Origin of the sequence: Flavobacterium mesophilum (assembly GCF_039581405.1) — a bacterium.
Classification (GTDB): Bacteria; Bacteroidota; Bacteroidia; order Flavobacteriales; family Flavobacteriaceae; genus Flavobacterium.
Genome location: NZ_JBCPXZ010000001.1, coordinates 230,687 through 288,357, shown reverse-complemented (window position 1 = coordinate 288,357; position 57,671 = coordinate 230,687). Strand labels below are relative to the sequence as shown.

General features: G+C 34.7%; 48 protein-coding genes (2 of these 48 running past the window's edge). 30 read left to right on the top strand and 18 right to left on the bottom strand.

Annotation, left to right across the window (positions count from 1 at the left end; translation table 11 throughout):
- The 6 genes from AAYQ19_RS01145 to AAYQ19_RS01120 form a co-directional block, all read left to right on the top strand.
- On the top strand, positions 1-752 hold the 3' portion of the coding sequence (locus tag AAYQ19_RS01145) for a glycoside hydrolase family 43 protein (RefSeq protein WP_343532981.1). Its footprint begins 289 nt before the window's first position; only the last 752 of its 1,041 coding nucleotides appear in the window; its start codon lies beyond the left edge, outside the window; it ends in the stop codon at positions 750-752.
- 380 nt (positions 753-1,132) lie between these two features.
- Positions 1,133-2,947: a glycoside hydrolase family 2 protein gene (locus AAYQ19_RS01140; protein WP_343532979.1), complete on the top strand. Its 1,815-nt coding sequence runs from the start codon at positions 1,133-1,135 to the stop codon at positions 2,945-2,947.
- A 105-nt stretch (positions 2,948-3,052) separates the two neighbouring features.
- Positions 3,053-4,075, top strand: coding sequence for a glycoside hydrolase family 43 protein (locus AAYQ19_RS01135; protein ID WP_343532977.1), 1,023 nt, complete (start codon positions 3,053-3,055; stop codon positions 4,073-4,075).
- 24 nt (positions 4,076-4,099) lie between these two features.
- Positions 4,100-5,278, top strand: coding sequence for an aldose epimerase family protein (locus tag AAYQ19_RS01130; RefSeq protein WP_343532975.1), 1,179 nt, complete (start codon positions 4,100-4,102; stop codon positions 5,276-5,278).
- Between the two features lie 185 nt (positions 5,279-5,463).
- Positions 5,464-6,438 (top strand): glycoside hydrolase family 43 protein, encoded by a 975-nt coding sequence (locus AAYQ19_RS01125; protein WP_343532973.1) that lies wholly within the window; start codon positions 5,464-5,466, stop codon positions 6,436-6,438.
- A 164-nt stretch (positions 6,439-6,602) separates the two neighbouring features.
- On the top strand, positions 6,603-9,056 hold the full coding sequence (locus tag AAYQ19_RS01120; RefSeq protein ID WP_343532971.1) for a TonB-dependent siderophore receptor: 2,454 nt from the start codon (positions 6,603-6,605) through the stop codon (positions 9,054-9,056).
- Between the two features lie 243 nt (positions 9,057-9,299).
- Here the strand turns inward: AAYQ19_RS01120 and AAYQ19_RS01115 are convergent, their stop codons facing one another.
- From AAYQ19_RS01115 to AAYQ19_RS01105, 3 genes are all read right to left on the bottom strand, one after another.
- Positions 9,300-10,322, bottom strand: a complete 1,023-nt coding sequence (locus AAYQ19_RS01115) for an LLM class flavin-dependent oxidoreductase (protein WP_343532969.1) — start codon at positions 10,320-10,322, stop codon at positions 9,300-9,302.
- A 90-nt stretch (positions 10,323-10,412) separates the two neighbouring features.
- Positions 10,413-10,820 (bottom strand): DUF1634 domain-containing protein, encoded by a 408-nt coding sequence (locus AAYQ19_RS01110; protein ID WP_343532967.1) that lies wholly within the window; start codon positions 10,818-10,820, stop codon positions 10,413-10,415.
- On the bottom strand, positions 10,807-11,643 hold the full coding sequence (locus AAYQ19_RS01105) for a sulfite exporter TauE/SafE family protein (protein WP_343532965.1): 837 nt from the start codon (positions 11,641-11,643) through the stop codon (positions 10,807-10,809). Before AAYQ19_RS01105 ends, AAYQ19_RS01110 begins: the two co-directional genes overlap by 14 nt.
- Positions 11,644-11,884: 241 nt before the next feature.
- On the opposite strand from AAYQ19_RS01105, the gene AAYQ19_RS01100 reads away from it, so the two are divergent.
- Entirely contained in the window at positions 11,885-12,313 is a 429-nt protein-coding gene (locus tag AAYQ19_RS01100) for an NUDIX domain-containing protein (RefSeq protein WP_343532963.1), read from the top strand.
- 5 nt (positions 12,314-12,318) lie between these two features.
- Here the strand turns inward: AAYQ19_RS01100 and AAYQ19_RS01095 are convergent, their stop codons facing one another.
- Positions 12,319-13,233: a DsbA family protein gene (locus AAYQ19_RS01095; RefSeq protein WP_343532961.1), complete on the bottom strand. Its 915-nt coding sequence runs from the start codon at positions 13,231-13,233 to the stop codon at positions 12,319-12,321.
- Between the two features lie 168 nt (positions 13,234-13,401).
- Here AAYQ19_RS01095 and AAYQ19_RS01090 point away from each other — a divergent pair, with 168 nt between their 5' ends.
- The 4 genes from AAYQ19_RS01090 to AAYQ19_RS01075 all read left to right on the top strand — a co-directional run bounded on the left by AAYQ19_RS01090 (position 13,402) and on the right by AAYQ19_RS01075 (position 15,387).
- On the top strand, positions 13,402-13,716 hold the full coding sequence (locus AAYQ19_RS01090) for a winged helix-turn-helix transcriptional regulator (protein ID WP_343532959.1): 315 nt from the start codon (positions 13,402-13,404) through the stop codon (positions 13,714-13,716).
- Between the two features lie 95 nt (positions 13,717-13,811).
- On the top strand, positions 13,812-14,192 hold the full coding sequence (locus AAYQ19_RS01085) for a hypothetical protein (RefSeq protein ID WP_343534380.1): 381 nt from the start codon (positions 13,812-13,814) through the stop codon (positions 14,190-14,192).
- A gap of 103 nt (positions 14,193-14,295) precedes the next feature.
- Positions 14,296-14,772: a TlpA family protein disulfide reductase gene (locus tag AAYQ19_RS01080; RefSeq protein ID WP_343532957.1), complete on the top strand. Its 477-nt coding sequence runs from the start codon at positions 14,296-14,298 to the stop codon at positions 14,770-14,772.
- 3 nt (positions 14,773-14,775) lie between these two features.
- Positions 14,776-15,387: a thioredoxin family protein gene (locus tag AAYQ19_RS01075; RefSeq protein WP_343532955.1), complete on the top strand. Its 612-nt coding sequence runs from the start codon at positions 14,776-14,778 to the stop codon at positions 15,385-15,387.
- A gap of 55 nt (positions 15,388-15,442) precedes the next feature.
- Here AAYQ19_RS01075 and AAYQ19_RS01070 read toward each other — a convergent pair whose 3' ends face one another.
- Genes AAYQ19_RS01070 through AAYQ19_RS01060 form a run of 3 tightly spaced genes read right to left on the bottom strand, consistent with a single transcriptional unit; the run spans position 15,443 to position 17,529 of the window.
- Entirely contained in the window at positions 15,443-15,736 is a 294-nt protein-coding gene (locus AAYQ19_RS01070) for a DUF3861 domain-containing protein (RefSeq protein ID WP_343532953.1), read from the bottom strand.
- A gap of 18 nt (positions 15,737-15,754) precedes the next feature.
- A complete protein-coding gene (locus AAYQ19_RS01065) occupies positions 15,755-16,486 on the bottom strand; it encodes a LytR/AlgR family response regulator transcription factor (RefSeq protein WP_343532951.1) in 732 nt (243 codons plus the stop codon).
- Complete coding sequence (locus tag AAYQ19_RS01060; protein ID WP_343532949.1) at positions 16,483-17,529, bottom strand: sensor histidine kinase; 1,047 nt, start codon at positions 17,527-17,529, stop codon at positions 16,483-16,485. The genes AAYQ19_RS01065 and AAYQ19_RS01060 overlap by 4 nt, the downstream gene beginning before the upstream one ends.
- 269 nt (positions 17,530-17,798) lie before the next feature.
- On the opposite strand from AAYQ19_RS01060, the gene AAYQ19_RS01055 reads away from it, so the two are divergent.
- From AAYQ19_RS01055 to AAYQ19_RS01040, 4 genes are all read left to right on the top strand, one after another.
- Positions 17,799-18,962, top strand: a complete 1,164-nt coding sequence (locus AAYQ19_RS01055) for an efflux RND transporter periplasmic adaptor subunit (protein ID WP_343532947.1) — start codon at positions 17,799-17,801, stop codon at positions 18,960-18,962.
- Positions 18,963-18,968: 6 nt separating this feature from the next.
- The gene (locus tag AAYQ19_RS01050; protein WP_343532945.1) at positions 18,969-22,139 is read left to right on the top strand and encodes an efflux RND transporter permease subunit; all 3,171 of its coding nucleotides are present in this window, start codon (positions 18,969-18,971) and stop codon (positions 22,137-22,139) included.
- Positions 22,140-22,157: 18 nt separating this feature from the next.
- Positions 22,158-23,564: an efflux transporter outer membrane subunit gene (locus tag AAYQ19_RS01045; RefSeq protein ID WP_343532943.1), complete on the top strand. Its 1,407-nt coding sequence runs from the start codon at positions 22,158-22,160 to the stop codon at positions 23,562-23,564.
- 379 nt (positions 23,565-23,943) lie between these two features.
- Positions 23,944-24,441, top strand: a complete 498-nt coding sequence (locus tag AAYQ19_RS01040) for a hypothetical protein (RefSeq protein WP_343532941.1) — start codon at positions 23,944-23,946, stop codon at positions 24,439-24,441.
- A gap of 79 nt (positions 24,442-24,520) precedes the next feature.
- On the opposite strand, the gene AAYQ19_RS01035 is transcribed toward AAYQ19_RS01040, so the two are convergent.
- The 5 genes from AAYQ19_RS01035 to AAYQ19_RS01015 all read right to left on the bottom strand — a co-directional run bounded on the left by AAYQ19_RS01035 (position 24,521) and on the right by AAYQ19_RS01015 (position 32,342).
- The gene (locus AAYQ19_RS01035) at positions 24,521-26,857 is read right to left on the bottom strand and encodes a mechanosensitive ion channel family protein (RefSeq protein ID WP_343532939.1); all 2,337 of its coding nucleotides are present in this window, start codon (positions 26,855-26,857) and stop codon (positions 24,521-24,523) included.
- A 167-nt stretch (positions 26,858-27,024) separates the two neighbouring features.
- Positions 27,025-28,038: an FAD:protein FMN transferase gene (locus AAYQ19_RS01030; RefSeq protein WP_343532937.1), complete on the bottom strand. Its 1,014-nt coding sequence runs from the start codon at positions 28,036-28,038 to the stop codon at positions 27,025-27,027.
- 19 nt (positions 28,039-28,057) lie between these two features.
- Complete coding sequence (locus AAYQ19_RS01025; RefSeq protein WP_343532935.1) at positions 28,058-30,241, bottom strand: PepSY domain-containing protein; 2,184 nt, start codon at positions 30,239-30,241, stop codon at positions 28,058-28,060.
- Between the two features lie 50 nt (positions 30,242-30,291).
- Positions 30,292-30,774 carry a DUF2271 domain-containing protein gene (locus AAYQ19_RS01020; RefSeq protein WP_343532933.1) on the bottom strand — a complete coding sequence of 161 codons (483 nt, stop codon included), beginning with the start codon at positions 30,772-30,774 and terminating at the stop codon, positions 30,292-30,294.
- A gap of 89 nt (positions 30,775-30,863) precedes the next feature.
- Complete coding sequence (locus AAYQ19_RS01015) at positions 30,864-32,342, bottom strand: ankyrin repeat domain-containing protein (protein ID WP_343532931.1); 1,479 nt, start codon at positions 32,340-32,342, stop codon at positions 30,864-30,866.
- A 331-nt stretch (positions 32,343-32,673) separates the two neighbouring features.
- On the opposite strand from AAYQ19_RS01015, the gene AAYQ19_RS01010 reads away from it, so the two are divergent.
- From AAYQ19_RS01010 to AAYQ19_RS00970, 9 genes are all read left to right on the top strand, one after another.
- Positions 32,674-34,275, top strand: coding sequence for a Na+/H+ antiporter (locus AAYQ19_RS01010; RefSeq protein WP_343532929.1), 1,602 nt, complete (start codon positions 32,674-32,676; stop codon positions 34,273-34,275).
- 101 nt (positions 34,276-34,376) lie between these two features.
- Positions 34,377-35,417: a LacI family DNA-binding transcriptional regulator gene (locus AAYQ19_RS01005; protein WP_343532927.1), complete on the top strand. Its 1,041-nt coding sequence runs from the start codon at positions 34,377-34,379 to the stop codon at positions 35,415-35,417.
- Positions 35,418-35,549: 132 nt separating this feature from the next.
- On the top strand, positions 35,550-36,818 hold the full coding sequence (locus AAYQ19_RS01000) for a DNA cytosine methyltransferase (protein WP_343532925.1): 1,269 nt from the start codon (positions 35,550-35,552) through the stop codon (positions 36,816-36,818).
- The gene (locus AAYQ19_RS00995) at positions 36,815-37,888 is read left to right on the top strand and encodes an HpaII family restriction endonuclease (protein ID WP_343532923.1); all 1,074 of its coding nucleotides are present in this window, start codon (positions 36,815-36,817) and stop codon (positions 37,886-37,888) included. The genes AAYQ19_RS01000 and AAYQ19_RS00995 overlap by 4 nt, the downstream gene beginning before the upstream one ends.
- Before the next feature lie 525 nt (positions 37,889-38,413).
- Positions 38,414-41,581 carry a SusC/RagA family TonB-linked outer membrane protein gene (locus tag AAYQ19_RS00990; RefSeq protein WP_343532921.1) on the top strand — a complete coding sequence of 1,056 codons (3,168 nt, stop codon included), beginning with the start codon at positions 38,414-38,416 and terminating at the stop codon, positions 41,579-41,581.
- Positions 41,582-41,594: 13 nt separating this feature from the next.
- Positions 41,595-43,226, top strand: coding sequence for a RagB/SusD family nutrient uptake outer membrane protein (locus tag AAYQ19_RS00985; protein ID WP_343532918.1), 1,632 nt, complete (start codon positions 41,595-41,597; stop codon positions 43,224-43,226).
- Between the two features lie 35 nt (positions 43,227-43,261).
- Positions 43,262-44,626, top strand: coding sequence for a glycan-binding surface protein (locus AAYQ19_RS00980; protein ID WP_343532916.1), 1,365 nt, complete (start codon positions 43,262-43,264; stop codon positions 44,624-44,626).
- A gap of 12 nt (positions 44,627-44,638) precedes the next feature.
- Positions 44,639-46,840 (top strand): endo-1,4-beta-xylanase, encoded by a 2,202-nt coding sequence (locus tag AAYQ19_RS00975; protein ID WP_343532914.1) that lies wholly within the window; start codon positions 44,639-44,641, stop codon positions 46,838-46,840.
- Between the two features lie 115 nt (positions 46,841-46,955).
- On the top strand, positions 46,956-48,581 hold the full coding sequence (locus AAYQ19_RS00970) for a GH35 family beta-galactosidase (protein ID WP_343532912.1): 1,626 nt from the start codon (positions 46,956-46,958) through the stop codon (positions 48,579-48,581).
- Positions 48,582-48,721: 140 nt separating this feature from the next.
- Here the strand turns inward: AAYQ19_RS00970 and AAYQ19_RS00965 are convergent, their stop codons facing one another.
- Complete coding sequence (locus AAYQ19_RS00965) at positions 48,722-49,150, bottom strand: DoxX family membrane protein (protein WP_343532910.1); 429 nt, start codon at positions 49,148-49,150, stop codon at positions 48,722-48,724.
- Between the two features lie 77 nt (positions 49,151-49,227).
- Between AAYQ19_RS00965 and pdxR the strand changes: the two genes are divergently transcribed.
- On the top strand, positions 49,228-50,700 hold the full coding sequence (gene pdxR / locus AAYQ19_RS00960) for a MocR-like pyridoxine biosynthesis transcription factor PdxR (protein WP_343532908.1): 1,473 nt from the start codon (positions 49,228-49,230) through the stop codon (positions 50,698-50,700).
- A 228-nt stretch (positions 50,701-50,928) separates the two neighbouring features.
- The gene (locus AAYQ19_RS00955) at positions 50,929-51,402 is read left to right on the top strand and encodes a GNAT family N-acetyltransferase (protein WP_343532906.1); all 474 of its coding nucleotides are present in this window, start codon (positions 50,929-50,931) and stop codon (positions 51,400-51,402) included.
- Positions 51,403-51,580: 178 nt separating this feature from the next.
- On the opposite strand, the gene AAYQ19_RS00950 is transcribed toward AAYQ19_RS00955, so the two are convergent.
- Complete coding sequence (locus AAYQ19_RS00950; RefSeq protein ID WP_343532904.1) at positions 51,581-51,943, bottom strand: winged helix-turn-helix transcriptional regulator; 363 nt, start codon at positions 51,941-51,943, stop codon at positions 51,581-51,583.
- A gap of 82 nt (positions 51,944-52,025) precedes the next feature.
- On the opposite strand from AAYQ19_RS00950, the gene AAYQ19_RS00945 reads away from it, so the two are divergent.
- On the top strand, positions 52,026-52,904 hold the full coding sequence (locus tag AAYQ19_RS00945; RefSeq protein ID WP_343532902.1) for an NAD(P)H-binding protein: 879 nt from the start codon (positions 52,026-52,028) through the stop codon (positions 52,902-52,904).
- Between the two features lie 207 nt (positions 52,905-53,111).
- Here the strand turns inward: AAYQ19_RS00945 and AAYQ19_RS00940 are convergent, their stop codons facing one another.
- The 4 genes from AAYQ19_RS00940 to AAYQ19_RS00925 all read right to left on the bottom strand — a co-directional run bounded on the left by AAYQ19_RS00940 (position 53,112) and on the right by AAYQ19_RS00925 (position 55,993).
- Positions 53,112-54,368 (bottom strand): RNA polymerase sigma factor, encoded by a 1,257-nt coding sequence (locus tag AAYQ19_RS00940; RefSeq protein WP_343532900.1) that lies wholly within the window; start codon positions 54,366-54,368, stop codon positions 53,112-53,114.
- Positions 54,369-54,454: 86 nt separating this feature from the next.
- Positions 54,455-54,793, bottom strand: coding sequence for a YciI family protein (locus tag AAYQ19_RS00935; RefSeq protein WP_026729613.1), 339 nt, complete (start codon positions 54,791-54,793; stop codon positions 54,455-54,457).
- Positions 54,794-54,885: 92 nt separating this feature from the next.
- Positions 54,886-55,338 carry a carboxymuconolactone decarboxylase family protein gene (locus tag AAYQ19_RS00930; RefSeq protein WP_343532894.1) on the bottom strand — a complete coding sequence of 151 codons (453 nt, stop codon included), beginning with the start codon at positions 55,336-55,338 and terminating at the stop codon, positions 54,886-54,888.
- Positions 55,339-55,420: 82 nt separating this feature from the next.
- Positions 55,421-55,993: a GNAT family N-acetyltransferase gene (locus AAYQ19_RS00925; RefSeq protein ID WP_343532892.1), complete on the bottom strand. Its 573-nt coding sequence runs from the start codon at positions 55,991-55,993 to the stop codon at positions 55,421-55,423.
- A gap of 300 nt (positions 55,994-56,293) precedes the next feature.
- Between AAYQ19_RS00925 and AAYQ19_RS00920 the strand changes: the two genes are divergently transcribed.
- The 3 genes from AAYQ19_RS00920 to AAYQ19_RS00910 form a co-directional block, all read left to right on the top strand.
- Entirely contained in the window at positions 56,294-56,680 is a 387-nt protein-coding gene (locus AAYQ19_RS00920; RefSeq protein WP_343532890.1) for a DoxX family protein, read from the top strand.
- 257 nt (positions 56,681-56,937) lie between these two features.
- A complete protein-coding gene (locus tag AAYQ19_RS00915; RefSeq protein ID WP_343532888.1) occupies positions 56,938-57,084 on the top strand; it encodes a hypothetical protein in 147 nt (48 codons plus the stop codon).
- Between the two features lie 7 nt (positions 57,085-57,091).
- A protein-coding gene (locus AAYQ19_RS00910; protein ID WP_343532886.1) for a GNAT family N-acetyltransferase crosses the window boundary here: on the top strand, positions 57,092-57,671 show its 5' portion. Its footprint extends 35 nt past the window's final position; the window shows 580 of its 615 coding nt (coding positions 1-580); its start codon is at positions 57,092-57,094; its stop codon lies beyond the right edge, outside the window.

The window sequence follows — 57,671 nt, the reverse complement described above, 5'->3', positions numbered from 1 at the left end:
CTGGAAATACAGGTGATGATGCAAAAAGCATTAATATTTGGGTCTCGGACGATTTGATTACTTGGAAAAAACATGCTGACTATACGCCAGATTTAAAGAGCACACCAGATTATTCAAACGCCTTGCAGCGAATTGGTGCACCAAAATTATATTACGACAAAGATTCTGAAAAGTTCATCATGACTTGGCACACGCCACATTTAGAAGGAACTAAAGAAGACGGAGAACGTTATTGGGCAAGCCAAAGAACGTTATACGTTTTGTCTAAAGATTTAAAAACTTTCGAAGGAACGCCCCAACGTTTGTTCGATTGGGATATGGGAACAATTGATGTGTTTATTCGTAAAGTCGGCGATTCCTACTACGCCGTACTTAAAGACGAAACCTATCCAACTTTGTATTGGACAACCGGAAAAACCATCCGAATTGCCAAATCAAAATCATTATTAGGACCTTATTCTTTGCCCCAGCAATCTATCAGTCCAAACTTCAGAGAAGCTCCAATGTTGATTCCTTCTCCAGATGACAAAATATGGTACATGTATTACGAACAATATCCAGGAGTTTCGTACGGATTATCAATTGCAGATAACCTAAACGGCCCTTGGTATCAAGCTTCAGGCTACACTTTTTTCTCTGATTGGGACAAATACAGTCTTCCAGAAAAAGTGCGCCACGGCTGTATGATTACAATTTCAAAAAAAGAATACGACAGTTTGGTTAAGAAATTTGGCCTCACGAAGAAATTATAAGTTATGAATTATGAATTATGAGTGTTTTACTTTGGTGATTAGCGAGTTGTTTGTTAAGAAATATAAGTTATCAATAGTCAACTTATAATTTATAAATCATAATTCATAACTAGAAAATTTGGTTAGTTAAGTTAGTTTGAGAATTACCAGGCTTAAGTGGATATAAGTCTGGTAATTCATTTTGATTAAGAAGAAACATTATAGTGTAATATTTTCACCATATAAGTCATATAAGTTAATATTAAGCCTTGCTTTATTTTTAAGCAAAAACTTATATTCTCTTGATGCTGTTTAAAAACTGTTAGTTAAACTAAAATGAACTTACATGACTTATATGGTAAAAAAAAATAATGAGTGTAAAATCTCAAAATATATAGAGCATGAAAAGAAAAAGCATCCTTTTTTTAGTCTTGTTTTCAGTGTTGGCAGTAAACGCGCAATGGAAACCGCAAGGAGACAAAATAAAAACAAAATGGGCAGAACAAGTTGACCCAAAGAAACCGTTACCTGAATATCCCCGTCCGATTATGGAGCGTGGCCAATGGAAAAACCTGAATGGATTATGGAATTATGCCATTCAAGAAGCTGGAAAAACAGCACCTTCAAAATATGACGGACAAATTCTGGTTCCGTTTGCAGCGGAGTCAAGTTTATCTGGCGTGATGAAAAATGTTGGGGCTAAAAATGAGCTTTGGTACGAAACCAATTTTTCAATCGAATCAGGCTGGAATGGCAAAAATATCTTGTTGCATTTTGGTGCAGTGGATTGGAAAACAGAAGTTTTTATTAATGATGTAAAAGTGGGTTCGCATACTGGCGGATATACGCCATTTTCATTTGATATTACACCATTTATCAAAAAAGGAAGCAATCAAAAATTGGTTGTAAAAGTTTGGGATCCTTCAAACGATGGGCCTCAGCCAAGAGGAAAACAAGTCAAAAATCCAGAAGGAATTTGGTACACTCCAGTTACAGGAATCTGGCAAACGGTTTGGATTGAACCGGTAAATGCTAAAAACATTACCGACTTAAAAACAACTCCAAATATTGATCAAAATACCATCAGTATAAAAGCAGATGTAAAAGGAGCAGAAGCTGGCGATTTAGTAGAAATTTCAGTTTTTGAAAATGGAAATGAAATTGCTAAAGAAAAAGCTGTCGTTGGAGAAACGAATGAAATTGCTTTGAATGCACCAAAATTGTGGTCACCGGAAAATCCGTTTTTATACCAAACAAAAGTTCGCCTAATCAGCAAAAATAAAGTAGTTGATGAAGTGAAAAGTTATTTCGCAATGCGAAAAATATCTTCAAAAAGAGATGAAAATGGTATTGTTAGAATGCAATTAAACAACAAAGATTACTTCCAATACGGACCTTTAGATCAAGGCTGGTGGCCAGACGGATTGTACACAGCACCAACTGACGAAGCTTTAAAATATGATATCGTTAAAACGAAAGAATTAGGTTTTAATATGATTCGTAAACACGTTAAGGTTGAACCGGAGCGTTGGTACACGTATTGTGATCAGTTAGGAATTTTAGTTTGGCAAGATATGCCAAGTGGAGACGATCAGCCGATTTGGCAAAACAGAAAATATTTTGAAGGAACAGAATTACAGCGTTCGGCAAAATCAGAAGAAATCTACAGAAAAGAGTGGAAGGAAATTATGGATCATTTGTATTCTTATCCAAGTATTGTCGTTTGGGTTCCGTTTAACGAAGCTTGGGGACAATTCAAAACGGTTGAAATTACAGAATGGACAAAAAAATACGACCCAAGCCGTTTAATAAATTCAGCAAGTGGTGGAAATCATTTCCAAACGGGAGATATTTTGGATTTGCACAATTATCCAGGCCCAGAAATGTATTTATACGATGCTAGAAGAGTTACGGTTTTAGGCGAATATGGCGGAATCGGTCTTCCTCTTGAAGGGCATTTATGGAGAGCAAATGACAATTGGGGTTACATCAAATTTAAAAACCAAGCTGAAGTAACTGCTGAATACATCAAATACGCTCAAATCCTTAAAAATTATGTAAAAACAGGATTTTCTGCGGCGGTTTACACCCAAACAACTGATGTTGAAGGCGAAGTAAACGGTTTTATGACTTATGACAGAAAAGTAGATAAAATGGATTTCAAAGCGGTTAATCAGATTAATACAGAAGTTATAAACGCCTTAAATCAAAAGTGATTTTTTTGGCTCTCGCAGATTTAGCAGATTCAGCTGATATAAAAATCTGCATAATCTGTATAATCTGCGGGAGAAAATTCAAACGCTCATAATAAAAATAAAAAGATGAAAAAATACCTTGTCTTTTTTCTGCTCACAACAATTGCTTTTGCACAGCAGAAAACTTTCACAAATCCAATTTTGCCATCAGGTGCAGATCCTTATAGCACGTATTACAAAGGCTATTATTACTACACGAATACACTCGGAAATAAACTGACTTTATGGAAGACAAAAGACCTTTCTGATATCAAAAACGCCGAAAGTAAAGTCATTTGGACACCACCAAAAGGAACTGCTTATTCAGCTGAAATCTGGGCGCCAGAATTTCATATCATTAACGGAAAATGGTACTGTTATTTCGCGGCCGATAATGGCGATAATAACAATCACCGAATGTATGTTTTGGAAAACAAATCATCAGATCCATTTAAAGGTAATTTTGAATTCAAAGGAAAAATCGCTGCCAAAACCGATAAATGGGCAATTGACGGAAATGTATTTGAATACAAAAAGCAATTGTACATGATTTGGGCTGGCTGGGAAGGCGACAAAAACGGACAACAGAATATTTACATCGCCAAAATGAAAAACCCGCTTCAAATTGATGGTGATCGCGTAATGATTTCGGCACCAACAAACGATTGGGAAACACATGGTGCATTGCATGATGATGTAAATCCGCCACAAGTAAATGTGAACGAAGGCCCTCAGTTCTTAGAAAAAAATGGAAAAATTTTCATCGTATTTTCTGCAAGCGGATGTTGGACTGATTTCTATGCTTTAGGATTATTATCGTTTAAAGGCGATGGTGATTTACTTGATGCTTCGGCTTGGAAAAAATCTCCTGAACCAATTTTCAAGCAATCGGATAAAAATAAAGTATACGCGCCGGGACATAATTCCTTTTTTAAATCTCCTGACGGAAAAGAAGATTGGATTTTATACCACGCGAATTCAAATCCGGGAGAAGGTTGTGGCAATAAAAGATCACCAAGAATGCAGAAAATCGAATGGGATGCAAATGGATTTCCCGTTTTAGGAGAGCCAGTAAGTGAAGACACAAAATTGGTCATTCCATCAAAATAATATAAACATTTTAAAAGCTACAAAATGAAAAATATTCAAATCGCTGCCGTTGTTATGCTGGCACTTTTTCAATTTAGTTGTAAAGACAATAAAAAAGAGAATGCAGTTTCAAAGGAAACCACTGAAATTAAAGCTGATTCGGTTAAAACAGTTTTAGAAACTAAAAATTTCGATACCATAATTGATGGCAAAAAAGTCAATTTATATTGGATCGAAAATAAAGGAATAAAAGCCGCTTTTACGAATTATGGCGGAAGATTAATTGGACTTTGGGTTGCGGATAAAAACGGAAAACAGACTGATGTTGTGGTGGGAATGAATAGTGCAAAAGGTTTTAAAACTTCAACAGAACCTTATTTTGGAGCAACAATCGGAAGAGTTGGAAATAGAATTGGAAAAGGGCAATTTACTTTGGAAGGGAAAAAATACCAAGTGCCGTTGAACAATGGAAAAAATGCTTTGCATGGTGGTATAAAAGGTTTTCAAGATGTAGTTTGGAATGCTGAAAAAACAGATGAAAAAACGTTGGTTTTCACGTATGTTTCGCCAGATGGAGAACAAGGATTTCCAGGGAATTTATCTGTAAAAGTTACTTATACACTTACCGATGATAATTCGGTTAAAATGGAATATGAAGCGACTACTGATAAAACGACAATTGTGAATTTAACCAATCACGCCTTTTTTAATTTGAATGGAGAAGGAAGCGGCACAATCCTAAACCACGAATTGCAGATTTATGCCAATGAATTTACGCCTGTTGATGAAGGTTTGATTCCGAGTGGCGAATTACGACCTGTAAAAAACACCGTATTTGATTTTACTTCAAAACATACAATTGGAGAAAGAATTGAAACCAAAGATGAGCAGTTAAAATTCGGAAAAGGTTATGATCATAATTATGCTTTGAACGGAACAAAGAGAAACGGATTAAATCACGCCGCAACAATTTCAGGAGATAAATCTGGAATTACAATGGATATTTTCACCGAAGAACCGGGATTACAGTTTTACAGCGGAAATTTCATGCAGTCTAAAAACACCTTTAAATCAGGTGCAAAAGATGATTTCAGAACGGCTTTTGCTTTGGAAACACAACATTTTCCAGATGCGATTAATCAGCCAAAATTCGCTCCGATTGTATTGAAAGCAGGAGAGAAGTACCATACGGTTTCTTATTATCAGTTTTCTGTGAAAAAGTAATATAGTTTAACGAATTTAACCACAATCCCGATAGCTATCGGGAGCAAGGAATTACGCAAAGGGCGCTAAGTTTTTATCACTTTATCATCCTGAGCGAAGTTGAAGGAACACAAAGTTATTCCCTCATCTCCTTTGCGCGCTTCGCGCAACCTTTGCGTCTTTGCGGTTAAAAAAAAACAATAAAAATGAAAAAACTACTATCCCTTATAACCTTGCTATCTGTTTTCGCTGCCTGTTCGCAGGAAAAAAACACAGACAAACCACAAACAAAATCAAATGCGATTTTGTTAGCAGATCCCACAATCTTCTACAACAACGGATTGTATTATTTATATGGCACAACAACCGGCGATATTCCAAATGGTGAGGGTTTTCAAGTTTATACTTCATCTGATTTAAAAGATTGGAAAGGTCCGACTGGAGCTCAAAATGGACTTGCTCTTAAGAAAGGAGATGCTTTTGGCGACAAAGGTTTCTGGGCGCCCCAGATTCTTCAGTATAAAAACAAATTTTATATGATTTATACGGCAAATGAAAATATTGCAATTGCAAGCAGTGATAGTCCGCTGGGGCCATTTAAAAGTGAATCAAAAGAGCCAATTATCAAAACCGGAAATCAAATTGATCCTTTTATTTTTATTGATGAAGATGGAAAAAAATACCTGTATCATGTTCGTTTGACAAATGGAAACCGAATTTTTGTCGCTGAAATAAACGATGATCTCCAAAGCATAAAACCAGAAACTTTAACCGAATGTATTTCAGGAGTTCTTCCTTGGGAAAACACACAAAACGTAAGCTGGCCAGTTACAGAAGGACCAACGGTTTTAAAACACAACGGTTTGTATTATATGATTTATTCGGCGAATGATTTCAGAAACATTGATTATGCTGTTGGTTATGCAACAAGTAAAAGTCCGCTTGGGCCTTGGGAAAAAGCGACAGATAGCCCAATTATCAGTCGAAAAAATACCAAACAAAACGGAATAGGACATGGTGATGTATTTTGGGATAAAAACAACAAAATGCATTATGTTTTGCATACACATTTTAATGAAAGTGCTGTTTCGCCAAGAAAAGCTGGAGTAATTTCGATTGAATTTAGTGGAGACAAAATAATCGCAAAACCAGAAAGTTTTCAGTTTCTAGAAACGAAATAGGTTAATAATCAATTATATAATTGAACTCTTCTCAAATTCGAGAAGAGTTTTTTTTTATAACTAAATGAAAGTAAAAAATTATTTTTATTTAGAATGGTTAAAAATAATTTGGAAAAACAAGTTTTAGAAAGTACTTTTGCCAACGAAATTTTAAACCAGACAAAATGAATAGCTTAACCATTAAAAAAATCTGTCTTTTTGTATTTTTCTTAACGTCATTTACGATGTTAGCGCAAAATCAAAATACAGGAAGAGTAACCGGAAAAATTACATTAAGCGGTAATGTTCCCGCTGAAGGTATTTCTGTTGCTCTTAAAGGAACAAAATATAGTGCTGTGACCAATGAAAATGGACAGTATGACATTAGAACCATTAAACCGGGTTCTTATACCATCAGTATCCATTCAGTTGGTATTCAAGGAATGGAAGATGTCATTGTGGTAACTGCCGGAAAAACAACTACTAAAAACTTTTCGCTTTCTGAAAGCCAAGAAGATCTTGATGAAGTTGTAATTACCAAAAATAAATACAAACAGGACAAGCCTTCACTGTCATTACGTCTTCAGACTCCAGTTTTAGAGATTCCACAAAACATTCAGATTGTGAGCGGTCAGACTTTAAAAGATCAACAAATAACGAGTATGAGTGATGGGGTAATCCGTAATGTGAGTGGTGCAGTGCGTTTAGAGCACTGGGGAGATTTATACACAAATATTACTATGCGTGGTTCTCAAATTCAGGCTTTCCGTAACGGATTCAATGTGGTTTCTTCTTTCTGGGGACCATTGACAGAAGATATGAGTTTTGTAGATCATATTGAATTTGTGAAAGGCCCGGCAGGTTTCATGCTTTCAAGTGGTGATCCAAGCGGACTTTATAATGTGGTTACCAAAAAGCCAACCGGAATCACAAAAGGTGAAGTTTCTGTTCTTGGCGGAAGCTATGATTTTTACAGAGTTAGCCTTGATCTTGACGGAAAATTGGATAAAAAAGGAAAATTGCTTTACAGATTCAATGGAGCAGCACAAAAGAAACGTTCTCACCGTCCGTTTGAGCACAATGATCGTTACGTAATTGCACCAGTTATTTCGTACCAAGTTGATGATAAAACAAAAATTACTGCTGAGTACAATTTTCAATATGCAAATATGACTGAAGTTGGTTCATACTATGTTTTTGGACCAGCATCTGATGGTTATGCAACTTTACCAGTAGGTTTCACAATGACGCAGCCGGGTTTGCCAGACACTAACATTCAAGACCACAGTGGTTATTTGATGTTTGAACATAAGTTTGATGATAATTGGAAACTTACGGCACAGACTTCTTATTTTAAATACATTCAGCAAGGATATAGTTCTTGGCCGGGAGTAGTTGGACCGGGCGATGCTGATAGAGATTTTGATGGAGTTCCTGAGGGAACACTTTCACATGGTGAAATCATTAGAAATGTCGGGATTTGGGATGCTGAAAGCAATATGTATTTGGGGCAGATATTTGTTAATGGAAAATTTAATACAGGTGCTGTAAGCCATAAAATATTAGGAGGAGTTGATTTAGGAAGCAAAGATTATATGGCTGACTGGGGACAATCTCATGACCTTGACACTGTTGACAGTCCTTTTAATGTTTATAATCCAAATTATGGAACACCTTCTAATGGGTTTCCAATGTTTGATCACACCACACCACTTTCTGTAAGAGCTAAAAATATTGGCGGATTAATGAGTACAGATTATGCTGCAGGATATCTTCAGGATGAATTAGGCTTTTTACAAAACAAACTTAGATTGACGCTTGCGGCGCGATACACTTGGATTAGTCAGGCAAGCTGGGGTGGCGCTCCAATAGCAGACAGTCATATTACACCACGTGTTGGGTTAAGTTATTCTGTAACAGATGATTTTGCAGTTTACGGATTGTATGATCAGGCATTTACACCACAATCAGGGATTATTAAAAGCGGTGAAAAAGTAAAACCATTAACTGGAAATAATGTTGAGGTTGGTCTTAAAAAAGATTGGTTTGATGGTTCATGGAGTACAACTTTAGCAGCTTATAGTATATTGAAGAAAAACGAATTGACTTCTGATCCAGCGAATACACCAGGAGAACAATACAGTGTCGTTTTAGGAGAAAAAAGAGCTCAAGGTTTTGAATTTGATTTAAGAGGGAAAATATTCGATGGCCTTAATCTTATTGCGAATTATGCATTTACAGAATCTATTGTAAATAAAATTGATCCAGACGTTTCTGCAGCAACAGGAATTAAAGAAGGCGATATTGTTCCAGGATACGCAAAACATACTGCAAATGCTTGGTTGAATTACACACTTCAACACGGAAAATTAAAAGGATTTGGAGCTTCGATTGGAGGAACTTTCCTTGACGGAAGACAAACTGATACTTGGAGCGCAGGTCTTCAAAGATTGCCATCATACTTTAAGTTAGACGGAGGTTTGTCTTATGAAACGGGCAAGGTAAAAGTAACGGCTAACGTATTTAATATCTTGAATAAATATTTATACAGCGGTTCATTTTATAGCTGGTTGAATGCTTATTACTGGCAAACGGAAGCTCCAACAAACTTTAGAGTTGGGGTAACTTATAAATTTTAAAAAGCATTTTTGTCATAGGTGCAAAGGCACAAAGGTTTTTATGAATTGCCTCCAGTTTTAACTGGAGGTTATAGATAAAGATTAAAAAAAGGCTTTAGCCGAACTTCACTAGTTTGGCTAAAGCCTTTTAATTTATGTTATACTTCCATCCAGCTAAAGCTGGATGCTATTAAACTATTGTAATTTTAAATCGGCTAAATCTGCAAAATCTGCGTGAAGCAAATTTTTGCCAATGCTTGAAAACTATCCTTTCTTAATCAACGGAATCAGTTTTGTTCCAATGAGTTCTATGGAATTCATTAATTGAGAATGCGTCAATCCTGCATTGTCCATTTGAAAAGTAAAACGATCAACACCTCCAAGTGCTTCACTATGACGCAAGATTTTTTCAGCAGCTCTTTCTGGACTTCCAACAATTAAAACTCCTAGATCATCAACTAAGCCGTCAAATTTTCCTTTAGTTACAGGAGGCCAGCCACGTTCGTAGCCTAATTTTGTCCAAAGTTCAGCATAACCTGGATAGTATTCTTCAATTGCTTTTTCGGTTGTGCTTCCAACAAAACCTGGTGAATGCAAACCGACTTTTAATTCTTCAGGTTTGTAACCTGCTGCTTTTCCTGCTTCTCGATATAAATCAATTAACGGGCGAAAACGATGTGTTTGTCCGCCAATTACAGCTACCATCAAAGGCAATCCCAAACTTCCTGCTCTGATAAAAGATTCTGGAGTTCCGCCAACGCCTAACCAAATCGGCATTTTTTCTTGCAAAGCTCTCGGATAAACAGGTAAATTATTCAAAGCTGGACGAAATTTTCCTGACCATGTCACAAACTCATTATCACGAATTTGAAGCAACAAATTTAATTTCTCTTTAAAAAGCGCGTCATAATCATTTAGATCAAATCCGAAAAGGGGATACGCTTCAATTGCAGAACCTCGGCCGGCAACAATTTCGGCTCTTCCTTTCGAAATTAAATCCAAAGTCGCGAAACTTTGATATACTCTTACAGGATCTGCGGCACTTAAAACTGAAACCGCGCTTGATAAACGTATGTTTTTTGTCCGCGCAGCTGCAGCACTTAAAATTACTGCGGTAGCCGAATCTAAAAATTCTTTTTTGTGATGTTCTCCAATTCCGAAAACATCAAGACCAACTTGATCTGCAAGTTCAATTCTTTGGAGCAATTGTTCCATTGCATCAACACTGCTTAGAGTGTTGTTGTCGCCATACATTGCCGAAGCAAAACTGTCAATTCCTATTTCCATTTTTTTTTAATTTAGCTTTAAGCTTTAAGCAATAGGCAATAGGCTTTCCAAAAGAGCTTAAAACTTACAGCCCAAAGCCTATAGCATTATTTAATGTGAGAATCCGAATGAAATACTCGTTATAATGATCATAATAACTATCAATGTAATTGCTACATAGAGATAATCTTTTTCAATAAGAAAAGAAAATAACGATAGCAATACTCTAAAAACGGGCGTCAGGAACAATAATATAATGCCAAAGAAGATTAAAAATTCTCCATTTCCATGAATGACGCCACGATAAACATCGGCAATTACTTCAAATATATTTCGGTCGTTTTCTTTAAAAACAGAATAATCTTCAATGTCATTTCCGTGATGCAACAAATAAACAATTCCGCCAATAAAAGCTACTGACAACGAAATCCATACACCGTAGCGCAATAAGTTTCCAACAATAGCTTGAAAGTCTTTTTCTCCAAATTTTTCGTGTTGCATAGCTTTAGATTTTTCCATTTAATCCGTTATAAATCATGTTAATTGCAAGTACAAAAATTAAACAAGCAAAAAAGATTCTCAGTTTTTTAGGGTTTGTTCGTACTAATACTTTGGCTCCAGCCATAGCTCCAAAAAGAACTCCAATTACAACCGGCATACAAATTCCAGGCTCAATATATCCTTTTTGAATATAAATAACAGAACTCGCCATTGCGGTTACACCCATCATGAAATTGCTGGTTGTCGTTGAAACCTTAAACGGAATTCTCATAATATTATCCATTGCAATTACTTTAAAAGCACCAGAACCAATTCCGAGTAAGCCCGACATCATTCCGGCAAGTCCCATCATTCCAAATCCGCCTAGAACATTTTTAGTTCCGTAGCTTACGACTTCTCCGTCGTGAGTTGGATACGTTCCGTTTAACTTTAATTTTTTTGCCAATGGACTAGATTCTAATACAATATGTTCTTCTTTTTTTCGAAGTGAATTGATTGCTGAGAAAATCAAAGTAAGACCAAATAAAACTGCTATGAATGAAGTAGGAGCAATCGCAGAAAGCAATGCGCCTCCAACAGCACCAATAGTTGTGGCGATTTCGAGGAAAATTCCCAATCGCATATTGGTAATTCCTTCCTTAACATAAGCCGCCGCCGAACCAGATGAAGTCGCAATTACAGAAACTAATGCGGCACCAATTGCATAATGAATATCAACTCCCAAAATAACAGTCAGTAGCGGGATGATGATTATACCGCCTCCTAATCCTGATAATGAGCCAATAAAACCTGCTAAAAAAGCGCCAAGAATCATAATCAGGGTAAACGTAAGTACTGTCATTCGAAATAAATTTTGTTTTGGCTAATTTACGAATTGATATTTGGCAGAAGAATTTTTAGGAGCTTAAAAAATCCTTAAAAATCCGAAAACGTTTTTGTAAAATGTTTTTTAAGAAATTAAATCAATAGAGTAGTTATATTATAAAAGCCGTGAAGAATTAATTCTCTCCACGGCTTTTCTTATAAGTTATTCGATTAAGAATTTTTAAATTTGCATCAAAGATAATTTTGATTCCCTTGATATGAAGCCTCTTTCTAGTTTTAATGTAAGAACTTATGCTATCTGCGAAAATAGCAATAAGATTTTAGCACTTTACGAATACCATAAAAACCAAATATACTGCAAACTTCCAGGTGGAGGAGTTGAATTTGGCGAAGGTGTTCTAGATTGTCTTCACAGGGAGTTTCTAGAGGAACTCAATGTTAAAATCGAAATTATTGACCATCTGTATACTCAAGAACATTTTGTCGAATCAATTATAGATGATGGGCGACAGATACTTCTGATTTATTATATCGTCAAAATCGTGAATGTTGAAGATATGAAAATCAGCACTCCTGATATTAGCAGGTTTGAATGGATTGATATCAATGAGAATCCTTTTATACTCCCAATTGACAAAATTGCATTGAACAAATACAGAGAAAAAATTAAAATTTTGAATTCTTAATAAGTTTACTTTTTGCTGTAAAGCGAACCATTTTTTATCGATTTTTTGTTCAATAATCCCTTTTCATGCAATTTTCCAAGAATCATTCGAGCATCAAAATAAGATTTGTTTAAAATCACAGCGTATTCTTTTGGAGTCAATGTCGGAAAAATTTCAAAAAGCGATAAAGGATCTTCTTTCGGAATCATTTTCTTTTTTGCATTTGGAAATACGGCAAGCAATGCATTTTCATATTCAGAATAAGATTTTGATCCATAAACTACAAAACGAGTATTATTTTTGTCTGCAAAAAATAGTGTTGGAAAACCTCTTACGCCAAGTTTTTTGGCATAATCCAAATCTTCTTGAAAAAGTTCCTCAGCATCATCATAATCAGCTTTTAGTTTCTGAATATCAAGTTCTGCCAATTTTGCGGCTTCTTCAATGTTTAGCCATTTCGCAATATTTTTCTTTTCTAAATATAATTTTTCCCGAAGTATGCGCATGAAATGAACTGCTTTTTCTTTGTCTTGCATTTGAGCACCTTTCATAGAAATGCACGAAGGATAAGAAGAATCTAAAGGATCTTCAATCCATACATTTCCATCAATTGGCATTTCGTAGTGCAAGCTTGCTTCGTCCCAATGATGCGCAACATCTGAAGGTTTGCTGATGCCGCCACTATTGTAGCTCCAATCTGGAAGTAAACCGCCCATTCGATAATCAATTTCAAAATAATCGCCATACTCTAATTTTAGTTTTCGGAGTTGTGGCTCGATACCCCAGCAAGAAGAACAAATAGGATCTGTATAATATACTATTTTGATCGGTTTGTTTTCTGTTTTAATGTTGGCGGTTTCATTTGATTGTTGGTTGGAAGGCATTTCGCATGTCCCAGTTACAGGATCACATAGTAAAGGATTCGAATTGTTTTCGGTCATTTTTAAATTCGTTTGTGACTTACAGTTTATACTGCAGATCAGGATTAATATTAACGGCCATTTTTTCATAAAAACTGGTTGGAAAACGTATGTACAATCTTTCAATTTTTCATACTTTTATATCAAAGTTCGCTAGTGTTTAATCAAAAATCAATTAGTCAAAAAAATATGACTACAGAAAATAAAACTCCAAAAGAAACTGAATGTCCTGCAGCGGGACTTTTGAAATTGTTATCAGGGAAATTTAAACCGCAAATCTTTTTATTAGCTGTTGATGGCCCACTGCGCTTCAACGGTCTTTTGAGAGACATTAAAGACTCAAATAAACAGTCAATTGCAGTTGCTTTGCGTGAGTTGGAGGAACATGGACTTTTGGATAGGAATGTCGTTAAACTAAAACCACTTCATGTTGAGTATAATTTATCAGAGAAGGGAAAATCTCTGATTCCGATTTTTAGACAATTGGAATTTTTTTCAGAATGATAAAATTACGAACTCATATAATTCCAGCTATTTTTTGAAAACATAAGTAATAATTAAAAAGCATAAAGAGTATGAAAAAGCTATTTTTAATTTTAGTGTTATTGTTGCAAATTCCTGCATTCTCGGGAAATTATCAGGAAGAGCCTTCATCCAAAAAAATTATTGGGACTTGGTATGCCGACTTAAATAGAAATACAAAGTGGGTGTTCAGTCAGGATGGGAAAGTTTATAATTATGACAAGGACATTTTTAAGGTAATGTATCGTTATACTATTTCAAATAGTTGTCAGAATTATTCGGATGCTACTACGGAGTATTTGACCTTAATGGATAAAGACGGAGATCAATATTGCTTTAGAATAAATGGAATTAATAAGAATAAAAATGGTGTATTATCCCTTACTAAAATGGATGATATGAAACCTTTGGTATTTGTGAACAACCTAAATGTAGTAGTGTCTCCTTTTAATCAATAAAGCCATTTATAAAAGCTTTTTTTATATTAAACTTTCATTAACAAAAAGAAAGTTTTCATTCATTTATATTTGTAAGAGACAAATATCCTTAATCCTGTTTCTTATGAAAGCTAAGTCGTTTTTATGCCTTTTTTTATTGGTCGCTTTATCGACAGTTTCGTTTGGTCAAAATGTGAAATTGATTACCGTTAATCAACTTCATGAACGAATTAAAAATGGTAAAGACAGTACTTATGTCGTAAATTTTTGGGCAACTTGGTGCGCGCCATGCGTTAAGGAACTTCCTCATTTTGAAAAACTTCAAGCCGATTTTAAATCTGAAAAACTCGCCGTTTTATTAGTAAGTGTTGATTTTAAATCGAAATTGAATTCGGCTGTAATTCCATTTGTCAAGCGAAAAAATATGAAAAATGAAGTATTTCTGCTTGATGAAAGCAGTCCACAGGAGTATATCGACCGAATTGACCCTTCGTGGTCTGGAAGTATTCCAGCAACCTTATTCATCAAAAATGATAAACGAAAATTTGTCGAAACCGAATTGACATACGAACAACTATTAACTGAATATAAAAAACTGTAAATTATGAAAAAGATTATCATTTTATTGGTATTGACGTTCACAGCTTGGCTTTCTCAGGCACAAACTGCAACGCTTAAACCTGGAGATCCAGCACCAGATTTTAAACTTAAAAATGTGGACAATAAAGAAGTTTCATTTGCAAGTTTTCCTAAAGCAAAAGGGTTTATTGTAGTTTTTACATGCAATACGTGTCCATATGCCGTTGCTTATGAACAAAGAATTATTGAATTGGATAAAAAATTCAGACCACAAGGATATCCAGTAATTGCAATAAATCCAAATGATCCGGAAGCTTCAAAAGCAGATGCTTTCAATAAAATGCAGGATTTGGCAAAAGAGAAAAATTATCCATTCCCATATTTATTTGATGCAGGACAAGTAATTACAGATCAATACGGAGCAAAACATACACCACATATTTTTATTGTTTCTAAAACTTCAAAAGGAAATGTCATTGAGTACGTAGGCGCTATCGATAATGATCCAGAAGGAACAAAAGCAGAAAAAACAAAATACGCTGAAGATGCGATTGCAGCTTTGCAAAGCAACAAAAAGCCAGCAGTTACTCAAACTAAAGAGATTGGCTGTACGGTAAAAAGAAAAGCGAAAGCTTAATTACCAGAATTTAATTTGTTAAAAAACGCCTCATGAAAATGAGGCGTTTTTTGTATTATAAGCTTTTCAGTTTTTTCATAAACACAGGAAAAACTTCATTTAATTCGTCAAATAAAGGATTTTTGCGGTGCTTTAATTTTATTTCGCTGAATAATTTTAGGCCAATGGCAAATTGTGTTGCTTCAGAAGGATCATTAAATAAGTTTTTGTCTTTCATTTTTTGAATAATGCCAAAAATCTCATCGTGATTAGAAAATTCAATTCCGAGTTCTTTTGCGGGTTTGGTATCGCCGTTTGCGTATTCTTTTAGACTTAATGTCAAATAATATTTGTTTGATCTTTTTTCCATGGTAATTTTTATTCTATTTTATTTCAACCATTTGTCTACAATGGTTTTAAAAGCTTCTTTGTATTGCTCGCCAACCGTAATTTCGGTTTTGCCAATTAAAATTGAGTTTTTAGTAATTGCGCTAATCTTATCAAGAGAAACAATAAACGAACGGTGAATTCTCATAAATTTTGCTGATGGCAATTTTTCTTCCAATGCTTTTAAAGAAATTAGTGAAAGCACTGTTTTTTGAGAATCGTCAAGATGCACTTTTACATAATCTTTCAAACTTTCGATGTACGAAATGTCTTTTAGAGAAATTCGGACCCATTGGTATTCAACTTTCAAAAAGATGAATTCGTCATCGGCAGTAATTGGATGGTATTGATTTGAAGCTTCTTCGGTAATTTGAAGTACTTTATTGGCGGCGCGCAAAAATTCCTCGTAACTAAAAGGTTTTAAAAGATAATCAACGGCATTTACTCTGTAACCTTCAATTGCATAATGATTATATGCTGTCGTGAAAACTATTTTTGGAAGTGAACCAGCCTGTTCTTGTAAAAGTCTTGCCAATTCCATTCCGGTCAAATTCGGCATATTAATATCTAAGAAAACCAAATCAGGTTGTTTTTCCCTTATCAAACTCATTGCTTCTACGGCATTATCACAGCTTGCTGTTAATTCCAAAAAAGGGGTTTGTTCAATAAAAGTTTCCACAAGTTTTAATGCAAGTGGTTCATCATCAACTGCTATACATTTTAATACTGTCATTGTTCTAAAGTTATTTGCAGTTTTACATTATACATTCCGTTTGGAGCGATTCCAGCTTTTAGGGAATGTTTGTTTGGATAAATTAATTGAAGTCGGCGTTTTGTATTGGTTAAACCAATGCCACCTTCAGTTGTAGTCGAAGATTTTTCGAAATAGGTGTTCTCAACTTCAAACTCTAAGTTGTTTCCATTTTGCGTAAGCGTAATGTGTATTTCACTTTTATCTGTTGCATGAATTCCATGTTTAAAGGCATTTTCTACCAAAGGCAAAAGCAACATCGGAACAATTGGATAATCGTGAATCGTTTCAGGAATATCAGTAGTAATCGTCAGTTTGCTGTTTGCACGAAGTTTCATTAGGGCAATAAAATCACGCATAAATTCGGCCTCTTTGAGCAAAGTTGTTCTTTCTTCGGTACTATACAAAAGGTAACGCATCATTCGGCTTAAAGTATGAAGCGCATTCCTAGAATCTTCAATATTTGAATACGTAAGCGAATAAATACTATTAAGCGAATTGAAGAAAAAGTGCGGATTTATCTGCGCCTTCAACATTGCCAACTCGGCCATCGTTTTGTCCTGTTCCAATTTTTGTTTGTGTTGCGCGGCTTTTTGCCAATATTGCAACATGGCCCAGCTGGTGCTAATTCCTAAAACAAGAAGTGTAAGCATTAAGACGTAATTGTCAAAATAGGGATTTTTATATTTTTTGAATCCTATAATCGCACTGATTTTGGCGTGAAGATCGGTTTGCGAAGTATAGAGATATGCGATAAATTGCATGGCAAAAATGGTGAGAAATGCCCAAACCAAAAATGGCGATGTATTGTCTTTGATGATGGTTTTTGGAACTATGATTTTGGCATTAGAATAAAATATCAGTATCAAAAGGGTCAGTACAATCATCTGCCAAAGCCAAAATACAGATGGAAGCACCACATTCCAAGTTAAAGGGATGTAAAACAGCATGATAAATCCCAATAAAAACCAGCCGAGAATGTGTAATCCGGTGAATAAATACGGTCTGTAAATGTTTGATGCCATTATAATTTTTGATTTTATAAAGACAATATTACATTTTATTTAAATACAATGAAGAACCAATCGCCCAAAATACATTTATAGTCTTTAAAAACCATTTTACAGCCGATAAGTCATAAATTAAACGAGTGTTTAATTTTTGAAATAATTTCATCGGGTATAAAACTATCTCTATCGATTGTCTCTTGCTGTACGTCTATTCGAAAAATTTTGCGTGTACTATTTTAGTTCTTTTGCTTATTAATAAATAGAAAATCTCATATTTCATCAAAATGAATAAGCAATCTTTTTTTAGTATTCTAACCGCTGCAGTGATTCTTTCTTCATGCGGAAATAAAAATGATAAGTCGGCTCAGGCCGGAGGTGCTCCACAGGTAAAAGAGTATAAAACTCTAACCTTACAGCCTGAATCTGCAACCATGTACAGTGATTATCCTGCAAGCATTCAGGGACAACAAAACATTGAAATTCGCCCAAGAGTTGAAGGCTATATAGATAAAATTTTTGTAGATGAAGGAGCAGTAGTAAAAGTTGGACAGCCTTTGTTCAAAATTAGTGCGCCAGAATATGAGCAACAAGTTCGTACAGCATCTGCAAGTATAAAAAGCGCACAGGCGGATGTTAGTGCTGCAAAATTGGCAGTTAATAAAGTAAAACCTTTAGTAGAAAAAGGAATCATCAGCAAATATGATTTAGAGTCGGCGCAATATACGTATGAATCAGCTTTGGCTACTTTGGCTCAAGCCAATGCAAGTTTGGTGAATGCTAAAACCAATTTAGGCTATACAACTGTTACAAGTCCGGTTAATGGTGTTGTAGGTTCAATTCCGTTTCGATTAGGAAGTTTGGTAAGTTCAAATACCGCTGAACCTTTAACAACTGTTTCAAGCATCGGAAATGTGTATGCTTACTTTGCTATAAACGAAAAGAAACTTTTAGATTTTACACAGAGCTCATCTCCGGGTTCGACATTGGCACAAAAAATCCAGAATATGCCAGCAGTTTCCTTATTGCTTTCTGACGGTTCGCCTTATCCAGAAAAAGGACGTGTAGAAACCGTAAACGGATTAATTAATACAGAAACGGGTTCGGTTACTTTTAGAGCGCGTTTTGCAAATCCTAAAAGCATTATCAGAAGCGGAAGCAGTACAACAGTTCGAATTCCGACTGATGTAAAAGGCGCTATGATTATACCGCAAAGCGCAACTTACGAACTTCAAGACAAGCTTTTTGCAGTTGTGGTTGGGAAAGATGGAAAAACAAAAAGCACCAATATCAATGTTATGGAAAATGGTGCAGGAAATTATTATGTAGTGACAAGCGGTTTGCAAGCGGGTGATCAAATTGTTCTTGAAGGTGTAGCAACACTAAAAGATGGAACAGAAATTAAAGCTCAAAGTGAAAGCGCTGAAAAAGTTTACGCCGATTTAAAATAAAAACAAATGTTTAAGAAATTTATACAACGACCTATACTTTCAACAGTAATCTCGGTTATTATTGTTATTCTAGGTGTTTTGGGGCTTATTGAGTTGCCTATTTCTCAATATCCTGATATTGCACCGCCAACCGTAAATGTTTCGGCAAGTTATACAGGAGCCAATGCCGATGTGGTATTGAAAAGTATCGTAATTCCGCTTGAAGAGCAAATTAATGGTGTAGAAAACATGACATACATGACTTCTACAGCTACTAACGACGGAAATGCTTCAATCAAAATCTTTTTTAAAGTAGGTACAAATCCAGATTTAGCTGCGGTAAACGTACAAAATAGAGTTTCGAGAGCAACAAGTTTATTGCCGGTAGAGGTAACTCAGGCAGGGGTTACTGTAACTAAAAGCCAGAGCAGTAACTTGTTGATCTTCTCGTTATATAGCGATGATAAAACGTACGATCAGACTTTCCTTCAAAATTATGCTAAGATCAACTTGGTACCGCAAATTCAGCGTGTAGTTGGAGTGGGTGATGTAACGGTTTTTGGTGCAAAAGATTACTCGATGCGTATTTGGTTGAAACCAGACGTAATGCAACAATACAAGTTGATTCCGAGCGATATTTCTGCAGCTTTAGCAGAGCAAAATATTGAAGCCGCGCCGGGTAAATTCGGTGAAAACGGAGATCAGGCTTTTCAATATGTAATCAAATATAAAGGACGTTTAACAAGCGCAAAAGAATTTGAAGATATTGTCATCAAATCGGTTGGAAATGGCCAAATGTTGCGATTGAAAGATATTGCTAAAGTAGAATTAGGATCTTTGAGTTATGCTTCAACCATTAAAACAAATGGTGTAGAATCTGCGGCAATGGCAATTAGCCAAACGCCAGGATCAAACGCGCGTGACGTAATCATCAATTCTAAAAAACTGATTGAAGAAGCGGCGAAAAGCTTCCCCAAAGGAGTAAAATATACTGTTTTAGTTGATGTCAATGAAAATTTGGATGCTTCTATTGAAAAAGTAATTCACACTTTGATTGAAGCTTTTATTTTGGTTTTCATCGTAGTTTTTATTTTCCTTCAAGATTTTAGATCGACTTTAATTCCGGCAATTGCGGTTCCGGTTGCGATTGTAGGAACTTTTTTCTTTCTGAATTTATTCGGATTTACGATTAACTTGTTGACGCTTTTCGCGATGGTTCTTGCCATTGGTATTGTCGTCGATGATGCGATTGTGGTCGTTGAGGCTGTGCACGCCAAACTCGATCATGGTTATAAATCGGCTAAAAAAGCGACAATTCATGCCATGAACGAAATTTCTGGAGCAATCATTTCGATTACTTTGGTTATGGCCGCGGTGTTTATTCCGGTAACTTTTATTAACGGATCTACAGGAGTTTTCTACAAACAATTTGGTATCACGCTTGCCGTTGCGATTATTCTTTCGGCAGTTAATGCCTTGACTTTGAGTCCAGCTTTGTGTGCGCTTTTGCTAAAACCACATGCAGACGATCATAAACATAAAAGCTTTTTACAGCGTTTTTATACTTCATTCAACGTTGCTTTTGACAATGTAACCGAAAGATACAAACGCTCCATAAGTTTTCTTTCTGTAAAAAAATGGATCGCTTTGGCATCCATTGTAATTGCAGGTGTTGCATTGGTTTATATGATGAAAACGACGCCTTCTGCCTTCGTGCCTTCAGAAGATCAAGGAACTGTTTTTGCAAATATTAGTTTGCCACCTTCAGCCTCAATGGAGCGTTCTGATGTAATTGCTAAAAAAGTAGATAGCATTGCGCAAACTATTCCTGGAGTTAAAAATACACTTCGTATTGTGGGGCAAAACTTTACGGCAGGAGCGGGTAGTGCGTACAGTATGGTAATTGTGAAATTGAAGCCTTGGGACGAACGTGATTTGAGTGTTGATGATGTAATAGGCCAATTATTTGCCAAAACAAGCGGTATTCGCGAAGCTAATATTTTCTTTATTTCTCCACCAACTATTCAAGGTTTTGGACAAAGTGGCGGATTTGAATTCCAATTGCAAGATAAAGGCGGACATACAACTGCAGAATTCTATAAAGTTAATAATGAATTTTTGGCAAAATTATCTGAACGCCCAGAAATTCAATATGCAACAACTCCTTTTAATCCTGGTTTCCCGCAATATATGATGGAAATTAATTTGGCGAAAGCCAAAGATGCAGGAGTTTCGGTAAATACGATTTTATCGACAATGCAAGGCTATTACGGAGGATTGTATGCTTCGAATTTCAATAAATTCGGGAAACAATATCGTGTTATGATTCAGGCTTCGCCAGAGTTTAGAACCAATAAAGAAGGATTGAATAAAATATTTGTTCGAAATAGTGCTGGAACAATGGCTCCAATCACAGAATTTGTGAATATGACCAGAGTATTCGGACCAGAATCAATTTCAAGATTCAACTTGTTTACTTCTATTTCGATTACAGGAGCACCAAAACCGGGTTATAGTTCTGGAGATGCCATTAAAGCAATTCAAGAAGTTGCGGCAGAAAGTCTTCCAGCTGGTTATGGATATGAGTTTTCAGGATTAACGCGTGAAGAATTGGCTTCAGGAAGTGAAACGATTTTCATTTTCTTATTGTGTTTGGTTTTCGTTTACTTCTTGTTAAGTGCGCAATATGAGAGTTATATTTTGCCTTTTGCAGTATTGTTTTCAATTCCGTTTGGATTGGCGGGAGCGTATTTGTTCTCGATTATTTTCAAATTGAACAGCAATATTTATCTCCAAATTTCTTTAATCATGTTGATCGGACTTTTGGCGAAAAACGGAATTTTGATTGTTGAATTTGCTTTGGATAGAAGGCGAAAAGGCTTGCCAATTGTTCAAGCGGCAATTGAAGGAGCTGTAGCGCGTTTGCGACCAATTTTAATGACTTCGTTTGCCTTTATCCTCGGACTTGTGCCTTTGATGTTTGCTACAGGAGCAGGAGCCGTTGGAAATAGATCTATTGGAACTGGAGCAGTTGGTGGAATGTTGATTGGAACCATTTTAGGAGTTTTTGTAATTCCGGTTTTGTTTATCATTTTCCAGACGTTGCAAGAAAAAGTCAGTGGTCCAGCCAAAGAAAGTTATGATGATGAAGACGATGATGATGACGAGATTCATTTATTGGAAACGCACAAAGAGTAAAATTTAATTAAAAAAGAAATGACTAATAGTTCAAATAAATATATTTTGTTGGTAATGACGGCCGCACTTTTGAGTGCGTGCTCGGTTACCAAAAAGTACGAACGTCCTACCACAATTTCGACAGACAAATTGTATCGTGATCAGGCTTCCGCCGATACGACTACGATTGCTGACATGCCTTGGCAAACTGTTTTTAAAGATGAAAAACTAAATGCCTTAATTCAGAAAGGATTGGATCAAAATCTAAACTTGAAAAATGCGATTGAGAATATCGTGCAGGCAAGAGCCTCGTTACGTCAAAGCAAATTGGCTTATTATCCAACTTTACAATTGGATGCCAATGCAACGCATACCAAACAATCTGAGGCAGGATTAAACTTTCCGGCAGGAATTAATATCAATACGCTTACAACTACCTATAAATTAGGTTTAAGTACTTCTTGGGAAGCTGATATTTGGGGAAAATTAAGCAGTTCAAAAAGAGCAGCCTTGGCAACCTATTTGGCTTCTGATGCAGCAAAACAAGCTGTTCAAACACAGTTGATTTCGGATATAGCCAATAATTATTTTCTGTTGTTGGCTTACGACAAACAATTGAAAATTACTGAAGAAACATTAGAAAGCCGTATCAAAAATGTTGAAACGATTAAAGATTTAAAAGAAGGTGCCATTGTTACGGGCGCAGCGGTTGTACAGAGCGAGGCGAACCAACATGCAGCAGAGGTTTTGATTCCGGATTTAAAACAAAACATTCGTGAAACAGAAAACGCGATAAACATCTTGCTTGGGCAAGCTCCTGGACCAATTGATAGAGGAGAATTAGGAACGCAAATTATTCCCGAGAATCTTGCGATTGGAGTTTCGTCACAATTATTAGAAAATCGTCCCGATGTTCGTCAAGCGGAATTTAATTTCAGAACTGCTTTTGAAATGACCAACATGGCAAAAACCTATTTTTATCCAAGTTTGACACTTACAGCAAGCGGCGGATTTTCGAATTTAGAGTTGAAAGATTTCTTTTCAAATTCGGTTTTCTATTCTTTGATCGGAGGATTGACGCAGCCATTATTTAATCAAGGCCGTAACAAATTGAGATTGACAACGGCTCAATCGCAACAATTACAAGCTTACAATAATTTCCAACAAAGCCTTTTAGTGGCAGGTCAGGAAGTTTCGAATGCTTTGTACACGTATCAAATGGCGGTTGAAAAAGAAGATTCAAGAGCAAAACAAATTGAAGCTCTAATAAAAGCGGTTGATTATACACAACAACTTTTGGAATATAGTTCGGCTACCAATTATACCGATGTTTTGACTTCGCAACAAAACCTTTTAGCCGCTCAGTTGAGTGGTGTCAACGATAATTTACAGAAACTGCAGGCGGTTGTTAATTTGTACCGCGCCTTAGGCGGAGGCTGGAAATAGTAATTTACCTGTTGGGTGAAATAGAAAAAAAATCAATTTTAACACATAGAAGCATAGGTTTTATTGCTTTTGTTGGAGGTTATTGAAAAAGCAAGCTTTAACACATAGCTATGTGCATTGAAATTAGTGAAACGCCTTTTTTTGAAGTTTACAAAAGCTATGTTTCTATGTGTTAAACTAATTTCACGCAACGGGTGGTAATTAATTTATAATGATAAAAACGCCTCAAATCTTGAGGCGTTTTTTGAAATGTATATCGGCTAAAAATTGCCCTTCGTCGATTAGTTTTCCGTTTCCGTATAATGCATGCGAGATGCACTAAATATTGGCATTACTTTCGATTATTATATACCGAAATTAATATTTAAAAACAAAAAAGATGAAAAAGTTAGTATTCGCCGCAGTGCTTTTTATGAGTGTATTTTTTGCTCATGCACAAGTTTCGATCAATGTAAATATTGGAACACCTCCAAATTGGGGGCCACAAGGGAATGACGACAGCAGATATTATTATTTGCCAGATATTGATGTTTATTATGATGTGAATCAAAGCGTATTTATTTACGATAACAACGGAAAATGGACACGTGATAAAAGACTTCCATCAAGATGCAGACAATATGATTTGTATTCTGGATATAAAGTTGTTTTAAACGATTATAAAGGAGATGCTCCATATAATTATCATGCAAAACACCGCGCAAATTATCCAAAAGGATATCAAGGAAAACCTCAGAAAAATAGAGGAGAAAAACCGGCAAAAAACAATAACTCTAAGGGACAGCAAAAACACGAAAAGAAAGAGTATACAAACAAAGAGTATTCTAAAGGATATTCAAACAAAGACCACGATCGATCACATGGTGATCACCATTAATTAGATTTAAACATGATGAAGAAAAACGTCCCGAATTTCGGGACGTTTTTTGATTTTACTAGATGTTAATGTTTTAATTTCAACTAGAAAAAGTTAGTCCTTTTGACTTAAAATTGCTGAACAAAACCTGACGTGCACTACTTATTGTTTCTTCAGTACGATAAATGCTGCACCAGAATTTAATCACTATTTTATATTTTCCATCCGAAATTGAGTTGTAGAAAATTTGAGGTGCTTTTTCAAGATTAATTAATGACATACTTTCTAGGGCTTGCATTATAATTGTATTTATAGCATCTGGAGTTGTATCTCCATTAATCTCGATTGAAACTTCAACAAGTTTAAAGTTGTCTGTGTAAGTCCAATTTGTAATGTTTTGAGATAATAAATTTCCATTTGGAATAATGATTTCGGCACCATTTGGCGCATTGATTTTTGTAGTTCGTAATCCCATTGATTTCACTCGGCCAGAGTCAGAACTGATTTCAATAACATCGCCAATTTGAATTGGTTTATCGAAAATTAAAATTACACCCGATACAAAGTTATTTACCACATTTTGAAGTCCAAGTCCAACACCGACTCCAAGTGCGCCTAAAAGAATACTTAGTTTGTCTAATGGCATTCCTGAAGCTGCAACAGCTAGAAGATAACCGGCAATCAAAACGAGAAGTCTGGTGATTAACAGTTTAGAATGTTGTCTTTTGTTGACGTTTTCTTCATTTTCATCATCAATTTCACCAAAAAAATAAGCCACATATTTTTGAAGAAGATGTGCAATCCAAATAATGATAAAAAACAAAACAATATTTCCTAAAGTAAAAGTAATGCTTCCAATAGTGTTTGGATGGCTTAATAAATTTCCTAATGAAGTACGAAGCGATTCCCAAATATTTAGATTAGAGGCAATTACTACAAACCACATGTAGCTGATTACTAAGATAAAAGGCTTTTTTAAAGTATCTGATAGACTTTCGTGGTCAAAAATCTTTTCTATACCGCGCTTAATTCTTGTAGTATAAATTTGAAGCAGAATAATTTCAAGAATAATCTTTAATAAAACACTCAGCGCAATAATCTGCGTAAGCGAAATAAAAGCCGTAAGCGTCAGCATATTTGAAAGCGACACTCTTCCAAAAAGGTTATAAAGTATCGATAAACCATTAAAACCAATGAAAAGGATACTTGCCCATTTAAAAAATCCTTTAATATACAGTTGATCCTTAATGCTTTTGATTTGTACCAAACCATATCGTATACCAAGAATATTAATTACAATGAAAGCACAGCGTTGCATAAAACCTACTTCTATAAATAGATCAAGAAAACAAAGGGTAAAGAAGAGTCCTAGAAGCAAAACCCAATTTTTCATTGACTGTGCTGACCATTTGTTTTTGAAAAGGATGGTTAGAACTCCCAGCAAAATAAGCTGAAGCATTTCCAAAAACAGGGCAGGAGCATATAAATTACTGACTACTGCAATATTAAGTCCAATAACGAGAACAGGAACTAATACACCTCGGTTTAAATATTTAAAATTAAAATGTAACAAATTTTCGGCGTATCCGTTTTCTTTCAGATATTTTAAGTTTCGGAAAATGTACCAAAACAAAATCCCCATAAAGAACAGTAATGTGATTAAGCCACCAGCGCGATAACTTAGATAATAGGAAGCCACGCTTTTTTCAATAATTACCTTTGCTCTAATGTTTTGTGATACTTGTTTTTTTGGAACAGAATCGTTTGTACTCCATAAAAACGGATATTCTTTTCTAAGAATACTAATTCCAGATTGTTCCAGTTTATTTTCAACAGTAATTAAAGCGTTTGATACCGCAATTTTTCTTTCAACAGTCAGTCTTTTTTTATTATTTAAAATGCCTTGATTTTTAGACATCAAGCTATCAGTAGCCAGATATCTTTTTTTAAGATTTGCAAATTCTTTTTTGAATTGTTTACGACGAATCGTATCTTTTATGAGTTCCATAAAAGTTTTGTCTTTATGCAAATCAATAAACCTGTTTTTGATTTTTTCAAGATTAGCATTTCGGGAATTAATGGCCGTGTTTTGGTCTTCCAGTTCTTGCTGAATTTCTTTCAGTACAATGCGATACATTTGTTGGTTTCGAACATTTGGATTTGCTCCCTTCAGACTTGTCAGAATAAGATCAAGTTTGCTTTGTGTTCTTTTGATTTCACCAAATAAATGATGGGTTCCACCATCAAAATCGGCATCGTTGTAGGCAGATTCCATTACTTCACTGGCTTTTTCAATTGCCATCAAGTAATCACTGTCGGTTGTGGTTTTTTCAAATAATTTTGAACGGGTTTCTTTTTTTTGTTGTGTTGTTTGTGAGTAGACAAATGAGACAAAAAATAAGGCGAATAAATAGAGGTAACTTCTTTTTAAAATCATAATTTATGAATAAAATTTGGGTCCTCAAATTTAAAGTTTTTTGCTTATTTCTAAGCCCAAATTAAGTAAACATTAGGAAGATTTATCTTGTGTTTTGATTTTCATTTCTAATAAAAGAAGTAAAAATGTCAGTTAATTAGCTTCTTAGTTACTTAGTACCAAAAAAATTAAAACTTTGCCTTAAAGTGTTTAATATTGAAGTTTTTAGATTTGATGACTTTTCCTTTATCAGTAATCATCAAACAGGAATATTCAGGGAATTTTTGAATTAAAAGTAAACCTTCTTTTTGACCTAAAACCATTATAGAAGTGCTTAATCCGTTTGCGCTTTCGGCATTGGGACCAAAAACCGTTACACTGCACAATCCAGTTGCGGGATAACCCGTTGCAGGATTTATAATGTGTGAATAGCGTTTACCGTTGAAAACAACAAATTTTTCATAGCTACCAGAAGTGGTAACAGCTTGCTGTTCAAGAGGAACAACAGCTAAAAGTTTTTCAGGATTAAACGGATTTGTGATTCCAATTTTCCATGGCGTTCCGTTTGGCTGTTTTCCCCAAGTGCTCATATCGCCAGAACCATTAATAATTCCGGCTTTTATGCCTTTTGCAATCATCATGGCTCGGCATTTATCGGTAGCGTAACCTTCGCCTAAAGCGCCAAATCCAATTTTCATTCCTTTTAATTTCAAGAAAATCGTCGATTCTACGCTATCCAAAATAATGTTTTTGTAGCCAACTTTCTCAACGGATTTTTTTATGGCTTCCGCCGAAGGCATTTCGGTCATGGAACCGTCAAATTTCCAGATTCGGTCCATTGCGGCAAAACTCACATCAAATCCGCCGTTGGTAATTTCAGATAATTTTAAAGCTCTTTGTGTCAATTCAAAAACTTCGCGATCGACTTTTATGGGTTTTATTCCTGCATTTTGATTTACTTCTGAAACTTGAGAATCTGGTTTCCAATCGGATATTAGTTTTTCAATTCGTGTAATTTCTGCAATAACTTCATCTATGTTTTTTTCCGCGTCAAGCGAATCTTTTCCAACAATGGTAATGTCAAAACGCCCACCCATCAGCAAAGTAGTTCTTTTTCGTAAGACTTGCGCATTTGCTGAAAAGCTAAAAATCAGGACTAAAAGAAATAAAATTCTTTTAAAAATTGATTTCTGAATTGACATAAAATTATTTTTATAGTGTTTAGTAACAATCGGTTAAAATCTGGCCGTTGTTTTTAAATTCAGAAAGATTTTTGATGTTTCTCTCTAGACATAAAGTATCCAGAATTGCTTCAACATCTTTTTGCATCGCAAGCGAACCGCAAATCATGATAGCACCGTCATCTTTCAATAAATCAACAAAAAAATCGGCATCGCGTTTAATCAAATCCATTACATAAAAATGATTGTTTTCACGCGATAAAGCTAAATGGAAATCTTGAAGTTGTTTTTTTTGAATCATTTCAGAAGCAAACTTTTTATACCCCAAAACCATTTCGGTTTCCATTCTAAATCCAGAATATAAATGTGTTTCTATTTTTTTCTTGTTTTGTTCAATCATTCCAAGAAAAGGTGCAATTCCAGTTCCGTTCGAAATCAAGGCAACTTTTGATGTTTTTTTCGGAAAATGAAAAGCTTCGTTATTGATAATTCTAGCTTTAATAACATTTCCTGGCGTTAAATTATTCAAGAAGCCAGAACCCAATCCTTGGGGATGCAGTTTAACAACCAATTGTATATTTCCATTGTGATTTCCAATCGAATAAAGACGCTCTCTGCTGTCGTTCGCAGGATAAATTGCCAATAAATCTCCCGAAGTAAATTTGGCTCTCATATTCGCACGCAAAGTCACCATAAAAGTCTGTTCTGATTCAGAAACTAACGTTTTATCTAAAACCATTAATTTCTGCAAACCTTTCGGAACGTGATTGTAAACAGAAGGTGTCGTTGATAATGCAATTCCAGTTTTGGCACTCCATAACTTGATCCATTCCACAAACTCTGTAGCCGATTTATCGTTTACCGTTTGTAATTTTAAAAAGCGCTCAGACCAATTTTGTTGTTCTAAAAGTTTGTCAATTTCAATAGCAAAACCACAAAAATCTGGATATGATTTTGATCCAAAACCTACTACTGAAAAATTGATTTTTTGTTGTTGATTATGTTTCTTTAAAAGAGAAATAAATTTTGTTCCGTTTGAAGGCGCGTCGCCTAAACCGTGCGTTGAAGAAAAAACAATAATATGTTCTGCTTTTGGAAAAACCGTAAAATTATTCAGTTCCGAAATATGTGCTTTATGTCCTTGATCTACCAATTGTTTCAGAATAGCATTGGCGAAACGCAAAGTGCTTCCGTTTTCAGAACCAGCCAAAAGAATAATCGAGCTTTCTGTAGCTTTGAATTTGTTTTTAATTCGGCTCGCTCTTCTTTTCAACGTAATCGCAAAACCAGAATAAATAAAGAAAAGAATATTCAGGCACGCAATTGCCAAAATAACAGCCCAAATCGCATTGATTCTTCCTGTATGAATGTCCAAACTTAAAGCGGCCAATTGAATTGTCATTGGCGAAAGTTTTTCAGAAACTATAGCGCCAGTAACTTGATTCACTTCAATTTCGCGATCTTTCAGTTCAATGATATAATATTCCTCGGGATCATCAGTAAAAGGGAATTCAATTTTTTTGACATCAGATAATAAAGTCGTATTAAAAATGGAAGTTTTTTTTGCTTCCGCCGAAAGTTCTGTTTTTACGGGTTTTGCTTTTTCATCTCCCATAAAGAAGTTGAATCTTTCCAGAGATAAATAAGTTCCCGTAAGCGCAATAATCAAAATCGGAATTAAAGCTAGTCTTCCAAAAATAACGTGATAATATTGGGCAAAATATTCTTTTACAACTTTCGAAAAGAAATTTCGAATTCCTCTTTGCCTGCTCAAAACAAGCATAAATCCTGAAATCGAAATTAGAAATAATAAAAACGAGATCACACCAACAAAAAAACGCCCCGTTTCATGAAGAAATAAGGAGCGGTGAAGACTGGTGATCCACTGAATAAATTCGCTTTTTTTTGCAGGAGTTCCTAGTACTTTTCCAGTTCTGGCGTCGATAAAAGATTTAATGTCATTTCCATCTTCATCAATCGCCTGAAGCGTTACAAACTGATTGTAATCAACGCTTAATTCAGTGATTTCAGTATATTTCTTTTTTAAAACAGGAAGGGTTTCTCCCAAAGTCAAGGCATTAAAATTTTCTGTTTTGTAAGGCAATGTTTTTTCCTGAACCGCATCAACAGCAAGAATAATTCCTGTTACAGAGGCAAGCAGTAAAAACAAAGAAGAGAACAAAGCCAAAGCTAAGTGTGTGTAACGCCAAAAAGAAAGAGTCATTGAATGTAAGCTAAAGGGTAATCAAATGTAAAATTAGGAAATGTAGGAGATTAAATTTTGTTTAATCTCACATATCTGATGTAACCTTTTCCTTCCGTTTTATCAGCTAAACCAGCTGTTGTCAACGGAATTTCAAGATCGCTTACATAATATTTTTGATCCTCAACAGCCGATTCAAATCGTAATTTGTATCCTTTGTTGATTTTAGAATCGTCAATTTCGATAGTTGTTATACTGCGGTCGCCGCCAGTAACTGAAGCTCCAGTTTTAGCACTGATATCTGAAGGTTTTGCAGTTTGGAATTTATTCCATTCTTTCAATGATTTATACCATTTTTTATCGTCACCCATTACATAAAGCGTCTTTTCATATTCGCCTTGCGGATTGATCAAAGACACAACGATATAGGCACCTTCGCCCATATAATTTGCCATTTGAAGCATGCATTTGTATTTGCTGGCTTGTGCATTAGACTGAAAAGAAATTAGGCAGATAAGAGCACTTGTAAGTGCGATTTTTAGTATTGATTTCATGTAATTAATTATAAATTATAAGTTATGAATTATGAGTTTTGAATTAAGAGTTTCACTTATAACTCATAATTCATAACTCATCATTTTTATCATTTTAAAAATTCGATTGATATGTTTTGTTTTGTCAAAGACTCATTTTCTTTTGCTAAAGCATAAGCACTTTCGTCAAATTCTGTTGTAAGCTCTTTTTTAGCACCGATTGAAAGCAAATATTTTAGGATTGTATCATTTTTCGCAACCATTGCCGCCTTGTGCAAAGCTGTAATTCCGTCTTTGTTTTTCGCATTTACATCAATATTTAAAGATGCTAATTTTTTAAGCAAAGATAAATCGTTTTTCGCTGCTGCGAAATGATATAAAGTACTTCCATCTTTTTGCGGAGCGGCAAGATTTAAGCCTTTTTCTTGAAGCAGTTTTGCTTTAGCGTCAAAAGTATCTTGTTTTGGATCTGGTCTGTACGATTGCACTAAATAAAAACCTAGATTATTTCCGTCTTTGTCTTTTACATTAACATCTGCACCTTTTCCTAAAAGAAGCGCCACAGCGTCTGGAGTTCCAGATTTAACCGCCATTGTCAAGGCTGATTCACCTTTAGCATTTTGTAAATTAATGTTTTTTGCAACTGGCAATAAAACCTCTAAAGAACCATTTTCTCTTGCACCTGCAGCAACCATAAACGGCGTATTTCCGTCGCTGTTTACTTTGTTTGCATCAACACCTTTTGCAAGGAAATACGAAATGATCTCTTTCTGATTTGGTTTTCCAGCCAATAAATGCAATACATTATCACCAGATTTAGATGTTACGGTTGGTTTTAGTTTTAATTCTTCAACTAAAAATTTATAAGCGTCAAGAGAAGTTGTTTCTCTACGGTTTCCTTGAGTTGCTATCAAAAGCGCATTATCTGTGTATTTTACTTTTCTGTCCAATAATTTTTTCAAAAGAGCAATGTTTCCAGTTTTTGCGGCATAATCAAAAGCAGTGCTACCATTATTATCAACGTCTTTTAGCGATAAACCTTTTGTAATTAAATAGTCAGTCAGTTTTAAATCTTTATCAGATGGGATTGCTAATAAAAGCAAGTTTTCTCCATCTTTATATTTTTTCTTCGCACTGATTCCAGCTTTAAAAAAGGCTTCGTAAAGCGCTGGATCAAATTGTCCGCTAGTAGCAGCGAAAACAAGTGGCGTAGTGCCATGACTGTCTTCAAGATTGATGTCTGAACCTTTACTGATTAAATATTGTACAAGTTCAGTATTTCCTCTGTAAGCCGCCCAGTGCAAATAAATACGATTATCGTGAGTAGATTTGCTTACAGGATTTCCAGGCTGATCTAGTAAAAATTTGATGCTTGCTAAAGGTGCATCATTATTGATGGCAAGAGTCGTTACATCAAAAGCATTTGCATTAGCCTCTGCCGGATTGTTTCCTTTTTCAATTTCGGCTTTAACGGTATTTACATCTGGAGCAGTTTTCCAAAATGAAGCGTCTAATAAAGTGTTTTTTTGTTGGGCACTAGCAAATAATGCAGTAGTTAATGCCAAAGAAAGAAAGAAATTCTTTTTCATATTTTGGTATTTGTTGTTTTTCAATCAGTTAAAAGTTATAAGCTTTTTTAAGATGAAAATCTTCTTGAAAGCTGTTCTATTTAGAATAAATAAAAATAACGCAAATGTAAAAATTAATCTCAGTAAATCAATTTATTTGGCATAGAAACTTTGCTCTTAAGCGTATTTTAAGTCTTTTTTCTTGATTTAGCTTTTATAAGACTTATAGTAAGAACAAAAGTTTAATTCGGATTAAAATTTTTTTAGGTTGCAAAAAAGCTATAATTCTGATTAAATATTAATTTAGTAGCCGTTTCCCAAATTAAAATCCTAAAATCGTAAACATTTGTAAATGGAGAATATTACTGTAATCATAATGTTGCTGTTTGGCGTTGCTTTTTTGAGCTTAATAAGCAAAAGATATAATTTTCCTATTCCAATAGTATTAGTGCTTTGTGGTGTTGCAATTAGTGTAGTTCCTGGACTTCCAGTGGTTGCCTTGAATCCAGAAGTAGTTTTTATTATTTTTTTGCCTCCGCTTTTATATCATGCGGCATGGTACACCAGTTGGTTTGAATTCAAGAAAACGATCCGCCCAATTACACTTGCTGCTGTAGGATTGGTTTTGTTTACAACACTCGCAGTGGCGATTGCAGCGCATATGTTGATAGATGATATCTCTTGGCCGTTAGCGTTTTTGCTTGGCGCAATTGTTTCTCCACCAGATGCTGTTTCTGCAACTTCAATTACAAAAGGATTAGGACTGCACCCGAGATTGATTGCCATTCTTGAAGGTGAAAGTTTATTGAATGATGCCAGCGGCCTTGTGGCTTATAAATATGCACTTACCGCAATCGTAGCAGGTAATTTTGTGTTGTGGGAAGCCGGATTGAACTTCTTTATCATGTCAACATTAGGAGTAGCGATAGGTTTGATGGTAGGATATGTTATGAGTATCATCCATACCAAATTTGTTTGTGATGATATTATCGAAGCTACATTGACACTTTTAACACCTTTTGCTTCGTATTTGCTTGCAGAGCATTTTGAATGTTCGGGAGTACTTGCGGTTGTGACTACGGGACTTTTTCTTTCTGCGCGATCTGGAAAGATTTTTACGCATGAGAGCCGTATGATGGCTGGTACGATCTGGAATATTTTGACTAATATATTAAATGGACTTATTTTTATTTTAATCGGCTTGCAGCTTCGACATATCATTTCGGGAATAAGCAATTATTCTGGAACCGCTTTGTTTATTTGGGGCGCGAGTATTAGTGTCGTGGTAATTTTGGTGCGTTTTTTATGGATTGTTCCTGCAACCTTGCTTCCGAGGTTTCTTAGCAAAAGAATCCGTCAAAATGAAGAATTTGATTACCGCAACATGATTATTTTTGGCTGGTCCGGAATGCGTGGTGTTGTTTCTATGGCCGCTGCATTGGCTTTGCCTTTAATGATAAATGAAAAAGAAGGATTCCCGCTTCGAAATTTGATTATATATTTGGTTTTCTGTGTCATACTTTCAACTTTGGTCGTTCAAGGGCTTACGCTTCCTTGGTTGATTAAAAAGCTGAAAGTACAACCGTATTCGATTTTGGCCGAAGAATATCAGATTCGGAATATCATTGTTTCCGAAACTATTGCCCATATTGAGGATAATTTTTCGCTTTTAAATGATGATTTGCTTCATAATATTAAAAGTAAATATGAGGTGAAATTTAATCGTTTACAGAAAACAGAACTTCCGGCTAATTTCTTCGGAAAAGGAAATGTAATGGGAGGGGAGATTTTTAATGATTTTACCAAACTCCAAATTGATTTGCTTAATGTCGAAAGGGTAAAATTAGAAGTAATGCACAAGCAAGGTTCTGTAAATGAAGAGATTTTCAGAAAAATAGAAAAAGAACTTGATCTAGAAGAAACACGTCTTTGGATGGAAATGTACGAAGAGTAAAAATGCTGTTATTGCGATAGAAACAGTATCAGTAATTGTTAATTTTTGAGAAGAATAGTGTTGTAAAATAACTTATATTTACATTTCATATTATTTATTTCATGGAAGAGAATAAACATGTCACGATCTACGATATTGCGGAGAAGCTGAATTTAGCGACTTCCACAATTTCAAGAGCTTTAAAAGATCATCATTCAATAAGTGATAAAACGATAAAAAAAGTCAAGAAAGCAGCCAAAGAAATGGGGTTTGTTCCCAATACTCTGGCGGCAGGATTGCGTGGCAATAAAACAAAAACAATTGGAGTTTTGATTCCGACTGTTACACAGCCCTTTTTATCATCGCTAATTAGTGGTATTGAAATTACAGCGCAAAAATCGGACTATTCGGTTATCATTATGCAGTCGCATGACTCTTATCATGACGAAGTAAATATGGCCAAATCATTGTACAGCAACCGTGTAAGTGGAGTAATTTGCTCTCTTGCCATGGAAACTAGAGATACAGCGCATTTTGAGCAATTTTCAAATAACAATATTCCGCTTGTATTCGTCGACAGGGTTCCTAAAGAATACAATACTTTTAGAGTTGTTATTGATAATTATTCGGCTGGATATAAAGCAACCAAACATTTAATAGAGCAAGGCTGTTTGAGAATTGCGCATTTGACTGCTGGTGCTGAATTTGGAAATCTATACAATGAAAGAAAACGTGGCTATATGGAAGCCTTGAGAAATCATAATTTGCCAATAATTGACGAATTGATTGTCGATTTGAAATCGGTTACTTATGAAGATGGAGTAAAAGCCAGCAATAAATTGTTTGATTTGAAACCATTGCCAGATGGACTTTTTGCTTCTGGAGATATTATAGCAGTAAGTGCGATTCAAACAGCGAAAAAAAGAGGCATAAAAGTTCCAGAAGATCTTGCGATTATTGGGTTCAATAACGATCCAATTTCTGAAATTATTGACCCAAATTTGTCAACAGTTACTCACCCAGCGGAAAAAATGGGAAAAGCAGCAACAGAAATCATTATAAAAAATCTTAAATCAGTTAAAGAAAGTGATGCACAGGAAATAGCATTCTTAAATACGGAAGTTCTTGTGCGTGAATCTTCAAATAGGAAAGATTTATTGTAAGTTTTTTTAAGATTCTCAGCGGAAATTTTACTTTGCTTTAATGAATGCTGAATTAATAAGAATCCGAAAAACCAGCTAATCCTTATTAATAAATTTAGTATTTTAGCGACCTAATTTTGAATAAATAATAAAATGAAACTAAACGAGAAAATATCGCTTGAAAAGGTATTTGAAAAAGAATATAAAATCAAACTTGTTGGAGCTGAAAACAATAAGGAAGCGGTTATTACTCATTTTTTGCATAATAATAAAAATGGAGTTTCACAATATTTTAAGATAGATGCGATAAAATATACTAAAGAAATTTTAGAGTATAAATATCCTGAAGAAGAAATAACCAATATTGTAGCAGAAGAAGCTTTGCAATATGGGATTTTTGATACTTTTGATATTCCGTTTCCTCCAATTGAAAATCAAAAATTTAAGTTTATTGACTTGTTTGCTGGAATTGGTGGCTTCCGTTTAGCAATGCAAAACCTTGGAGGGAAATGTGTTTTTACAAGTGAATGGGATAAAGAAGCAAAACGAACATATAAAGCAAATTTTGGAGAACGACCTTTTGGTGACATCACAAAAGAAGAAACAAAGGCATTTATTCCTGATGGTTTTGACTTACTTTGTGCAGGTTTTCCTTGCCAAGCATTTTCAATTGCAGGAAAACGTGGCGGTTTTGAAGACACAAGAGGTACTTTATTTTTTGATGTTGCAGAAATTATAAAACGCAAAAAGCCAAAAGCAATTTTTCTTGAGAACGTAAAAGGTTTACGAAATCATAATGGAGGAAAAACTTTGGCGACAATTTTAAATGTTTTACGAAACGATTTAGGTTATTTTGTTCCCGAACCACAGATTGTTAATGCAAAAGATTTTGGTGTACCACAAAACAGAGAACGAATTTATATTGTTGGTTTTAGAAATGATTTAGGAATTGAAAGTTTTGAATATCCAAAGCCAACAAATATAAAAGTTGCATTTTCTCAGGTAAAAGAGAAAAATGTGCCACCAACAAAATATTTTTTATCGACACAATATTTGCAAACCCTAATTGAGCATAAAGCAAGACATGAAGGAAAAGGTAATGGTTTTGGCTACGCAATTATTCCTGATGATAGCATTAGTAATGCAATTGTAGTTGGAGGAATGGGAAGGGAAAGAAATTTGGTTTTAGATCATAGAATTACAGATTTCACACCAACAACACACATAAAAGGTACTGTAAATCGAGAAGGAATTAGAAAAATGACCCCAAGAGAATGGGCACGATTACAAGGTTTTCCAGATAATTATATAATTCCCGTTGCTGACGCATCAGCTTATAAGCAATTCGGTAACTCTGTTGCAGTTCCTGCAATACAAGCAACCGCTAATGAAATTTTAAAACTACTTGGCATAAAAAAATGATAACAGGGAATAAAGGAGAATGGAGTGAAATATATGTTTTGTTCAAACTTTTAGGCGACAAAGAATTACATCCAGGAAATAAAGAAATTAGAAAAATACAAAATCTTGTTTATCCAATTTTAAAAATACTTCGTAATGAAATCAGTGGGAATTTCGAGTATTCAATCGAAGATAATATTGTTTTAATTTCAGGAAACGAAGAAGTTTTTCGTATTCCAATTTCTGAATTCAAAGAACGAGCAAAATATTTATTAACAAAAATAAAAACTAACACTGGAGCGTTTTCAGTCCCAGAAATTGAAGAATTTATGCAAAGCATAAATTGTCTTTCTTTAAAAGCAAGTTCTTCTGCCAAAACAGACATCACAATTGTTGTTCATGATCAAAGAACTGGATTCCAACCAGCATTAGGGTTTAGTATAAAATCACAATTAGGAAATCCTTCTACTCTATTGAATGCAGGGGAAACAACAAATTTTGTTTTTAAGATTATTGGATCACAAATTAATAAACAAGACATTCTCGAAATAAACAATATATCATCAAAAAGTAAAATTAGAGATCGTATCGCAGAAATTAAGCGTAGGGGTGGGGCGTTTCAATTCTTAAAAACTCAACGAACTATTTTTGGTAATAATTTAACTCTAATTGACAGTTTGTTGCCACAGATACTCTCAAATGTAATTTTAAATTATTATTCGTCTTCGTATTCGAATATTGAAGAATTAGTTAAATTGATTGAAGAAGAAAATCCATTAAAATTTGATGTAACAAATAAACATTTGTTTTACAGTTACAAAATCAAACGATTTTTAACCGACATTGCTTTAGGTATGATGCCATCAAAAGTTTGGACAGGCGAATATGACGCAACTGGCGGTTACTTAATTGTAAAAGAAGACGGAGAAATTTTATGCTATCATATTTATAATAAAAATGAATTTGAAAACTATTTAATTGCCAATACAAAGCTGGAAACTGCAAGTAGTTCAAAACATAAATTTGGAGATATTTATGAAGAAAATAATGAGCTTTTTTTGAAATTAAATTTACAAATACGCTTCAAATAAAGTGATGTATAACTAAATTATAAGAATCCACAAAAAAAACTCCTTTCTATTGAAAGGAGTTTTTTGTTTCAAAGAAACAATCGGTTGTCTTTGTGCTGGAAATTAAGAATAATATATTATATGATTACATCTTGATTAAGAATGTGTATAAATACTTACATTTTGAAATTTGCCATCTTTGTAATCTTCACTTTGGCTGAGATACGCTTCTTTTACATTTTTTTTATTTTTTTTAATCAGATAATGTAATATCTATAACGTTTTCGTGTTGATTTATATTGAATTTGGGATATTTTTAAATTTTTAAGGTTTTAAATGATGATATTGTTTTTTTTTGTTGCTTTTTTTAGGTTATTAATATAATTTTTTTACACAACCGATTGTGTGTTGTTGTATTTTATATATATTTGTTCAAACAAAGATTTCTTTTTGGCTTTCATTATGATTCAGATGCAAGCTGTAAAAAGTCCTGTTTAAAATGACCAACTAACTAACCAAACTATTAACTAATTAAATTAACCATTTATGACTAACTTTTTAATTACTAAAAGCAAATGGAAATATTTTAAAAATCTGGGAATGTTATTCCTGATGTTTGTATTTTCTGCCGCAGTAAATGCCCAAACCACTGTCTCTGGAACAGTTTCAGATGCAAATGGACCAATACCTGGAGTTAATATCATTGTAAAAGGAACAAACATTACAACAGTTTCGAATTTTGATGGAGCTTATACCATTCACACTTTGCCTGCAAATGGAGTCTTGGTATTCAGCTTTATCGGTTATAAAAGCAAAGAAGTAGCTGTTGGCAATCAAACTAAGATAAACGTAACGCTTCAAGAAGATTTAAATGACCTTAAAGAAGTAGTGGTAGTAGGTTATGGTACCATGAAAAGAGGCGATTTGACAGGAGCGATTTCTTCAATTTCTAGCAAAGCAGTAACAGAATCTGTTGCAACGACTGTCGATCAACTTTTGCAAGGACGTGTAGCAGGGCTTCAAATGCAAGCTAACAGTGGTGCGCCTGGAGCAAGTTCTTCGGTTCGTATTCGTGGTATAAGTTCGTTAAACGGATCAAATGAACCTATATATGTAATTGATGGTGTTATTATCGATGGTACGGCAAGTTCTGCAAATTCGAATCCGTTGTCTTTTATTAATCCTTCAGATATTTTGTCGATGGATGTTTTAAAAGATGCTTCAGCAACTGCAATTTATGGATCACGTGCGGCAAATGGAGTAATTATTGTTACAACCAAACGAGGAAAAAAGGGAGAAATGGCAGTTAACTTTGACAGTTATGTAGGCTGGCAAGAGATTCCAAAACACTTGGATTTGCTTAATTTAAAACAATATGGCGAACTTAAAAACACCCGTGCCGATTTAGGAATTGTACAGCGTGACAATACTTTCATCAGAACTGATTTATTGGGAGAAGGAACAGATTGGCAAAAGGAACTTTTTGATACCGCATTGATGCAGAGTTACAATTTATCAGCTTCAGGAGGTACAGATGCTACTACTTATGCAATGGGAATTGGATATGTGGATCAAGAAGGTATCGCAATTGGGTCTGGTTTTGATCGTTTTAACTTAAGAGGTGTTGTAGATTCTCAACTTAAAAGCTATTTTAAAGTAGGGGTAAATTTTGCATTGAGCAAAACAAATCAAACTACAACAGTATCTGATGATGCCTTGATTTTGACTGCTCTTAAGCAAACTCCAAACGTGGCAGTTCGTAACGCAGATGGAACTTTTGATGGTCCAGATACAACTGAATTTGTGCAAAATAATCCAATTGGATTGGCTTCAATCAAAGACAATCACAATATCAATTATAATATGAGAGCCAGCACTTATGCTGAAATCAGTTTTACTAAAGACTTGAAATTCAAAACACAATACTCTTTAGATTATAGTTTTGTGAATAATTATACTTTCAGTCCGTCATATACTTTTGGAGCACTTGTAAATGACGTTCGTGAAGGAACAAGAACAAAATCAAATAGTGATTTTTGGCTTTGGACAAATTCGTTGAATTATAATAAAACGTTTGGTTCGCATAATATTAATGCAACCGTTTTTCAAGAGATGCAAGAGTCGCATTGGGAAAATCTTTACGGTTACCGTTCAGGATATTTGACAAATGGTGCAACAGACTTAAATGCAGGTGATGCGACAACGGCAAAAAACTCAAATGCAAGTAATACAAGCGCTTTGAAATCGTATTTTGGTAGATTGATCTATACGTATAATGACAAGTATATATTGACAGCAACTATTCGTCGTGATGGTTCTTCAAAATTTGCTGAAGAAAATCGTTGGGGTTGGTTTCCATCTGCAGCTGTAGCTTGGAAAATTTCAAATGAAGAATTTTTAAAAGACAGCAAAGCAGTAAGTAATATGAAATTACGTGCTGGTTGGGGAGAAGTAGGAAATCAAAATGTACCAAACTTTGCTTATACGTCAACTTATAATGCTTCTGCAACAAATTGGGGAACAGGACTTCTTGCAGCAAATACAGCAAATAAAGATTTAAAATGGGAAACATCTTCTCAAACAAACGTAGGTCTTGATTTAGGTTTCTTGAACAACAGAATCGAATTGACTACAGATGTTTACTATAAAAAGACTGATGATTTGCTTTTGGCTTTGCCGCTTCCAGCTTATGTAGGTACAACTGGCCAAGGTGCTACATCTTCTCCTTGGGTAAATGTTGGTTCGCTTGAAAATAAAGGTATCGAGTTTACATTGAATACCTTGAATATGGATAGAAAAAATTTCACTTGGAAATCAAATGTTACTTTTTCAATGAACAGAAGCAAAGTTCTTGCTTTGAATACTGAAACAGGAATTTTGAATAAAAGCATTCAGCAAGGTTCTGATGTGACAACTGTTACGCGTACTGCTGTTGGTCAGCCAATTGGGCAATTCTACGGTTACAAAGTAATTGGACGTTTTGAAAACGCTACTGATTTTTATTATAAAGATAAAAACGGAGTAGTACAGCCAACTGCTTTGCCAGAAGGAATGAAAATTGGTGAAAATGGTGTTTGGATTGGAGATTATATTTTTGAAGACATCAATAAAGACGGTGTAATCAACGAGAAAGATCGCGATTATATTGGTAATCCAAATCCTGATTTCACTTTTGGTGTCAATAACACGTTTTCTTTCTTAGGTTTTGATGTAAATATTTTTGTTACCGGTTCTTATGGAAATGATGTTGTAAACTATCAAAGAAGATGGTTGGAAAATCCTAGAGAAAATACCAATTTATTGACTTTGGCTTTAGGATATGCACAATTGGAATTAATTGATCCAACGGGGCCAAATGATTATCGTAATGTTCAAATCGTTGGAGGAGATCCTTATATGCCAAGAATCGCGGCGTCTTCAGCTTCTTCTACATCAAATTACCGTTTCAGCAATCGTTTTGTAGAAGATGGTTCTTATGTGAGAATTAAAAACATTTCAATTGGATACAATCTTCCTCAGAAATTATATTCTAAATACGGAATTTCAAACATCAGAGTTTATTCAAATGCTCAAAATGTCTTGACTTTTACAAAATACAAAGGATATGATCCTGAAGTAGGTTCTCTGAATCAAGATGCGCTTTTAAGTGGTATTGATAACGGACGTTATCCTTCGCCAATGATTACGACACTTGGATTAAATGTTAATTTCTAAAATTTTGCTGACAATGAAAACAAAAAAAATATTATACTCGGTTCTTTTGATCGCATTACCATTTGTTTGGACTAGTTGCAGTGATCTTTTAGATGTTGAACCTGAAGATCAAATTACAAAAGAAAATTTTTATCAGTCTGAAGCCGATTTTCAGGCTGCGACAGGACCACTTTACAATAAAGTTTGGTTTGATTTTAATGATAAATTCTATTATGGTTTAGGTGATGGTCGTTCGGACAATTTATATGCACCCTATTCAGATTACGTTTACCCGTTTACTGATTTATCTGAAACTGGATTGACAGGACCTTTAGTTTCGGCGTGGGGATCATTGTACAATGTGGTACAGCAATCAAACAATGTTATAAACGGAATCACAGATAGTAATGTAAATGCAACTATTAAAAACAAATACATTGCCGAAGCTCGTTTTATGAGAGGAACTGCTTATTGGTATTTGGCATCGCTTTGGGGAGACGTAATTATTTCTACAGATCCTAGAGAATTGGTGAAAAATCCAGTAGTAAATAAAAACCCGATGAAAGATGTTTATGAATTTGCGATTCGTGATTTAGAATTTGCTGCAAAATATCTTCCAGAACAAGCGGGTCAAGCTGGACGTTTAACAAAATACAGTGCATTCGGAATGCTTTCTCGTGTTTATCTATCTTTTTCAGGAGTAAGCGATAATCCAAACAGTGGCACTCGCAAGCAAGAATATCTTGATTTGGCAAAAAAAGCGGCAGAAAAAGTAATCAATTCTGGTCCGTATAAATTAATGTTAAATTATGCTGATTTGTTTAAAATTGACAATAACAACAATCCAGAATCAATGTTTGCGCTTCAATGGGTACCAAATGGTGATTATGGCGTAAACAATACGCAACAAGCCTATTTTGCGTTAGGGTCTGATATTACAGGAGATGATGCGGCTTGGGGATATTGGACAAGAGCTTCATATAATGTTTTGCAAGAATATGAGTCTAAAGATTTGCGTCGTAAAGAAACTTGGATGGGAAATAAAGATCATTATGCCGACATCAATAAAGCAAATGGAGGTTACACAGTTGATCACGGAAATGATTTCCTAACAGTGAAAAAAGGAGTTGTAGGTTCGACTAAAGATAATCCTAAAACGACTCGTATGAATTCAGGTTTAAATACTTATATGTTGCGTTTGGCAGAAGTTTATTTGAATTATGCTGAAGCTACATTAGGAAACAGCACTTCAACAGCCGATGCAAATGCGGTAAATGCTATTAACTTGCTTCGTTTTCGTGCAGGTCTTGATCAAAAAGCAACATTGACTTACGCTGATATTATTCATGAAAGAAGAGTTGAATTGTGCATGGAAGGGCAATATTGGTATGATTTAGTTCGCAGATCATATTACAAGCAACAAGAAGTAATCAATTATATCACAGCTCAAAACAGAGGAACTATTGTACCAATTTTGTATGATACAGCAACAAATACAGTTTCTGTTGATGCTTCTAAAAGCAGTAGCCCACGTTCTATTGGCGTAATTGATGCAACGATTTTCCTTTTGCCTTATCCAGAATCTGAATTGGTTCAGAATCCATTGTTGAGAGAGAATCCAGTTCCGTATCAATTTACAGAAGAAAAAATCAAAGACTTATTCTAATAATCTGAAATAACTAATCTAAAAGAAAGATTAATATGAAATATATTTTAAATAAAAAGTTTTGGGCACCCATTGCACTTCTTGGAATAATGGTTTTTAGTATACTATTTACTTCCTGCGATAGTGATGATGATGCAAGCAAACAAATAGTAATAAGCAAAGTGTTTCTGGAAGATGTAAACTCATCTGTTCCAGACAGAGAAGTAAATTTTGCTCGTTTAGGTCAAACATTGCGTATCGAAGGTTCTGGATTTACAGGTTTAAGAAAAGTATTCATTAACGGATATTCGACTTATTTTAATGTGGTTTTTGTTTCTGATAATTCAATGATTGTTAGTGTTTCATCTGATACACCAACAATCGAAGCAGATCCTTCCGTAAGAAATACGATTCGTTTTGTAAATGATAATACGGAAACGACATTCAACTTTGATATTCGTTCAGGAAAACCTGTTATTGATGGTATTTCGAATACAATGCCAAATCCAGGTGAAATAGTGATGATACATGGTAGTGGCTTAACTGAAATTAAAAAAGTAGTTTTCCCTGGAAATGTAACCGTAACGACAGGAATTGTTTCTGATCCTGATGGAGAATTTTTTACTGTTACAATGCCAAATGGTGTTTCAGATATTGGAGGTTCATTATTTGTAGAAGGTTCAAACGGAGGTGTTTATTCGCCAGCTTGTTTCAATTTCAAAAAAGGATTGTTGCTTAATTTCGACGGGCAAGGACAACATGGATATTGGGGGACAAGTACAAGTATGATTCAGCCAGCTGATTTAGAATCTGCTACTATAGGATCTATAAATATTTCTCAAGGGAAATATGTACCACATCGTCCAGCTCGTATCGCTTCTTTTGATGCAGGTAAAAACCGTTGTTCAGAAGTTTGGACAGCAGGGAATGGTGTAGACAACTGGAGAGCACAATTAACACCATATATTCCAGCAAATACGCCACTTGACAAAGTAGCATTGCAATTCGATGTTTATGTTCCAGATGCTTGGAAAGATTCTGGTTTCTTAAAAATATGTATGATCAACAATTTTAATGGAGGAGAATGGGCTGGTGCAGTTTACAATTGGGTTCCATGGATTGTAGATGGAAAATCTGTAGATTTCAAAACAACAGGTTGGACAACAATTACAATTCCGTTGAATAAATTCTACGCTTGGTCTAAAGAAGCTTATACTTTCGAAACTGTCCTGGCATTTAGAGAAGCTGCAACGTATCAAAATTTCGGAATATATTTCGAAAATTCAAATGTTAAGCTGAAAGATGTTACAGGAACTGCAAGCGAAGTGGAGTTTGCTGCAAAAGCAACTTCTGTAAAAGTGTACACAGACAATTGGAGAATTGTATCGCTGAATACACCAGTTTATAACGATTTTAACTAAAAAAGCATCCAAATGAAATATAAAAATATACTTCCAATAGTTGCCTTGTCTTTAATGGTTTTGTCATCTTGCGATGATAATTTAATGGACTGGGAAAAAGATCCTGAACATGGTGCTGTAACAGGAGCAGAGCTTCCGCTAGAATTAGTAGAAAAAATTAGCCGTTACGAGCCTTTAAAAAATTATAGTGATTTCATTCTTGGAAACGGAATTGGAGCCGATTTATACATGAGCGACGCGGCGTACCGCAAAATCGTAAATGAAAATTTTGATGAAGTAACGCCAGGTTATGCTATGAAACACGGCGCAATGGTAAACTCAAAAGGTGAAATAAATTTTGCAACGATTGACGCATTTATTGCCGAAACAAAAAAGGCTGGTTTAAGCGTTTTTGGACACACATTAGTTTGGCATTCCAACCAAAATGCAAGTTATTTGAATGGTATTATTGCTCCAACAGTAATTCCGGGTTCAAGCGGTACTAATATTTTGGATATTGCAGGCTTAAAAAGCGGAGCGTTTACAAATTGGGCAAGAAATAATCCTGGAAAGGGAATAACGGTTGTTGCAAATTCGGGACTTACCAGTACTTCACAGGCTGTTCAATTGCAGTCTAGCGCAACTTCTTCCGCTGCTTACAATTTGCAGTTGACATCACCAAATGTTCCAATTGTTTCTGGACATAATTATGAGATTTCATTTTACATTAAATCTGATGTTGCAGGCAAGGGACGTCTTTCTTTTAATGCATCTTTATCAAATCAATATCCGTACAAAGATTGGTATAATACGGGAGGATCTTGGACAGAAGCTTTTGCTACAACATCTTCTTGGCAACAAGTTAAAATTAAATTGGCTCCCGGCGATTTTAAAACGGGAAGCACAAGTTTTCAGTTTAATATTGATTTAGGTTATTTGCCAAACGTAACCTATTTGATTGATGTAAATACTTTAGCGGTTGTTGATTTGGATGCTGCCGCAACGGTAAGTAACTTAATTGCAAATGGCAAGTTTGATACTGATTTGACAGGTTGGTCAAGATACAATGGAGCGACTGATGCTTTAAGTCAAGCAACTTCGGCAAATGCTTATGAAGGAAATGGGGCAATGAAAGTCGTAAATGCAACAAGTGATGCAGCAAATCAATGGAAAACACAAATTCATGCTGATTTTACGACGAAGATGACTTTAGACAAAGATTACACAATTTCGTATATGATTCGTTCAGAAGCACCTGGTTCTGTACGTTGTTCAACAACAGGAACAACTGCTCATTATCAAGGGGATCAAGCGACTTCTACAACATGGAAACTTGTAGAGTGGAAGTTCAAAGGAAACGGAACTGAGACAGGATTAAACTTTGATTTAGGAGGAGCTGCCGGAACATATTATATTGATAATGTTGTAGTAACTGACGGAGCTACTTCAGGAGGCGCAACACCACCGGTAAATATCGACAAAACTGATGCTGAAAAAACAAAAATCATTGGTGATGCAATGGCAGATTGGATTTCTAAAATGATGAACCATTACAAAACAAGTGTTTTTGCATGGGATGTTGTAAATGAACCAATGAAAGAAGATGGAACTTTAAGAAATGGAAGTGAAGGTGACACTGCAACAGATTATTTTTCATGGGTGAAATATTTAGGAAAAGATTACGCTGTAACGGCTTTTAAATTAGCACGTACAAATGGTAATGCAACTGATAAGCTTTTCATCAACGATTATAATTTAGAGTCAAGATTAGACAAATGTGATGGTTTAATCGAATACGTAAAATACATTGAAAGCAAAGGAGCACAAGTTGACGGAATTGGAACGCAAATGCACATTTCGCTGACTACTGATAAAGATAAAATTGTTCAGATGTTCCAAAAATTAGCAGCTTCAGGAAAATTAATTAAGATTTCTGAATTAGATATCAGATTAGGAACTGCTACGCCAACAGTGGAGCAACAAGCATCTCAAGCGGCAATGTATCAGTATGTTATTGATATGTATAAAAAATACATTCCAAAAGCACAACAATACGGAATTACAATTTGGGGAGTCTCAGATAATGCTAAAGAACATGAATTCTGGCTTCCAAATGAATCTCCGAACCTTTGGGATGCAAATTATGCGCGCAAACATGCGTACAAAGGAACTGCAGACGGACTTGCAGGAAAAGACGTAAGTGCTGGATTCTCTGGTGAGTTAGTAAAGAAGTAATATTTAAAAACGATTGAGAAAATTGAATCGTCTCGATCAAAATCAAAAAGGCTTTGTCAAAGTTTCAAACTTTGGCAAAGCTGCTTTGTTTAGTTTTAATATCAAAATTAAAAGCATGTTTAATATTCTAAAAAACAGTTTTCTTTTGAGTGTTTTATTGATGATGCAGTTTGCTTTTGGCCAAAACATTCCGCATCTTCAAAAAAAAGGAAACAAAACACAATTGATCATCAACGGAAATCCTTTTATAATCCGAGGGGGAGAATTAGGGAATTCTTCTGCAACAACCATGGAAAGTATGGAGCCAATTTGGCCCAAACTGACTGATATGAATTTAAATACAGTTTTGACCCCAATTTATTGGGAATTAATTGAAAAAGAAGAAGGCAAGTTTGATTTTTCATTAGTCGATGATTTGATTCTTAGAGCGAGAAAAGAGAATTTAAAACTAGTTTTTCTTTGGTTTGGATCTTGGAAAAACAGCATGTCAAGCCACGCGCCAGAATGGGTTAAACTGAATCAGAAAAAATATCCAAGAATTAAAGACGACAAGAATAAAAGTCATGAAATCCTGACGCCTTTCAGTGATAATAATTTAATGGCTGATTTAAATGCGTTTCAAAAACTAATGAGACACATTAAAGATTTTGATCAGAAAGAACAAACGGTTATCATGATTCAGGTTGAAAATGAAATTGGAATGTTGCCAACTGCCAGAGATTTTTGTACTCAGGCAAATAGTGCTTTTCAAAAAGAAGTACCAGTCGAATTATTGAAATATTTACAACAAAACAAAGAAAAGCTAGTTCCCGAATTTTTAGAAATTTGGAAAAAAAATGGTTTTAAAACAAAAGGAACTTGGGAAGAAGTTTTTGGAAAAGGACTTCAAACGGATGAAATTTTCATGGCTTGGTATTTTTCTCTGTTTACGAATAAAGTCGCCAAAGCAGGAAAAGAAGCCTATTCTATTCCGATGTTTGTAAACGCCGCTTTAAATGCGCCAGAAAAGAAGCCGGGCGAATATCCAAGTGCAGGCCCATTGCCACATGTAATGGATATTTGGAAAGCGGCAGGAAATTCAATTGATTTTCTTTCTCCCGATTTTTATAATCCTAACTTCAAGCATTGGAACGATCTTTTTACGCGTCAGGGTGATCCGTTGTTTATTCCGGAACATCGTTTTGATGCGACTGCTCCGTTCAAAGGTTTGTATGCAATCGGACATTACGAAGCCATTGGTTTTTCGCCTTTTTCTATCGAATCTGTTGTTGATGCAAAGAAAGAACCTCTGGGCAAAATTTATGAATTAATTGCGCAATTAACCCCTGTTATTGAAGCAAATAAAGGACAAGGAAAAATTGATGGAGTTTTGTTGGACAAAGAAAATGCCTCGCAAATTATTCAGCTTGGGAATTATGAATTTACATTTAAACACGATTATACCTTAAATTGGTCAGATGGAGCCAAAGAAGCAATTTGGCCGATGACCAGCGCTATCATTATAGAAATTGCTCCAGACGAATTTTATATTGCAGGTTCTGGAATTGTAGTAACTTTTAAATGTTTAAAAGATAAAAATCTAAATGCCGGAATTTTAAAAACCGATCAAGGAAAATTTGAAAATGGAAAATGGAAAACCATTCGACATTTCAACGGAGATCAAACCCATCAAGGGAGACATCTCAGAATTGCCGTTGATGATTACGAAATTCAGAAACTAAAACTATATTCTTATGAATGAAATTTGAGGCTCAAAGGCTCAAAGGTTCAAAGGAACAAAAGTTTTTTTATAGCAAAACCCGACAGGCTTTTAAAACCTGTCGGGTTTAATATTTTGTCTCAGAAAAGAAACCTTTGCAACTTTGTTACTTTGTCTCTCTGTTACTTATCTAAAGAAAAAGAAGTTTTCTCAATTGCAGAAAGTGTCAGCGCAGCAGCAAAACTGGTAAAAACAGAATAATCTAAAGGCGCTTTTATAGAAATTGCTATTGTCATAGAAATGGCAAAAAGCAATATTAATCCTGCAGTTCCTAGTGCTGCATATCTCGTTTTAAACCCTATGATTAAAAGCAGGCTAAAAGCGATTTCGAAAAAAGTAGCAACAGCACCCAAAATTTCTGCTAAAGATTTGCCTGCAAATGAGTTTAGGGTTTGCGTATAAGCAATAAAATTGTCCCAATTTCCCCATGCTACGCCAGGTGCTCCGGGCGCACCCCAAAAGCCAAAACGATCTGCAACAGCAGAAAGCATCGTAATTCCTAAAAAGATTCTCAATATAAAACCGGCATTTGATAAGGATATATTTTTCATTTGGATAATTTTTTATGTAAAAGTAAAAAGATGTTGGGTAAATTTGTGTGCCAATTTTAATAAAAACCACAGCCCAGATGTTGCCATATAAATCATTAATTCAAGTGGACCGTGAATCTTCGATTTCGCTTTACATTCAGGTTTGCAATACGTTTATTGCCTTGATTACCAATGGAACGTTGAAACCAGCAGATATTTTGCCGAGTTCTCGCGTATTGGCAGAACTTATCGGAATTAACAGAAATACGGTAAAATTGGCTTATGAAGAATTAATAAGTCAAGGTTGGGCCGAATCAATTGATAGGAAAGGTGTTTTTGTGCTTTCTAAGCTTCCGATAATTTCAAATATAAAATTGCCAGAGAGCAGTAATCAATCTCAAGAAGGTTTTATTTGGGAAAATAAATTTCAAAAAGAGATTAGTACTTCTGGAAAAAAACTGAGCAAAAATCCATTAATTATTGATGATGGATTTCCAGATGTTCGCTTGGCGCCAATTGATCAATTAATGCGCGAATACAGAAGTTTGTCTCGAAAATTCTATGGGAAAAATTTCTTGAAATATGGCAGTTCATTAGGATCAGAAAACTTGCGAGTTGCGATTTGCAATTATCTTTCAAATACTCGCGGTCTATCAATTTCTCCTGAAAATATTATTATTACGAAAGGCAGTCAAATGGGAATTTATTTGGCTTCGCAGTTGCTTTTGAATGTGAATGATACAATTGCTGTTGGCGTTTCAAGTTTTACTACTGCCGATGAAACGTTTCAATATTCGGGAGCAAATTTGGAACGTATTCCAATTGACGAAAACGGAATGGATACTGATTATTTGGAAGAAATTCTGAAGCATAAAAAAATAAAAGCAGTTTACGTCATTCCGCATCATCATTGTCCAACGGGCGTTACAATGAGCATGGAACGCCGTTTGAAATTACTGAATCTTGCCAAACAATATCGTTTTGCGATTATTGAAGACGATTATGATTTTGATTTTCATTACGAAAACAAACCTTATTTGCCTTTGGCAAGCATTGATCACAATCAAAATGTGATTTATATCGGATCGATTTCTAAAACTTTTGCACCTGCTTTGCGAATAGGTTTTATGGTTGGGCCATCTGCGTTTATTGAAGCAACATCATCTCTGAGAAAAATGATCGATAGGCAAGGTGATACACTTTTAGAAGAAGCATTTGCCGTAATGTTTGAAAACGGAGAAATGGAACGGCATTTCAGAAAATCATTAAAAATTTACAAACAGCGGCGAAATCATTTTTGTAATATACTGCAATCGGATTTTAAAAATGAAATTGAATTCAAAATTCCCGAAGGCGGACTTGCAGTTTGGGCCAATTTTCATGAACGCATCAATTTGATAAAAATGTCTAATGAAGCTTCTGAAAATGGACTTTCCATCAGCAATGGGAGTTTTTATAAAAATGACTTTTTCAATACAAATGCCATCAGAATGGGATTCGCTTCTTTAAATGAAAATGAAATGGAGCAAGCTTTTGCAATTTTGAAAAAAGTCTTTTTATCAAATATTTAGAAATCCCTCCCGTTACATGGGTATAATTTTTTATAGCTCACAGATGACGCGGATTGAACAGATTTACACTGCTATTTTTTTTATTGTGCTAGCCAAGCTTATACTTTACAATGATTAAAAAAAAAGCTAAATTTATCAGCGTAAATCCGTTCAATCCGTGTTATTCGCGGCCCATTGTACTATTTCTGGACCACTATTGATTTTAAAATTGGGTTATTTTAAATTTTGATGACTGTCATAATTTTGAATAAAAACAGAATTATGGACACGATTTATCAAATCAAAAAAATTGAAACCGAATTAGAAATTGAACAATGCTGGGATGTTGCTTTTGTTTTAAGACCACATTTGGATAAAACAAAATGGCAACCTACAATTGCAGAAATGATGCAAAACGAAAAATACAGCATTGCAGGAATAATAGACAATGATAAAGTAATCGCATTTGCTGGTTACAGAATTATGACTTCATTGCACAGCGGCAACATCATTTATATTGATGATCTCTGCACTTTAGAAAGTTATAGAGGTAAAGGTTTAGCAACAAAATTATTGAAGCACGTTGAAGAAATTGCGATTTCGCTCAACAAAGATTATGTAGTTTTGGATACTGCTTTCACAAATAATACAGCGCAAAAAGTCTATTTAAAAAACGGATTTGCTTTAACGGCAGTTCATTTATCAAATAATTTGAAGAGGTAACTAAATAAGGTTCAAAGAGACAAAGTAACAAAGGGACAAAGTTTCCTTTCTTTCACAAAATATTAAACCCGACAGGTTTTTAAAACCTGTCGGGTTTGCTATATAGTAAAAGCTTTGTCCCTTTGTCCCTTTGTCCCTTTGTTACTTTGTTACTTTGTTACTTTGAGCCTTTGCCCCTCTAAAGAAACCCTTTTTCCCTATCAATAAACGCCCATTCTGCCATGGCTTGAATTACAGGCATCAAACCATTTCCTGCTGGACTTAAGCGATACGTTACAAAAGGAGGAACTACAGGTTTTGCTTCTCTAATAATAAGATTATCGGCTTCAAGTTGTTTTAGATGTTGAATCAACATTTTCTCACTAACAGCTGGAATTGCCCTTTTTAATTCGCTATAACGCTGACTTCCACCAGAAAGATGATATAAAATAATAGGTTTCCAATAGCCACCAATTTTTTCCATAACATACGTTACAGGGCATTTTTCCAAGGCATATTGCTTGTTTTCCTGAATAGTCGAAGATTCTTTTATTGCTGTCATTTGTGCATACTTTAGGGTAAGTACTTGTCTAAAAGTAAGTACAAATATACCTTTGTTCCAGATAATAAAAAAATATATCATTATGAAAATTACAATATCAGGTTCTTTAGGGAACGTAAGCAAACCATTAGTACAAAAACTTGTAGCTTCTGGACATGAAGTAACCGTTATTAGCAATAATTCTGAAAGAAGCGAAGCAATTGAAGCTTTAGGCGCAAAACCAGCAATTGGGTCTATGCATGATGCTTCTTTTTTAGAAAAAGCATTTACGGGAGCTGATGCAATTTATGTGATGACACCTCCAAATATGGGCGGTTCAAATATTTTAAAAAATATGAAAACAGCAGGTCAAGCTTTTGCTGAAGCAATTCAAAAATCAGGTGTTAAACGTGTTGTTATGTTAAGCAGTATCGGTGCTGATTTGCCAAATGGAACTGGGCCAATTGCAGGACTTTATTCTATTGAAAAAATATACCAAGCATTAGAAAACACTTCGATAACTTTTCTTCGTGCTGGATTTTTTTACACGAATTTTTATCACGATGTTCCAATGATAAAAGGAGCGGGAATTGTAGGATCTAATTTTCCAGCTTCGACTGTAATTCCGTATGTGCATCCAAATGATATTGCGATGGCTGTTGCCGAAGAATTGCAAAAAACAGGTTCTGGTAAAAATGTTCGTTACATTGTAAGCGATGTTCGTACGCCGGCTGATGTTGCAAAAGCATTTGGAAATGCTATTGGAAAACCAGAATTGCCTTGGATCGAGTTCACTGATGAGCAAGCCTTAGACGGTATGGCTCAAGCTGGATTGCCAGAAGAAATTGCAGGTTTATATACCGAAATGGGAACAGGTTTAAGAAGCGGCGCAATAGCCGAAGATTTTCTGAAAAACAAAACGTCAATTGATGGAAAAATCAAATTAGAAGATTTCGCTAAAGAATTTGCATCAAACTTTTAAATTTATTTAGGTCCAAAACAAAAAATCACTATTTATAGTGATTTTTTTAGTTTCACATCTTGCTACTTTCGCCAACGGATATTTTTTTTGTTTTTTTATTTTAAGTAGTAAGCCTAAGAATAAAATAAGCCTTTAAAAAGATTTTTTATAAGCCGATTTTAATTTTTTTGAGCAATAAAAATGGGCAGATAAGTTGCTGCCCATTTTTTAATTTCTTTCGTTATGCTCTATTTTAGATGAAAGCTCCAAAATGTTTTTATTAATAATATTTTTATCCGATTGTGTTTTGGCCAGACCTAGAGCCATTTCAAAATTATTCTTTGCCTTCAAATTGTCAATATCAGTATACAAATTGCCCAGTAATGAATAATAGAAATGATTATCAGTCAAATTCAGTTTTTCAGCTTCGATGATGGCTTCTTTTTTTCCCATTACTTTTGATAAGGCAAAAGTTCGGTTCAACGCTACAATTGGCGAATATTCTAAAATAATCAAATGATTGTAGAGCTCCAGTATGTTTTTCCATTTTTCCGAAGTATCGCTTTTCAGCGTATGCCAATAGGCGATTCCAGCTTCAATATGATATTTTGAAAGCGTATCTCCAATGGATGATTTTCCTAAGAAATAAGTGCCACGATCAATCAATTCTTGATTCCAAAGAGTTTCATTTTGATCTTCATACAAAATAATTTCGCCGTTTTCTGAAGTCCTAGCTTCAAATCGGGAAGAATGAAAACACATCAACGCCATCAAAGCATTTGTTTCTGGCAAATTTGTTGCCGAATTCTGAATCAATAAATAGACAAGGCGCATAGCTTCGGCACAAAGATCCTTTCGTAAGGTCGTATTTTGAGAAGTCGAGTAGTAGCCTTCTGAGTAAAGCAAATAAATCGTTTTTAAAACTGTATCGATTCGATCTTTTATTTCAGCAATATTCGGACTTTCGATTTTGATGTTTTCTTCTTTGAGTTTTTCTTTGGCTCGATTTATTCGTTTGTAAATCACCTCTTTATTAGATAAAAAAGCATCTGCAATTTCATTTATTCCAAAACCGCATAATAAATTCAACGCCAACGCAATTTGCGCTTCATCTGAATTGCAAGGATTACAAATGGCAAAAATCATCGCCAGCTGACTATCAGCTATATTTTGTTCAGATAAATCAATTTCGATTTCAGGATTATGAAGTGGCGAATTGTATTTGATTTCGGTTACAATTTTCTTCTCAAAAATATCATTTCGCTTAAAATGATTTTTGGTTTTGTTTTTTGCAACGGTATAAAGCCAAGCAGTCGGATTATCTGGAATTCCTTTTATAGCCCAAGTTTCAGAAGCAGCCAAAAAAGTATCGCTTACAATATCTTCGGCAATTTCAATATGATGAATGCCAAACAAATTGCAAAGCACAGAAACAATTTTCTGGTATTCAGTTCTGAATAAATTGGGTATAAGTTCTTTTTCCAAAAGTGTAAATTTTGAGTTACGAGTTATGAATTATAAGTTTTAGAAAAGAAATAACATATAATTCATAACTCATAATTTATAATTATTTAGACCGCCATTCTAATTTCAACATTTCCGCCAAAATTCAGGATTGGACAATCTTGTGCAATTGCCGCAGCTTCATCATAATCTTTGGCTTTAATAACAATTAATCCACCAATCGATTCTTTGATCTCTACAAAAGGTCCGTCTGTAATTCCTTTGTTTGAAGTGACCAGTTTTCCTTTTCCGTCCCAACGTTGTAAAGGTCTTGCAAGTTTGTCTTGTGCGGCCAAACTTCCAAACCAGTTTTGCCATTGTTGCAAATGCTGCTGATATTCTTCCGGTGACGGCTGAAGTTCTTTAGTTGAAAAATCTCTTCTGAAAATTAATATAAATTCGTTCATTTTGATTCGTTTTAATGATTTATAAAAAAGAAGCTCTTTTTATAATGATATAAATTTAGTGTTTTTGTCAAAATAAAAACAGCCCAGATTATTTATCCAAATTGGCCCACTCTGTAAGTTCCTGGAGTATTCGCAAAAGCGATATTAAGGCGATTCCACATGTTGATTGTTCCGATTGCTAGGGTAAGATCGATTAATTCCTCTTCAGAAAATTCGGCTCTTGCGATTTCATAGATTTCGTCTGGCACATCGCAAGCATTTACGGCTTCAGCATAAGCAAGTGCAACTCTTTCTCTTTTTGTAAAATAAGGAGTTTCTTTCCAAGCACTTAAACCAAATAAACGTTGTGTGGTTTCGCCGTGGGCAATCGCTTCTTTGGTGTGCATGTCGATGCAATATGCGCAATTGTTGATTTGTGAAATTCTAAATTCGATTAATTCGAAAAGTGATCTTTCTACATTTGATTTTTTCAAATAACCAGTGATTCCAAATAATGTTGATACTGCTTTTTGACCTTTTTCGAATACGTTAATTCTAGTTTCCATGATGTATAATTTTAAATGTTATACTCTAATGACAACTGAGTTTTCAGAATTGGACAAAATTTTGAAAAAAAATATAAAAAAATTATAATCTCAATGTTTTCGGGCTAATTTGAAGGTGTTCCAGTCTTTTTCCAACCAAAGTTTTTTCGCCAGCAACTTGAAATCCGAGTTTTAAATAGAGATTTTTAGCCAGCGGATTATCTTCTTCAACTAATAATCCTAAAGTTTGATTGTTTGTAATTACATATTCGTCAATTAAAAAGCGAAGTATTTTTGATCCAATACCTTTTCCTTGATATTTAGGATTCACGCCCAAGGAGTCAATGTAAAACTCACCAGCTCTGGTTTCCCATTCGGGATCAAATTCGGGACTAAAATTGCTTCTGACGTATTCAATTATTGGATTTCTTAAAGCCTCTAAATCGGAGCCGTTATAAATATTTACTGCACCAATGATTTCATCATCTTCTTCGGCAACAAAGCAATTTTGATACGAATATTGATTGTTTTCTTTTTGAATGAAATACTGCAGAAAATCTTTTGCAGAATCGTAATCTTCTTTTTTGATGAACTTGTAAACGATATCTTCCATTGCCAATAATAGAATAGGAGCAATGGATGCTGCATCGGATAGTTTGCCTTTTCTTATAATCATTTTGAAAAATTTTGTTTGGTAAATTTACTTTAAAAATAGCTTTATACATTTTTAAAATGTCTCTCGCAGATCTCGCAGATTGTGCAGATTTTTATTTATCACATAGAATCATAGTTGTTTTTGAATTATTGTTTAAATCTGCGTAATCTGGTAAATCTGCGAGAAAAAATTAAAATCAGCGTGGTATAAAATTATTTAAAATAATTCTAAATAATATTATTTGTAGTATAACAAAATGTTGTATTTTAGATTTTTTATAAATCGAATTTACATAAACTTTAAAAGCCAAATAAAATTATTATGATTTCAAAAAACTCAGACTTAGGAGTATTAGTATTGCGCATCAGCGTTGGAGGTTTAATGCTTTTTCATGGTATTGCCAAATTGATTCACGGAATTTCATTTCTTGTTGAAAATATGGGAGCCTTTGGTTATGCAGTGTATATTGGTGAAGTTTTAGGGCCAATTGCAATCTTATTAGGTTTCAGAACCAGAATTGCGGCTGTTCTTCTAGCTGTGACTTGTGTTGTAGCAATTGCAACGGCTCACGCTCAAGATATTTTCTCCATTAGCGAACATGGAGGTTATGCAAATGAATTGCTTATGCTGTATCTTTTGGGTTCTATTGCCTTGTTTTTTACTGGCGCTGGAAAATTTGCGGTTTCAAAAACAAATCAGTGGGATTAATTTTTTCTAAAATATAGCAAACCGAAAGCTCTAGATTTTTGATTTAGAGCTTTTTTATTTTTACCCCTTCCATTTTGAATATATGTTTATCATTTTGATAGACTTTTATAAATTGATTCCGATTCGGCTTTTGTTATTTGTTTTATAATGAAATGTTTAGGCTGTTTTGAGTTGCTGTGGCACGCCTTTTGTTTTTTAAAGGTTAATAGCGTTGTTATTTTATAAAAACACGCTTTTTAATTCTAAAACATTTAACGATGAAAACAAATAAAAACAGAAGTAAAGAAATCACAAAAGCGTATTTTTCAAATAAATCGAGACGAAATAAAGACAGATTAGTCAACTTAATGGTTTTTACAGTAGTTTTATTTATTACGGTTATGCTTATTACTAAAATAGCTTAGTATTAAAATGAAAACCTTTCCGAATAGAATAAACACACCAAATTTTTCTTCAACAGAAAAAATTAATGGAGCTAATGATATTTTAATTGAAGAAGCAAGAGCCGAACATACTCTTTATTTAAATGAAATTTGCAAAGAAACTTTATTATCTGCGAAAGCCCGCGGAACTGGCATCTCAGGCCGATCTCCTGAATTGCTTTCGAAAAAAATGAAAGAAGGTGAAGCCGTTATCGCATTTGCAAAAAATGGAAAATGGGCTGGTTTTGCTTTTATTTCTTCATGGGAAAATGGCTGTTATGTTTCGAATTCTGGATTAATTGTCGCACCTGAGTTTAGAAATACAGGATTAGCCAAAAAAATCAAGAAAAAGATTTTTGAACTTAGTCTAAAAAAGTACCCGAATTCAAAGGTATTTAGCTTAACGACAGGCCTTGCCGTTATGAAAATGAATCATGAACTCGGTTTTGAACCCGTTACCTATTCTGAACTAACAAAAGACGAACATTTTTGGGAAAACTGTAAAAGCTGTATCAATTGCCCGATTTTATTAAGTAAAGAAAGAAAAAATTGTTTGTGTACTGCAATGC

What these genes read in the sequence shown, in the direction of transcription:
- AAYQ19_RS01005 (WP_343532927.1), top strand. Translation starts at nt 34,377, where the DNA reads ATGGAAGAGAATAAACATGTCACGATCTACGATATTGCGGAGAAGCTG.
- AAYQ19_RS01055 (WP_343532947.1), top strand. Translation starts at nt 17,799, where the DNA reads ATGAATAAGCAATCTTTTTTTAGTATTCTAACCGCTGCAGTGATTCTT.
- AAYQ19_RS01065 (WP_343532951.1), bottom strand. Translation starts at nt 16,486, where the DNA reads ATGACAGTATTAAAATGTATAGCAGTTGATGATGAACCACTTGCATTA.
- AAYQ19_RS01120 (WP_343532971.1), top strand. Translation starts at nt 6,603, where the DNA reads ATGAATAGCTTAACCATTAAAAAAATCTGTCTTTTTGTATTTTTCTTA.
- AAYQ19_RS00965 (WP_343532910.1), bottom strand. Translation starts at nt 49,150, where the DNA reads ATGAAAAATATATCCTTATCAAATGCCGGTTTTATATTGAGAATCTTT.
- AAYQ19_RS00915 (WP_343532888.1), top strand. Translation starts at nt 56,938, where the DNA reads ATGAAAACAAATAAAAACAGAAGTAAAGAAATCACAAAAGCGTATTTT.
- AAYQ19_RS01010 (WP_343532929.1), top strand. Translation starts at nt 32,674, where the DNA reads ATGGAGAATATTACTGTAATCATAATGTTGCTGTTTGGCGTTGCTTTT.
- AAYQ19_RS00925 (WP_343532892.1), bottom strand. Translation starts at nt 55,993, where the DNA reads ATGATTATAAGAAAAGGCAAACTATCCGATGCAGCATCCATTGCTCCT.
- AAYQ19_RS01105 (WP_343532965.1), bottom strand. Translation starts at nt 11,643, where the DNA reads ATGACAGTACTTACGTTTACCCTGATTATGATTCTTGGCGCTTTTTTA.
- AAYQ19_RS01050 (WP_343532945.1), top strand. Translation starts at nt 18,969, where the DNA reads ATGTTTAAGAAATTTATACAACGACCTATACTTTCAACAGTAATCTCG.
- AAYQ19_RS00930 (WP_343532894.1), bottom strand. Translation starts at nt 55,338, where the DNA reads ATGGAAACTAGAATTAACGTATTCGAAAAAGGTCAAAAAGCAGTATCA.
- pdxR (WP_343532908.1), top strand. Translation starts at nt 49,228, where the DNA reads ATGTTGCCATATAAATCATTAATTCAAGTGGACCGTGAATCTTCGATT.
- AAYQ19_RS01100 (WP_343532963.1), top strand. Translation starts at nt 11,885, where the DNA reads ATGAAGCCTCTTTCTAGTTTTAATGTAAGAACTTATGCTATCTGCGAA.
- AAYQ19_RS01130 (WP_343532975.1), top strand. Translation starts at nt 4,100, where the DNA reads ATGAAAAATATTCAAATCGCTGCCGTTGTTATGCTGGCACTTTTTCAA.
- AAYQ19_RS00985 (WP_343532918.1), top strand. Translation starts at nt 41,595, where the DNA reads ATGAAAACAAAAAAAATATTATACTCGGTTCTTTTGATCGCATTACCA.
- AAYQ19_RS00990 (WP_343532921.1), top strand. Translation starts at nt 38,414, where the DNA reads ATGACTAACTTTTTAATTACTAAAAGCAAATGGAAATATTTTAAAAAT.
- AAYQ19_RS00980 (WP_343532916.1), top strand. Translation starts at nt 43,262, where the DNA reads ATGAAATATATTTTAAATAAAAAGTTTTGGGCACCCATTGCACTTCTT.
- AAYQ19_RS01025 (WP_343532935.1), bottom strand. Translation starts at nt 30,241, where the DNA reads ATGACTCTTTCTTTTTGGCGTTACACACACTTAGCTTTGGCTTTGTTC.
- AAYQ19_RS01015 (WP_343532931.1), bottom strand. Translation starts at nt 32,342, where the DNA reads ATGAAAAAGAATTTCTTTCTTTCTTTGGCATTAACTACTGCATTATTT.
- AAYQ19_RS01080 (WP_343532957.1), top strand. Translation starts at nt 14,296, where the DNA reads ATGAAAGCTAAGTCGTTTTTATGCCTTTTTTTATTGGTCGCTTTATCG.
- AAYQ19_RS01000 (WP_343532925.1), top strand. Translation starts at nt 35,550, where the DNA reads ATGAAACTAAACGAGAAAATATCGCTTGAAAAGGTATTTGAAAAAGAA.
- AAYQ19_RS01045 (WP_343532943.1), top strand. Translation starts at nt 22,158, where the DNA reads ATGACTAATAGTTCAAATAAATATATTTTGTTGGTAATGACGGCCGCA.
- AAYQ19_RS00995 (WP_343532923.1), top strand. Translation starts at nt 36,815, where the DNA reads ATGATAACAGGGAATAAAGGAGAATGGAGTGAAATATATGTTTTGTTC.
- AAYQ19_RS01115 (WP_343532969.1), bottom strand. Translation starts at nt 10,322, where the DNA reads ATGGAAATAGGAATTGACAGTTTTGCTTCGGCAATGTATGGCGACAAC.
- AAYQ19_RS01030 (WP_343532937.1), bottom strand. Translation starts at nt 28,038, where the DNA reads ATGTCAATTCAGAAATCAATTTTTAAAAGAATTTTATTTCTTTTAGTC.
- AAYQ19_RS01110 (WP_343532967.1), bottom strand. Translation starts at nt 10,820, where the DNA reads ATGGAAAAATCTAAAGCTATGCAACACGAAAAATTTGGAGAAAAAGAC.
- AAYQ19_RS01070 (WP_343532953.1), bottom strand. Translation starts at nt 15,736, where the DNA reads ATGGAAAAAAGATCAAACAAATATTATTTGACATTAAGTCTAAAAGAA.
- AAYQ19_RS00935 (WP_026729613.1), bottom strand. Translation starts at nt 54,793, where the DNA reads ATGAACGAATTTATATTAATTTTCAGAAGAGATTTTTCAACTAAAGAA.
- AAYQ19_RS01095 (WP_343532961.1), bottom strand. Translation starts at nt 13,233, where the DNA reads ATGACCGAAAACAATTCGAATCCTTTACTATGTGATCCTGTAACTGGG.
- AAYQ19_RS00920 (WP_343532890.1), top strand. Translation starts at nt 56,294, where the DNA reads ATGATTTCAAAAAACTCAGACTTAGGAGTATTAGTATTGCGCATCAGC.
- AAYQ19_RS01075 (WP_343532955.1), top strand. Translation starts at nt 14,776, where the DNA reads ATGAAAAAGATTATCATTTTATTGGTATTGACGTTCACAGCTTGGCTT.
- AAYQ19_RS00955 (WP_343532906.1), top strand. Translation starts at nt 50,929, where the DNA reads ATGACTGTCATAATTTTGAATAAAAACAGAATTATGGACACGATTTAT.
- AAYQ19_RS01090 (WP_343532959.1), top strand. Translation starts at nt 13,402, where the DNA reads ATGACTACAGAAAATAAAACTCCAAAAGAAACTGAATGTCCTGCAGCG.
- AAYQ19_RS00950 (WP_343532904.1), bottom strand. Translation starts at nt 51,943, where the DNA reads ATGACAGCAATAAAAGAATCTTCGACTATTCAGGAAAACAAGCAATAT.
- AAYQ19_RS01125 (WP_343532973.1), top strand. Translation starts at nt 5,464, where the DNA reads ATGAAAAAACTACTATCCCTTATAACCTTGCTATCTGTTTTCGCTGCC.
- AAYQ19_RS00975 (WP_343532914.1), top strand. Translation starts at nt 44,639, where the DNA reads ATGAAATATAAAAATATACTTCCAATAGTTGCCTTGTCTTTAATGGTT.
- AAYQ19_RS01135 (WP_343532977.1), top strand. Translation starts at nt 3,053, where the DNA reads ATGAAAAAATACCTTGTCTTTTTTCTGCTCACAACAATTGCTTTTGCA.
- AAYQ19_RS01040 (WP_343532941.1), top strand. Translation starts at nt 23,944, where the DNA reads ATGAAAAAGTTAGTATTCGCCGCAGTGCTTTTTATGAGTGTATTTTTT.
- AAYQ19_RS01020 (WP_343532933.1), bottom strand. Translation starts at nt 30,774, where the DNA reads ATGAAATCAATACTAAAAATCGCACTTACAAGTGCTCTTATCTGCCTA.
- AAYQ19_RS00945 (WP_343532902.1), top strand. Translation starts at nt 52,026, where the DNA reads ATGAAAATTACAATATCAGGTTCTTTAGGGAACGTAAGCAAACCATTA.
- AAYQ19_RS01140 (WP_343532979.1), top strand. Translation starts at nt 1,133, where the DNA reads ATGAAAAGAAAAAGCATCCTTTTTTTAGTCTTGTTTTCAGTGTTGGCA.
- AAYQ19_RS01035 (WP_343532939.1), bottom strand. Translation starts at nt 26,857, where the DNA reads ATGATTTTAAAAAGAAGTTACCTCTATTTATTCGCCTTATTTTTTGTC.
- AAYQ19_RS00970 (WP_343532912.1), top strand. Translation starts at nt 46,956, where the DNA reads ATGTTTAATATTCTAAAAAACAGTTTTCTTTTGAGTGTTTTATTGATG.
- AAYQ19_RS01060 (WP_343532949.1), bottom strand. Translation starts at nt 17,529, where the DNA reads ATGGCATCAAACATTTACAGACCGTATTTATTCACCGGATTACACATT.